The 56,837-nt window shown below is 69.7% G+C and carries 52 protein-coding genes, 2 pseudogenes and 1 riboswitch (1 of these 55 running past the window's edge); of the genes and pseudogenes, 28 read left to right on the forward strand and 26 right to left on the reverse strand.

The features are described from left to right. Positions 1–255 precede the first annotated feature (255 nt). The 5 genes and pseudogenes from ABZX79_RS34160 to glgX all read right to left on the reverse strand — a co-directional run bounded on the left by ABZX79_RS34160 (position 256) and on the right by glgX (position 8,913). The gene (locus tag ABZX79_RS34160) at positions 256–2,283 is read right to left on the reverse strand and encodes a M4 family metallopeptidase (protein WP_355266694.1); all 2,028 of its coding nucleotides are present in this window, start codon (positions 2,281–2,283) and stop codon (positions 256–258) included. Between the two features lie 253 nt (positions 2,284–2,536). Next, positions 2,537–2,665, reverse strand: coding sequence for a hypothetical protein (locus tag ABZX79_RS34165; protein WP_355266697.1), 129 nt, complete (start codon positions 2,663–2,665; stop codon positions 2,537–2,539). A 50-nt stretch (positions 2,666–2,715) separates the two neighbouring features. Next, positions 2,716–4,752, reverse strand: a complete 2,037-nt coding sequence (locus ABZX79_RS34170; protein ID WP_355266700.1) for an ABC transporter ATP-binding protein — start codon at positions 4,750–4,752, stop codon at positions 2,716–2,718. Further along, positions 4,749–6,568 (reverse strand): annotated as a pseudogene (locus tag ABZX79_RS34175) (ABC transporter ATP-binding protein). The gene ABZX79_RS34170 and the pseudogene ABZX79_RS34175 overlap by 4 nt, the downstream one beginning before the upstream one ends. Positions 6,569–6,612: 44 nt before the next feature. Continuing rightward, entirely contained in the window at positions 6,613–8,913 is a 2,301-nt protein-coding gene (gene glgX / locus ABZX79_RS34180) for a glycogen debranching protein GlgX (RefSeq protein ID WP_355266703.1), read from the reverse strand. 166 nt (positions 8,914–9,079) lie between these two features. On the opposite strand from glgX, the gene ABZX79_RS34185 reads away from it, so the two are divergent. The 6 genes from ABZX79_RS34185 (at position 9,080) to ABZX79_RS34210 (ending at position 15,677) form a co-directional block, all read left to right on the forward strand. Continuing rightward, positions 9,080–10,279: an Ig-like domain-containing protein gene (locus tag ABZX79_RS34185; protein ID WP_355266706.1), complete on the forward strand. Its 1,200-nt coding sequence runs from the start codon at positions 9,080–9,082 to the stop codon at positions 10,277–10,279. Positions 10,280–10,439: 160 nt separating this feature from the next. Then, positions 10,440–11,702 (forward strand): Ig-like domain-containing protein, encoded by a 1,263-nt coding sequence (locus tag ABZX79_RS34190; RefSeq protein ID WP_355266709.1) that lies wholly within the window; start codon positions 10,440–10,442, stop codon positions 11,700–11,702. Between the two features lie 80 nt (positions 11,703–11,782). Further along, positions 11,783–12,550, forward strand: coding sequence for an enoyl-CoA hydratase-related protein (locus ABZX79_RS34195; protein ID WP_214974804.1), 768 nt, complete (start codon positions 11,783–11,785; stop codon positions 12,548–12,550). A gap of 259 nt (positions 12,551–12,809) precedes the next feature. Then, the gene (locus ABZX79_RS34200; protein ID WP_355266712.1) at positions 12,810–13,325 is read left to right on the forward strand and encodes an ATP-binding protein; all 516 of its coding nucleotides are present in this window, start codon (positions 12,810–12,812) and stop codon (positions 13,323–13,325) included. A 385-nt stretch (positions 13,326–13,710) separates the two neighbouring features. Beyond that, positions 13,711–14,502 (forward strand): polysaccharide deacetylase family protein, encoded by a 792-nt coding sequence (locus ABZX79_RS34205; RefSeq protein WP_355266715.1) that lies wholly within the window; start codon positions 13,711–13,713, stop codon positions 14,500–14,502. Continuing rightward, the gene (locus ABZX79_RS34210; RefSeq protein WP_355266718.1) at positions 14,499–15,677 is read left to right on the forward strand and encodes a YncE family protein; all 1,179 of its coding nucleotides are present in this window, start codon (positions 14,499–14,501) and stop codon (positions 15,675–15,677) included. Before ABZX79_RS34205 ends, ABZX79_RS34210 begins: the two co-directional genes overlap by 4 nt. A 69-nt stretch (positions 15,678–15,746) precedes the next feature. Here ABZX79_RS34210 and ABZX79_RS34215 read toward each other — a convergent pair whose 3' ends face one another. Next, complete coding sequence (locus ABZX79_RS34215) at positions 15,747–16,937, reverse strand: cytochrome P450 (RefSeq protein WP_355266721.1); 1,191 nt, start codon at positions 16,935–16,937, stop codon at positions 15,747–15,749. 463 nt (positions 16,938–17,400) lie between these two features. Between ABZX79_RS34215 and ABZX79_RS34220 the strand changes: the two genes are divergently transcribed. Then, entirely contained in the window at positions 17,401–17,616 is a 216-nt protein-coding gene (locus ABZX79_RS34220; RefSeq protein WP_214974808.1) for an EF-hand domain-containing protein, read from the forward strand. Positions 17,617–17,649: 33 nt separating this feature from the next. Here ABZX79_RS34220 and ABZX79_RS34225 read toward each other — a convergent pair whose 3' ends face one another. The 3 genes from ABZX79_RS34225 to ABZX79_RS34235 are packed head-to-tail and all read right to left on the reverse strand — an operon-like array spanning position 17,650 to position 20,771. After that, positions 17,650–18,231 (reverse strand): PadR family transcriptional regulator, encoded by a 582-nt coding sequence (locus ABZX79_RS34225; RefSeq protein WP_355266724.1) that lies wholly within the window; start codon positions 18,229–18,231, stop codon positions 17,650–17,652. Between the two features lie 26 nt (positions 18,232–18,257). Continuing rightward, on the reverse strand, positions 18,258–20,306 hold the full coding sequence (locus tag ABZX79_RS34230) for an NADPH-dependent 2,4-dienoyl-CoA reductase (RefSeq protein WP_355266727.1): 2,049 nt from the start codon (positions 20,304–20,306) through the stop codon (positions 18,258–18,260). Positions 20,307–20,366: 60 nt separating this feature from the next. Then, a complete protein-coding gene (locus ABZX79_RS34235) occupies positions 20,367–20,771 on the reverse strand; it encodes a MerR family transcriptional regulator (protein ID WP_355266730.1) in 405 nt (134 codons plus the stop codon). 125 nt (positions 20,772–20,896) lie between these two features. On the opposite strand from ABZX79_RS34235, the gene ABZX79_RS34240 reads away from it, so the two are divergent. Further along, positions 20,897–22,387, forward strand: coding sequence for a SulP family inorganic anion transporter (locus ABZX79_RS34240; protein WP_355266733.1), 1,491 nt, complete (start codon positions 20,897–20,899; stop codon positions 22,385–22,387). A 114-nt stretch (positions 22,388–22,501) separates the two neighbouring features. Here the strand turns inward: ABZX79_RS34240 and ABZX79_RS34245 are convergent, their stop codons facing one another. The 3 genes from ABZX79_RS34245 to ABZX79_RS34255 all read right to left on the reverse strand — a co-directional run bounded on the left by ABZX79_RS34245 (position 22,502) and on the right by ABZX79_RS34255 (position 24,997). Beyond that, entirely contained in the window at positions 22,502–23,692 is a 1,191-nt protein-coding gene (locus ABZX79_RS34245) for a serine hydrolase domain-containing protein (protein ID WP_355266736.1), read from the reverse strand. Positions 23,693–23,821: 129 nt separating this feature from the next. Beyond that, positions 23,822–24,397, reverse strand: a complete 576-nt coding sequence (locus ABZX79_RS34250) for a TerD family protein (protein ID WP_355266739.1) — start codon at positions 24,395–24,397, stop codon at positions 23,822–23,824. Positions 24,398–24,538: 141 nt separating this feature from the next. Next, on the reverse strand, positions 24,539–24,997 hold the full coding sequence (locus tag ABZX79_RS34255) for a GNAT family N-acetyltransferase (protein WP_355266742.1): 459 nt from the start codon (positions 24,995–24,997) through the stop codon (positions 24,539–24,541). A 170-nt stretch (positions 24,998–25,167) separates the two neighbouring features. Here ABZX79_RS34255 and ABZX79_RS34260 point away from each other — a divergent pair, with 170 nt between their 5' ends. Together ABZX79_RS34260 and ABZX79_RS34265 are read left to right on the forward strand one after the other, a co-directional pair. Next, complete coding sequence (locus ABZX79_RS34260) at positions 25,168–25,947, forward strand: GNAT family N-acyltransferase (RefSeq protein WP_355266745.1); 780 nt, start codon at positions 25,168–25,170, stop codon at positions 25,945–25,947. Continuing rightward, on the forward strand, positions 25,944–26,741 hold the full coding sequence (locus tag ABZX79_RS34265; RefSeq protein ID WP_355266748.1) for a lysophospholipid acyltransferase family protein: 798 nt from the start codon (positions 25,944–25,946) through the stop codon (positions 26,739–26,741). The genes ABZX79_RS34260 and ABZX79_RS34265 overlap by 4 nt, the downstream gene beginning before the upstream one ends. A 43-nt stretch (positions 26,742–26,784) precedes the next feature. On the opposite strand, the gene ABZX79_RS34270 is transcribed toward ABZX79_RS34265, so the two are convergent. After that, positions 26,785–27,420, reverse strand: a complete 636-nt coding sequence (locus ABZX79_RS34270; RefSeq protein ID WP_355266751.1) for a TetR/AcrR family transcriptional regulator — start codon at positions 27,418–27,420, stop codon at positions 26,785–26,787. 175 nt (positions 27,421–27,595) lie between these two features. Between ABZX79_RS34270 and ABZX79_RS34275 the strand changes: the two genes are divergently transcribed. The 3 genes from ABZX79_RS34275 (at position 27,596) to ABZX79_RS34285 (ending at position 31,215) form a co-directional block, all read left to right on the forward strand. Further along, entirely contained in the window at positions 27,596–29,149 is a 1,554-nt protein-coding gene (locus ABZX79_RS34275) for an APC family permease (protein ID WP_355266754.1), read from the forward strand. Positions 29,150–29,185: 36 nt separating this feature from the next. Then, complete coding sequence (locus ABZX79_RS34280; protein WP_355266757.1) at positions 29,186–30,334, forward strand: agmatine deiminase family protein; 1,149 nt, start codon at positions 29,186–29,188, stop codon at positions 30,332–30,334. A gap of 80 nt (positions 30,335–30,414) precedes the next feature. Next, complete coding sequence (locus tag ABZX79_RS34285) at positions 30,415–31,215, forward strand: SAM-dependent methyltransferase (RefSeq protein ID WP_355266760.1); 801 nt, start codon at positions 30,415–30,417, stop codon at positions 31,213–31,215. A 193-nt stretch (positions 31,216–31,408) separates the two neighbouring features. On the opposite strand, the gene ABZX79_RS34290 is transcribed toward ABZX79_RS34285, so the two are convergent. The 7 genes from ABZX79_RS34290 to gcvT all read right to left on the reverse strand — a co-directional run bounded on the left by ABZX79_RS34290 (position 31,409) and on the right by gcvT (position 36,843). Next, positions 31,409–31,570, reverse strand: a complete 162-nt coding sequence (locus ABZX79_RS34290) for a hypothetical protein (RefSeq protein ID WP_355266762.1) — start codon at positions 31,568–31,570, stop codon at positions 31,409–31,411. A gap of 109 nt (positions 31,571–31,679) precedes the next feature. Beyond that, positions 31,680–32,072: a PIN domain-containing protein gene (locus ABZX79_RS34295; RefSeq protein ID WP_355266765.1), complete on the reverse strand. Its 393-nt coding sequence runs from the start codon at positions 32,070–32,072 to the stop codon at positions 31,680–31,682. After that, positions 32,069–32,341 carry a hypothetical protein gene (locus tag ABZX79_RS34300; protein ID WP_355266768.1) on the reverse strand — a complete coding sequence of 91 codons (273 nt, stop codon included), beginning with the start codon at positions 32,339–32,341 and terminating at the stop codon, positions 32,069–32,071. Before ABZX79_RS34300 ends, ABZX79_RS34295 begins: the two co-directional genes overlap by 4 nt. A gap of 152 nt (positions 32,342–32,493) precedes the next feature. Then, a complete protein-coding gene (locus tag ABZX79_RS34305; protein WP_355266771.1) occupies positions 32,494–33,861 on the reverse strand; it encodes an L-serine ammonia-lyase in 1,368 nt (455 codons plus the stop codon). Between the two features lie 145 nt (positions 33,862–34,006). Next, positions 34,007–35,269 (reverse strand): serine hydroxymethyltransferase, encoded by a 1,263-nt coding sequence (glyA, locus tag ABZX79_RS34310; protein WP_355266774.1) that lies wholly within the window; start codon positions 35,267–35,269, stop codon positions 34,007–34,009. 19 nt (positions 35,270–35,288) lie between these two features. Next, on the reverse strand, positions 35,289–35,669 hold the full coding sequence (gcvH, locus tag ABZX79_RS34315) for a glycine cleavage system protein GcvH (protein WP_214974828.1): 381 nt from the start codon (positions 35,667–35,669) through the stop codon (positions 35,289–35,291). A gap of 58 nt (positions 35,670–35,727) precedes the next feature. Beyond that, positions 35,728–36,843, reverse strand: coding sequence for a glycine cleavage system aminomethyltransferase GcvT (gcvT, locus tag ABZX79_RS34320; RefSeq protein WP_355266777.1), 1,116 nt, complete (start codon positions 36,841–36,843; stop codon positions 35,728–35,730). 148 nt (positions 36,844–36,991) lie between these two features. Continuing rightward, a riboswitch (glycine riboswitch) is annotated at positions 36,992–37,089 on the reverse strand. A 127-nt stretch (positions 37,090–37,216) separates the two neighbouring features. On the opposite strand from gcvT, the gene ABZX79_RS34325 reads away from it, so the two are divergent. The 10 genes from ABZX79_RS34325 (at position 37,217) to ABZX79_RS34370 (ending at position 48,087) form a co-directional block, all read left to right on the forward strand. Further along, positions 37,217–37,906, forward strand: coding sequence for an AAA family ATPase (locus ABZX79_RS34325; protein ID WP_355266780.1), 690 nt, complete (start codon positions 37,217–37,219; stop codon positions 37,904–37,906). Between the two features lie 207 nt (positions 37,907–38,113). Further along, positions 38,114–38,890 carry an enhanced serine sensitivity protein SseB gene (locus tag ABZX79_RS34330; protein WP_355266783.1) on the forward strand — a complete coding sequence of 259 codons (777 nt, stop codon included), beginning with the start codon at positions 38,114–38,116 and terminating at the stop codon, positions 38,888–38,890. A gap of 88 nt (positions 38,891–38,978) precedes the next feature. Then, positions 38,979–39,782 (forward strand): enhanced serine sensitivity protein SseB C-terminal domain-containing protein, encoded by an 804-nt coding sequence (locus ABZX79_RS34335; protein ID WP_355266786.1) that lies wholly within the window; start codon positions 38,979–38,981, stop codon positions 39,780–39,782. A gap of 375 nt (positions 39,783–40,157) precedes the next feature. After that, positions 40,158–41,156 (forward strand): ABC transporter permease, encoded by a 999-nt coding sequence (locus ABZX79_RS34340; protein ID WP_214974838.1) that lies wholly within the window; start codon positions 40,158–40,160, stop codon positions 41,154–41,156. A gap of 115 nt (positions 41,157–41,271) precedes the next feature. Further along, on the forward strand, positions 41,272–43,050 hold the full coding sequence (locus ABZX79_RS34345) for an ABC transporter substrate-binding protein (protein WP_355266856.1): 1,779 nt from the start codon (positions 41,272–41,274) through the stop codon (positions 43,048–43,050). A gap of 116 nt (positions 43,051–43,166) precedes the next feature. Continuing rightward, entirely contained in the window at positions 43,167–44,165 is a 999-nt protein-coding gene (locus ABZX79_RS34350) for an ABC transporter permease (RefSeq protein WP_214975108.1), read from the forward strand. A 38-nt stretch (positions 44,166–44,203) separates the two neighbouring features. Continuing rightward, entirely contained in the window at positions 44,204–45,304 is a 1,101-nt protein-coding gene (locus ABZX79_RS34355) for an ABC transporter ATP-binding protein (RefSeq protein ID WP_215127295.1), read from the forward strand. 20 nt (positions 45,305–45,324) lie between these two features. Continuing rightward, complete coding sequence (locus tag ABZX79_RS34360) at positions 45,325–46,488, forward strand: dipeptide ABC transporter ATP-binding protein (protein ID WP_355266791.1); 1,164 nt, start codon at positions 45,325–45,327, stop codon at positions 46,486–46,488. Between the two features lie 18 nt (positions 46,489–46,506). Next, the gene (locus ABZX79_RS34365; protein ID WP_355266794.1) at positions 46,507–47,181 is read left to right on the forward strand and encodes a trimeric intracellular cation channel family protein; all 675 of its coding nucleotides are present in this window, start codon (positions 46,507–46,509) and stop codon (positions 47,179–47,181) included. Positions 47,182–47,235: 54 nt separating this feature from the next. Beyond that, entirely contained in the window at positions 47,236–48,087 is an 852-nt protein-coding gene (locus tag ABZX79_RS34370; RefSeq protein ID WP_355266797.1) for a thioesterase family protein, read from the forward strand. A gap of 17 nt (positions 48,088–48,104) precedes the next feature. On the opposite strand, the gene ABZX79_RS34375 is transcribed toward ABZX79_RS34370, so the two are convergent. After that, complete coding sequence (locus ABZX79_RS34375; RefSeq protein ID WP_355266800.1) at positions 48,105–48,731, reverse strand: TetR family transcriptional regulator; 627 nt, start codon at positions 48,729–48,731, stop codon at positions 48,105–48,107. A 96-nt stretch (positions 48,732–48,827) separates the two neighbouring features. Between ABZX79_RS34375 and ABZX79_RS34380 the strand changes: the two genes are divergently transcribed. The 3 genes from ABZX79_RS34380 (at position 48,828) to ABZX79_RS34390 (ending at position 50,520) form a co-directional block, all read left to right on the forward strand. Next, entirely contained in the window at positions 48,828–48,992 is a 165-nt protein-coding gene (locus ABZX79_RS34380) for a hypothetical protein (protein WP_214974852.1), read from the forward strand. 7 nt (positions 48,993–48,999) lie between these two features. After that, positions 49,000–49,272, forward strand: a complete 273-nt coding sequence (locus ABZX79_RS34385) for a DUF4190 domain-containing protein (RefSeq protein WP_355266804.1) — start codon at positions 49,000–49,002, stop codon at positions 49,270–49,272. A 78-nt stretch (positions 49,273–49,350) separates the two neighbouring features. Next, complete coding sequence (locus ABZX79_RS34390) at positions 49,351–50,520, forward strand: cysteine desulfurase family protein (protein ID WP_355266807.1); 1,170 nt, start codon at positions 49,351–49,353, stop codon at positions 50,518–50,520. Positions 50,521–50,548: 28 nt separating this feature from the next. On the opposite strand, the gene ABZX79_RS34395 is transcribed toward ABZX79_RS34390, so the two are convergent. Continuing rightward, positions 50,549–51,898 carry an MFS transporter gene (locus tag ABZX79_RS34395; protein ID WP_355266810.1) on the reverse strand — a complete coding sequence of 450 codons (1,350 nt, stop codon included), beginning with the start codon at positions 51,896–51,898 and terminating at the stop codon, positions 50,549–50,551. A gap of 233 nt (positions 51,899–52,131) precedes the next feature. Further along, on the reverse strand, positions 52,132–52,800 hold the full coding sequence (locus tag ABZX79_RS34400) for an N-acetylmuramoyl-L-alanine amidase (RefSeq protein ID WP_355266813.1): 669 nt from the start codon (positions 52,798–52,800) through the stop codon (positions 52,132–52,134). A gap of 54 nt (positions 52,801–52,854) precedes the next feature. Between ABZX79_RS34400 and mnmA the strand changes: the two genes are divergently transcribed. Next, positions 52,855–53,979, forward strand: coding sequence for a tRNA 2-thiouridine(34) synthase MnmA (gene mnmA / locus ABZX79_RS34405; protein WP_355266816.1), 1,125 nt, complete (start codon positions 52,855–52,857; stop codon positions 53,977–53,979). Between the two features lie 293 nt (positions 53,980–54,272). Here mnmA and ABZX79_RS34410 read toward each other — a convergent pair whose 3' ends face one another. Beyond that, a complete protein-coding gene (locus ABZX79_RS34410; RefSeq protein WP_355266819.1) occupies positions 54,273–54,635 on the reverse strand; it encodes a PepSY domain-containing protein in 363 nt (120 codons plus the stop codon). Positions 54,636–54,745: 110 nt separating this feature from the next. Here ABZX79_RS34410 and ABZX79_RS34415 point away from each other — a divergent pair. Further along, positions 54,746–55,271: pseudogene (locus ABZX79_RS34415) on the forward strand (tRNA methyl transferase PRC-barrel domain-containing protein); the annotation flags it as partial. A gap of 677 nt (positions 55,272–55,948) precedes the next feature. On the opposite strand, the gene ABZX79_RS34420 reads toward ABZX79_RS34415, so the two are convergent. After that, positions 55,949–56,149 carry a DUF397 domain-containing protein gene (locus tag ABZX79_RS34420; RefSeq protein ID WP_355266822.1) on the reverse strand — a complete coding sequence of 67 codons (201 nt, stop codon included), beginning with the start codon at positions 56,147–56,149 and terminating at the stop codon, positions 55,949–55,951. A gap of 14 nt (positions 56,150–56,163) precedes the next feature. Beyond that, on the reverse strand, positions 56,164–56,837 hold the 3' portion of the coding sequence (locus tag ABZX79_RS34425) for a helix-turn-helix transcriptional regulator (RefSeq protein WP_355266825.1). The gene runs 178 nt beyond the window's last position; only the last 674 of its 852 coding nucleotides appear in the window; the start codon falls outside the window, past its right edge; its stop codon occupies positions 56,164–56,166.

Raw genomic sequence — 56,837 nt, forward strand, 5'->3', positions numbered from 1 at the left:
GGGCTAGTTTTGGGGTGAGGTGCTCTTTCCGCCCACTGGGGCGCGGCCCCTCCCCCCGCTCCTCAATCGCCGGACAGGCTCCATAGGAGCCTGTCCGGCGATTGAGGACACGCCCGGAGGGCGTCTGTGTTGTCTGGGGGCTGGGGCTTGCCCCCAGTTTCGGGAAGGGGCGGGTAGGGGAAATTAGCCCGCACGCCGAGCGGCCCCGGCGGAACGAGTGTTCCCCCGACACCGCTCGATCCGTTCCCCGTGTTACTACGGGAACGTCACCTTGAAGCTGTTGATGTAGCCGGTGTCCTGTGCCGCCACGTCCTGGACCTTGAGCTTCCAGACCCCGTTGGCCGTCTCGGACGACGCGTTCACCGTGTACGTCTCCTTGACGTTGTCCGCGGAGTCCGAGCCGCTGGAGCCCTTCAGCCGGTACGCCGTACCGTCCGGCGCCAGCAGGTCGATGACCAGGTCACCGCGCCACGTGTGAACGATGTCCACGCCCACCTTGAGCGTGCTCGGCGCCGCACCCGTCTTGGTCGACGTGACCGACGAGGTGACCGCCGCCCCGTTGTCCGGGATGGCGACATCCGTGGTGTTCTCGAACGACGTGCCCGTTCCCGGGTCGCCGCCACCGGGACGCGTCCCGACGTTGACGCCGGCCCACGCGTCCGCCACCGCCTTGTACTCCGCGCTGGTGGTGCCGTACAGCTCACCGGCGACAGCGAGCGTCCCGGTCCGCGCACCCGCGTAGTTCGTCGACGACCCGAACTTCGTCGTGAGCGCCTTGAACCAGATCAGCGCGGCCTTCTCCCGGCCGATGCCGGTCACCGGCAGGCCGTCGGAGGTCGGCGAGTCGTAGCTGACCCCGTTGACGGTCTTCGGTCCGCTGCCCTCGGAGAGCAGGTAGAACCAGTGGTTCGCCGGACCGGACGAGTAGTGGACGTCGATGCTGCCGATGCCCGAGTACCAGGCGTCCTTCGACGAGCCGTCCCGGCTCGGCTTGTCCATGTAGCGCAGCGGCGTGCCGTTGCCGCGAATATCGATCTTCTCGCCGACGAGATAGTCGCCGACGTCCTTCGGATTGTTGGCGTTGAACTCGACCGCCGCCGCGAAGATGTCGGACGTCGCCTCGTTGAGGCCGCCCGACTCACCGCTGTAGACCAGGCCCGCGGTGTTGGAGGTGATGCCGTGCGTCATCTCGTGCGCGGCGACGTCGATCGAGGTGAGCGGCTTGGCGTTGCCGGCCCCGTCGCCGTACGTCATGCAGAAGCAGGAGTCCGACCAGAAGGCGTTGACGTACGCGTTGCCGTAGTGGACCCGGGAGTACGCGCCGACGCCGTCACCGCGGATGCCGCTGCGCCCGTGCACGTTCTTGAAGTAGTCCCACGTCAGGCCCGCGCCGTACGCCGCGTCCGCACCCGCCGTCTCCAGGTTCTGCGGGGTGCCGTCACCCCAGACGTCGTCCGGGCCGGAGAAGAGGGTGCCGGTGCCCGACGTACCCCTGTTGAGGTTGTACGTCTTGTGGTTGCCGCGCCCGGTGTCGGTCAGCGTGTACGAGGGGGCGGAGCCCACCGTCACCTGGCCGCTGTACTGGGTGTTGCCGGTGCCGTTGTGGATGGCCTGCCACTCGAAGATCTTCTTGCCGGTGGAGGCGTCGGTGACGACGTGCAGCTCGTTGGGGGTGCCGTCGTGCTGCAGGCCGCCGACGACCGTCTCGTACGCGAGCGTGGGCTTGCCCTGCCCCATCCACACGACCTTGCGCGGGGCACGGTCCGCCTCGGTCTTCTTCGACCCCTCGGCCTTCGCGGCGCCCAGCGCCTGCTTCTCGGCGACGGCGGGAGCGACCTCGGCGCTCATGTCGATGGACTTGAGCTGCGCCTTGGAGGCCTTGGTCACGCCCTCGGTCTTGCCGGCCTTGGTCTCGGCGACGATCAAGTCGCCGCCGAGGACCGGGAGTCCGTCGTAGGTGCGCTCGTACCGCGTGTGGGTGGTCCCGTCGCGGTCCTGGACGACGTCGCGTACGGCGAGCTTCTCCTTGGCGCCGAGCCCGAGGTCCTTGGCGGTGGCCGCCTTGGTGGCGTTGGCCTCGCGTATCAACTCCGCACGCTGGGCGGGGGAGAGCTTCGCGGGCAGGGCGCCGGGGTCGGCCTTCCCCGCTGCGGCGGTCTTCGGGGCGGCGGCCTGGGGATCGTCGGCCGTCGCGGTGCCGGCCTGTACGCCGACGGTGAGCAGTGCTGCGGCGGTGAGCAGCGCGCCGGTCGCGGCGGCACGTCGTCTGGGCGTGGATCTCACGCGAACTCCTTCTGCAAGGGGGGTGGCGGGCGGCTTGGGTGGGCTGCCCGGGCAGAGCCGTGCGGAGCAAGGTGAAGCGCGGAACGGGGGAAGAGTGACAGGGGTGAGCACCCGCTGTCAGGACCGCGTCAAGAAGTTGGCCGGAATTCGTCCGTTGCCCGAATAGTCATGTTCGTTAAACGGACGCTTCTGGGCTGTTCACCGCGAGGCCGTACGGCGTCCGGAACCGGCCATGAACAGTGCGCGACGGCGATCACCGTCCGGTCTTCCAGTACGGCGACCAGTGCGACGTGCGCCGGCGCCAGTCGCTGGGATTGTCCCGGACCGTGCCCAGGAACACGTGGTGCTCCTGGGCGACCAGGACCTTGCCGAGCAGTGCCACCCGCGAGCAGTGGTGGCGCCGACAGCAGCAGCGCGGCCACCGCGAACCGATCAGGCCAGGCTGTCGCGCCAGGCGCGGTGCAGGCCGGCGAAGTGGCCCCTGCCGCCGATGAGTTCACTGGGGGAGCCGTCCTCGACGATGCGGCCGTGCTCCATCACCAGCACCCGGTCGGCGATCTCCACCGTCGACAGCCGGTGCGCGATCACCACGGCCGTACGCCCGCGCAGCACCGTGTCCATCGCGCGCTGCACCGCCCGCTCGCCCGGGACGTCCAGGGACGACGTCGCCTCGTCGAGGATCAGCACCGCGGGGTCGGCGAGCAGCGCGCGGGCGAAGGCGACCAGCTGCCGCTGGCCCGCCGAGATGCGGCCGCCCCGCTTGCGTACGTCCGTGTCATACCCCTCGGGCAGACCGCTGATGAAGTCGTGCGCACCGATCGCCTTCGCCGCCTGCTCGATGTCCTCGCGGGTGGCGTCGGGGCGGCCGATGGCGATGTTCTCGGCGACCGTACCGGAGAACAGGAACGCCTCCTGGGTCACCATCACCACCCCGCGGCGCAGTTCGGGCACGGCGAGATCGCGCAGGTCGGTGCCGTCGAGGAGGACGCGGCCCCCGGTCGGGTCGTAGAAGCGGGCCAGCAGCTTGGCGAGTGTCGACTTGCCCGCGCCCGTCGAGCCGACGACGGCGACGGTCTGGCCGGCCGGCAGCGTCAGGCTGAAGCGCGGCAGGACCTCGCCGCCGGTGCGGTAGGCGAAGCTGACGTCGTCGAAGACGACCTCACGGCCCGGCCCCCCGTCCCCGAGGGCGGGCAGTTCACGCGGCTCGGCCGGTTCGCGGACGGTCGGCGTCTGGGCGAGCAGACCCGCGATCTTCTCCAGGGAAGCGGCGGCCGACTGGTAGGAGTTGAGGAACATCCCGAGCCGGTCGATCGGGTCGTAGAGCCGCCGCAGGTAGAGCACGGAGGCGGCGAGGACGCCGAGCTCCAGCCTGCCGTCCGCGACCTGGTAGGCGCCCCACAGGACCATCCCGGCGACCGCGGTGTTGGCGACCAGCCGGGAGCCGACGACGTACTGGGCCATCTCCAGCAGGCCGTCGCCGTTCGTCCGCTCGTGGCGGTGGTTGAGCACGCCGAACTCGGCGTCGTTCGCCTTCTCGCGCCGGAACGCCCGTACCGGCCGGATGCCGTTCATCGTCTCCGCGAACTTCACGATGACGGCGGCGATCGCCGTCGACCGCTTGCTGAAGATGACGGAGACGCGGGCCCGGTAGCGCCGGATGAGCAGATAGAGCGGTACGAACGACAGCACCGCCAGCCCGCCGATGCCCGCGTCGAGATACAGCAGCAGCGCGCAGATGTAGACGCAGGAGAGGATGACACCGATCAGTTCCTGCAAACCCTCGCTGAGCAGCTGCCGCAGCGACTCCACATCGGTAGTCGACCGGGAGATCAGCCGCCCGGACGTGTACCGCTCGTGGAAGTCGACGCTCAGCGCCTGCGCGTGCCGGAAGATCCTGCCGCGCAGATCGAGGAGTACGTCCTGGTTGACGCGGGCGGCGAGCCGGACGAAGGCGTACTGGAGCAGGCCCGCGCCGACCGAGCACAGCAGATAGCCGGCCGCGACGGTGACCAGCGGCCCGAAGTCGTCGCGTCGCAGGGCCGGTACGCCGCGGTCGATGGCGTACGCGACGAGCAGCGGCCCCGCCTGCACCGCCGCCTGCTGGAGCAGCAGGAGTAGCGTGGCGACGCCGACCCTGACCCGCCGGGGCCGCAACAGCGACCGCAACAGCGCCCCGGTAGCCCCCTTGGGCGCGGGTAACGCGTCCCGGTCAAAGGGATCCCCACCCCGCTGCGCCTCGACGTCGGCCGGGCTGCCGGTTTGCGGTGTGGTGTTGGCCGGGTCTCCGGTGTGCGCCTGGACGTTGGCCGGCCCTGCGGCTTTCGCCTCGACGTGAACAGTGTTTCCGGCTTCCGCCCCGGCCTCGTCCGCGCCCCCGGCTTCTGCCCCGGCGGCGGCCGCGGTGCCGGGCTGCGGCTCGGTTCCGTCCGTGCTGTCGGCGTTTGTCCGGCCGTTCGCGGTCGTAGTCATGCTTTGGCCCCCTTTTCGCCGACGGGCCGGTCGTCAGCCGTTCCGGACATCAGCCACGCGTACTCGGCACTGTTGTGCAGCAGTTCGTGGTGCGTGCCGACGGCCGTGATGCGGCCGGCGGAAAGCAGCGCCACCCGGTCCGCGAGCAGCACGGTGGACGGGCGGTGTGCGACGACGAGCGCCGTCGTGTCCGCCAGGACCCGCCGCAGCGCCGCCTCCACCAGTGCCTCCGTATGCACGTCGAGCGCCGACAGCGGATCGTCGAGCACGAGGAAGCGCGGCCTGCCCACCACCGCCCGGGCCAGCGCCAGCCGTTGCCGCTGGCCGCCGGACAGGCTCAGCCCCTGCTCGCCGACCTGCGTGGCCGTGCCCTGCGGCAGCCGGTGTACGAAGCCGGCCTGCGCGGTGTCCAGGGCCCGGTCCAGGGCCCGGTCCAGGTCCTGATCGGGTTCGTCCGTGCCGCCGCCCGCGCCCATCAGGACGTTCTCGCCGACACTCGCCGAGAACAGCGTCGGCTCCTCGAAGGCGACGGACACCAGCTCCCGCAGCCGCTCGCGCGGTAGGGCCGTGATGTCCTGCCCGTCGAGCGTGATCCGCCCGCCCGTCACTTCGTGCAGCCTCGGTACGAGCGTGGTGAGCGTCGTCTTGCCGCTCCCGGTGGCTCCGACGAGGGCCATCGTCTCGCCCGGCCGTACGTGCAGATCGATGTGGGCCAGGACGGGCGGAGTTCCGGGGGACGCGTCGGGGTATCGGAACTCGACCGCCTCGAAGGCGATCCCGTCCCGGCCCGGAGCTGCCGTGAGCGAGGGCGCGCCCCCCTCCGTCTCCTCCCGCGCGTCCATCACCTCGAAGTACCGCTCGGTCGCCGTCGCCGCGTCCTGGCTGATCGCGAGCAGGAAGCCCATCGACTCCACCGGCCAGCGCAGCGCCAGTGCCGTCGACAGGAACGCCACCAGCGTGCCCGCCGACAGCTCGCCGTCGGCGACCTGCACCGTGCCGAGCACCAGCGCCGCGCCGATCGCCAGTTCCGGCAGAGCCGTGATCACGGCCCATATGCCGGCCAGCAGCCGGGCCTTCGTCAGCTCCGTGCCCCGCAGCGTCAGCGACAGCTCACGGAAGGCCTGCGCCTGACTGCGGTGCCGGCCGAACCCCTTGATGACGCGGATACCGAGCACGCTCTCCTCGACGACCGTCGTCAGGTCGCCGACCTGATCCTGGGACCGCCGCGCGACCAGGGAGTACTTCGACTCGAACACCCAGCACAGCACCACCAGCGGAATAACGGGCGCCAGCAGCACCAGCCCCAGCGACCACTGCTGTTGCAGCAGAATGACGAAACCGACCAGGATCGTCACCCCGTTGACCAGCAGGAATGTCAGCGGAAACGCCAGGAACATCCGCAGCAGCATCAGATCCGTAGTCCCGCGCGACAGCAGCTGCCCCGACGGCCACCGGTCGTGGAAAGCCACCGGCAGCCGCTGCAGATGCCGGTACAGATGCCCCGCATCGCCGCCTCCACCCCGGCCAGCGGCCGCGCCACCAGCCACCGCCGCAGCCCGAAGAGCGCCGCCTCCGTGAGCCCGAGCAGCAGCAGGTAGAGCGCGCCGAGCCACACCCCGCCCGGGTCCCGGTCCGCGACCGGACCGTCCACGATCCACTTCAGGACCAGCGGGATGACCAGGCCGAGGCAGGAGGCCAGCACCGCGACGAACGCCGCGCAGGCCAGGCGGGTGCGCACCGGGCGTACGTATGGCCACAGGCGCAGCAGTGAACGTACGGCCGATCGGTCCTTGGTGGGAGCATCCGTTCCGGTCATCAGGATCGAGCGTACGGTTCACCACTGACAGCGCTCACTGGTTTTTAAGCCGTAGCCGTACTGGCCGCCTTCAGCAGAAGCACCGATCTGCCCGGCACGGTGATCGCCCGGCCCGCCAGGTGCACCGTCCCCGGCGCTGCCTCCTGGCTCTCCTGCGACGTGTCCACGACCAGTTCGTACGTCCGCGCCCACGGCGGCCCCGGCAGCACGAAGTTCACCGGACTGTCCCCCGCGTGCAGTACGGCGAGAAAGCTGTCGTCCGTGATCTTCGCTCCGCGCGCGTCGCGCCCCGGAATGTCACGGCCGGACAGATAGAAGCCCACGGTCGAGGCCGGCGCGTACCAGTCCTGCTGCGTCATCTCCTCGCCGCGCGGGGTGAACCACGCCAGGTCGCGCAGCCCGTCCGCCGCCTGCGCCCGCCCCGAGAAGAACGCGCGGCGGCGCAGCACCGGATGCGCGTGCCGCAGGGCCAGCAGGCGGGACGTCAGCTCGAAGAGCTCCCGCCAGCCGGGGTCCTCGAGCAGCGACCAGTCGATCCAGCTGACCTCGTTGTCCTGGCAGTACGCGTTGTTGTTGCCGCCCTGCGTACGCCCCATCTCGTCGCCCGCGACCAGCATCGGCACGCCCGTCGACAGCAGCAGCGTCGTCACCAGGTTCCGCAGCTGCCGTCGGCGCAGCGCGTTCACCCCGGCGTCCTGCGTCTCCCCCTCCGCGCCGCAGTTCCACGACCGGTTGTCGTTCGTCCCGTCCCGGTTGCCCTCCCCGTTCGCCGCGTTGTGCTTCTGGTGGTACGACACGAGGTCCCGCAGCGTGAAGCCGTCGTGCGCGGTGACGAAGTTGACGGAGGCGTACGGGCGACGGCCGCCCCACGCGTACAGGTCGCTCGACCCGGACAGCCGGTACCCCAGGTCACGTACGTCCGGCAGCGCACCCCGCCAGAAGTCCCGTACAGCGTCCCGGTAGCGGTCGTTCCACTCCGTCCAGAGCGGGGGAAAGGCGCCCACCTGATAACCGCCGTTCCCCACGTCCCACGGCTCGGCGATCAGCTTCACCCGCCGCAGCACCGGATCCTGCGCGATCACCGCGAGAAACGGCGACAGCATGTCGACGTCGTGCATCGAGCGTGCGAGCGCCGCCGCCAGGTCGAACCGGAAGCCGTCCACGCCCATTTCGGTGACCCAGTACCTGAGCGAGTCGGTGATCAGCCGCAGGACGTTCGGCTGTACGACGTGCAGGGTGTTCCCGCAGCCCGTGTAGTCGGCGTACCGGCGTGCGTCCGCCTGGAGGCGGTAGTAGCCGCGGTTGTCGATGCCGCGCAGCGACAGCGTGGGCCCCAGCTCGCCGGCCTCCGCCGTGTGGTTGTAGACGACGTCGAGGATGACCTCGATGCCGGCCGCGTGCAGGGCCCGCACCATCTCCTTGAACTCGCCGACCTGCTGCCCGGCCGTCCCCGACGCCGCGTAGGCGGCGTGCGGCGCGAAGTAGCCGATGGAGTTGTAGCCCCAGTAGTTGCGCAGGCCGCGCCGCAGCAGGTGATCCTCGTGGGCGAACTGGTGCACCGGCAGCAGCTCGACCGCCGTCACCCCCAGCCGCTGGAGATGCTCGATCGCCGCCGGATGCCCCAGTCCGGCGTATGTACCGCGCAGCTCCTCGGGAATGCCCGGGTGCAGCTTGGTGAAGCCGCGCACGTGCAGCTCGTAGATGACGGAGTCCGCCCACGGCGTCTTGGGCCGCCGGTCGTCCACCCAGTCGTCGTCGGGCGCGTCGTCGTGCACCACCACACCCTTGGGGACGAACGGCGCCGAGTCCCGGTCGTCGCGCACGGTGTCCGCGACGTTCTGCTGCGGCCAGTCCCTGACGTGCCCGTACACCTCACCGGGCAGCGTGAAGTCCCCGTCCACGGCACGTGCGTACGGGTCGAGGAGCAGCTTCGCGTGGTTCCAGCGCGCGCCCGTCCACGGGTCCCAGCGGCCGTGCACCCGGAAGCCGTAGCGCTGCCCCGCCCGTACGCCCGGCACGAAGCCGTGCCAGATCTCGTGGGTCAGCTCGGTCAGCGGGCAGCGCGTCTCGTTACCGTCCTCGTCGAAGAGGCACACCTCGACGGCCTCGGCCCCGCCCGCCCACAGCGCGAAATTGGTGCCCGCGACACCGTCGGGGCCGACGCGAAAGCGCGCCCCGAGCGGAGTCGGCGCGCCCGGCCACACGCGTGGCCGGCCCGGGTCGTGGCCCGGGCGCCGCCCGTTGACCGCGGCCGGGGCGGCCGCGGGGCGGCTGTCGCCCGCCGCCTCGGGCACCGCTGCCGGCACCGCCTCCTGTACTGCCTCCTGCTCGGCTGCGCTGGACACCTGTAAGCCTCCCGCGGCTCGTTGGGACCGGCGGATCCTTGAGGCCGTACGGCGTCCCGGCCGTGGCCCCCTCGCGCGGTCCTCCCACCTGTTCTTCCCGTAACGAGGCTCGTACTCACGTTTCCCCTGGAGGGGGGCGGTCGTTGGGCCGGACGTGAGAGACGCAGTGAGACGCGCACGGGCGGCCCTGGCCGCCCTACTGGCAGGGGCGGGACTGATCGCAGGGCTCGCGGGATGCACGGCCGACGGCGATTCGCTGTTCGGCGGGAAGCCGCGTTCGCCCAAGGACCACATCCGGATCGTTCCCGGGAACGGTGCGAAGGACATCAGGGCCGACGGCCGTATCGAGGTGAGGGTCCCCGACGGACGGCTGGAGCGGGTTCAGGTCGTACGGGTCGAGGACGCCGACCAGCACGAGGTCACCGGCCGGATCGCGGACGACGGGCTGAGCTGGCGGCCGGACGCCGGACCGCTGCGGCTGGCCGCCAAGTACACGGTCGACGCGGTCGCCCTCGACGGACACGGCCGGCGCTCCGCCCGGCGCACCTCTTTCACGACGGTCGTCCCCGAGCACCGGTTCATCGGCTACTTCAAGCCGGAGAACCGGTCCACCGTCGGCACTGGAATGATCGTTTCCTTCTCCTTCAACCGTGCCGTCGTCAACCGCGCCGCCGTCGAACGCGCCATCAAGGTCACCTCGCAGCCGCCGGTAGAGGTGTCGGGCCACTGGTTCGGCACCCAGCGCCTCGACTTCAGGCCGCGCGCATACTGGAAGCCGGGGACCCGCGTCAGCGTCGACCTGCGGCTGCGCGACGTCGAGGCGGCGCCCGGCGTGTTCGGCATCCAGCACAAAGCCGTCGGCTTCACGGTCGGCCGCTCCCAGGTGTCCACGGTGGACGCGGAGGCGCACACCATGGTGGTACGGCGCGACGGCGAGAAGCCGGTGAGCGTGCCGGTCAGCGCGGGGGCGCCGAAGAGCACGACGTACAACGGGAAAATGGTCGTCACCGAGCTGTACGACGTCACCCGGATGGACGGCAGGACCGTCGGCTTCGGCGGCGAGTACGACATCCCGGACGTCCCGCACGCGATGCGGCTGACGGCTTCGGGGACCTTCCTGCACGGCAACTACTGGGCACCGGCGAAGACGTTCGGATCGGCCAACACGAGCCATGGATGCATCGGGCTGCGCGATGTGAAAGGCGGCAGTCCGGACACTCCGGGGGGCTGGTTCTTCGACCGCACCCTCATCGGGGATGTGGTGGAAGTGGTGAACTCCCGCGACCGGAAGGTCGCTCCCGACAACGGCCTCGGCGGCTGGAACATGCACTGGAACCGCTGGAAGGCCGGTTCCGCGGTGAAGTGATTCTCCCTCCCCGTCTCACCGGCACTTGGAACTGAACGGTGACATATACCGGGATCCCGGGACCCGGCCGGTGTGATTACCATTCACCAGGCGCGCGGTTGCTGCGCGGTGGGGGTGCGGGCCATGGCTGAGGCCAGGCCGTGCGAGGGGAGAACGAAAAGTGAAAAGGCAGCCGATATCGGGGACATCGGCCGGAGCGCGGCGGGGGCGCGGATCTCGGCGCGGGGGCCCTGGACTGCTGGCTCTGCTGCTGGGGGCGATGCTGCTGTTCGTCACGGCGTGCGGCGGAAGCGGTGACTCCGGCGGTGGCGACGGCAAGGGCAAGAAGGACGGGGCGGGGAAGGCCGCCGACACCAAGGCGTCGCAGGCCGTCGTGACGATCGCGCCCAAGGACGAGGCGAAGAACGTCGCCACGAGCGGTGCTCTGAAGATCGGCGCGGACAAGGGCAAGCTGACGTCCGTCACGGTCGAGGACACCAAGGGCAACGAGGTCGAGGGAAAGATCACCGCGGGCGGCACCGCCTGGGAGCCGACGCACCACCTCGCCGCCGCGACCAAGTACAAGGTCCACGCGATCGCGAAGGACTCCGAGGGCCGTGAGTCCGCGAAGGACACCACCTTCACGACGCTCGTACCGAAGAACACCTTCGTCAGCTACTTCACGCCCGAGGACGGCTCGACGGTCGGCGTCGGAATGCCCGTCTCGCTGCGTTTCAGCCGAGGCATCACCGCCCCCGAGGACGTCGAGAAGGCGGTCAAGGTCACGGCCGAGCCGTCGGTGCCGATCGAGGGCCACTGGTTCGGCAACGACCGCCTCGACTTCCGCCCCGAGAAGTACTGGGCCGCGGGCACCAAGGTGACGCTGAAGCTGAACCTCGACGGCGTCGAGGGCCGGCCCGGTGTGTACGGCAAGCAGACGAAGACGGTGAAGTTCACGGTCGGCCGCAGTCAGGTCAGCGTCGTGGACGCCAGTGCCAAGAAGATGGTGGTCAAGCGCGACGGCAAGGTCTTCAAGACCATCCCGATCACCGCGGGCGCCCCGTCGACGACGACGTACAACGGCCAGATGGTCATCAGCGAGAAGTACGCGGTGACGCGCATGAACGGCGCCACCGTGGGCTTCGGCGGCGAGTACGACATCAAGGACGTGCCGCACGCCATGCGCCTGTCCACCTCGGGCACCTTCATCCACGGCAACTACTGGGCGGGCGCGGGCACCTTCGGGTCGGCCAACGTCAGCCACGGGTGCGTGGGTCTGCGGGACGTGCGGGGCGGGTGGGACAAGCAGGCCCCGGCCGCCTGGTTCTTCAACAACTCGATCCTCGGTGACGTGGTCGTCGTGAAGAACTCCCACGACAAGCAGATCCAGCCGGACAACGGCCTCAACGGCTGGAACATGTCCTGGGCGGAGTGGAAGAAGTAGCACACGCTGTACGTAGGGGCCTGGTGCTGTTGTTCACAGCACCAGGCCCGTTGTCGTTAACGGGGGCTAACCTCGCTCGTATGACTGTGAATCTCGAAGTCTCCGAGGGCGTCGGCACCATCCGCCTGGCACGCCCCCCGATGAACGCACTGGACATCGCGACCCAGGACCGGCTGCGCGAGCTCGCCGAGGAGGCGACCCGGCGCGACGACGTGCGCGCCGTGGTCATCTACGGCGGCGAGAAGGTGTTCGCGGCCGGCGCGGACATCAAGGAGATGCAGGTGATGGACCATGCGGCGATGGTCGTACGCTCCAAGGCCCTCCAGGACTCGTTCACCGCGGTCGCCCGCATCCCGAAGCCCGTCGTCGCCGCGGTCACCGGCTACGCGCTCGGCGGCGGCTGCGAGCTCGCCCTGTGCGCCGATTTCCGTATCGCCGGCGACAACGCCAAGCTCGGCCAGCCCGAGATCCTGCTCGGCCTGATCCCCGGCGCGGGCGGCACGCAGCGGCTCGCGCGGCTGGTCGGTCCCTCCAAGGCCAAGGACCTGATCTTCACCGGGCGGCAGGTGCGCGCCGACGAGGCGTTGGCGATCGGCCTGGTCGACAGGGTCGTCCCGGCGGCCGAGGTGTACGAGCAGGCCCACGCCTGGGCCGCGAAGCTCGCGCAGGGTCCCGCGATGGCGCTGCGGGCGGCCAAGGAGTGCGTCGACGCGGGGCTGGAGACGGACGTGGACACCGGGCTCACCATCGAACGCAACTGGTTCGCCGGGCTGTTCGCCACCGAGGACCGGGAGCGCGGCATGCGCAGTTTCGTCGAGGAGGGGCCCGGCAAGGCCAAGTTCCTGTGACGCACGGCAAGTTGGCGTGAATGTGGCGCGTAATCCTCCCGGGCGGTTTAACCCAGCCTTAACGCAGCCTGAAGGGCGCCTTGCGGCAGGGGTTCGGTGATCAGCCGGAAGCGGTACGTCACCGCAGGTCGTATGGGGTACGGCGGGCACTTTGCTGCCACTGGCATATGCCAATTCGCACCCCGGGGCGGGGTCGTTCCGGGGGACTGAATCCCCCGGAACGGCCCCGGGCGGCCCCGCGGGCGGCCATGATGGGGGCATGGCGGGGCTGGAGGGTGTGGAGCAACCGCGGCCGCGCGGCAGCGCGACTGCCGCGCGGTGGACGCCGTCCGTAGAGGACGAACAAGCGTTCAAAGCGGTGGAGTTGTTCGGGAATCCGACAGATGAAGAAGTCCGGCTGCCCTCCCGTCCGGAGTCGGCGGCCACGGCGCGGCGGCTCACGCACTGCGTGGTGTTCCGCCAGTGGGGGCTCTCCCCGCAGACCGCGGAGTACGCGGTGCTGCTCGTCTCGGAGCTCGTGGGCAACGCCGTGCGGCACACCGGCGCCCGCGTCTTCGGGCTGCGCATGTTGCGCCGCAGGGGCTGGATAAGGATCGAGGTGCGCGACCCGTCGCGCGGCCTCCCGTGCCTGATGCCGGTGCGCGAACTCGACACCAGTGGCCGCGGGCTCTTCCTCGTCGACAAGCTCTCCGACCGGTGGGGCGTGGATCTGCTGCCGCGCGGCAAGACCACCTGGTTCGAGATGCGGGTCAGCGACCGCGCCGTCGAGCGCTGACCGTACAAGCTGACGGGTACACAAAAGCCCCCTGCGGCCGGGGTGCGGCTCTTCGGGGGCTTTTGTGGAGCGCCGTGGAACGGGGGGGTGTGATCCACGGCCGCTTTGATGACGACCTGGCCCGGGTCAATGGGGGTCGTAGCCCGACTATGGCAGACAGGTGAGCACGGCGCCAAAAGCCCGTGCTGGGGCAAAACCGCCCAAGGTTGGAAATTCGCGAGATGAATCGCAGGTGAGCTGAGCCACTTGCCTGGTAATGCTCGCATAAGTATGGGTGCAAGCGAGTGAATCCATACCAGCAGGAGGTGTGGGGCGGCTCGCGCGTGGCGACCCACTAGGCCCCGAATCGGCTCAATCATTAGCTTTTGCTCGCATTACCCCTTAAATGGGGCGCGTGACACTGACATGCCGCCGCAGTGTGCTGCGCGCGGGAGCGGGAGCGGCCGGGGCGGCCGTCACGGGAGCGCTCGCCACCGGCTGCGGCGCGGGCGCCGGGTCACCCGCCCCCGTACCGTCGCTCCCCGCACCGCCCGCGGCACCGCGCCCCGCCCCCGCCCCCCACCGCTTCCCCGGCCTGCCCGTCCAGATCACCCGCGGCCCGCGCGACCGCCCCCGGGTCGCCCTCACCTTCCACGGCCAGGGTGACCCGGCCATCGCGAAGGCCGTGCTCGCCGAGGCCGAGCGGGCCGGCGCCCGCCTCACCGTCCTCGCGGTCGGCAGCTGGCTCGACGCCCATCCGGCGCTCGCCCGCCGGATCCTCGACGGCGGCCACGACCTCGGCAACCACACCCAGCGCCACCTCACCATCTCGGCCATGGGGGAGCGGGAGGCGTACGCCGAGATCAGCGGCTGCGCGGACCGGCTGCGCCGGCTCACCGGCTCCATCGGCACCTGGTTCCGCCCCTCGCGCACCCAGTACGCCACTCCGCTCGTGCAGCGGCTGGCGCGCCGGGCGGGCTATCCGCACGTCCTCTCATACGACGTCGACTCGCTCGACTTCACCTCGCCCGGCGCCCCGGCCGTCACCCGGAAAATCGCCGGGGAAATCCGCAACGGATCCGTGGTGAGCCTGCACCTCGGCTACGCCGACACGGTCACCGCCCTGCCCGCCCTCCTCGACGAACTCGACCGCCGCGGCCTGCGCGCGGTGACGACCACGGAGCTGCTGACCCGATGACGACGATCATTCGACGTACGACCGCGCTGCTCGCCGGCGCCTTCCTGGCGGCCCTCGCGGGCTGCGCCGACCCCTCGGGCCCGGCCGAGGCCCGCGGCACCAAGGGCGTCGCCCCGCCCGCCAAGGTGAAGAAGACCGCGCCGCCCGGACTGCCGGGGATGCCGCCGGTGCTCGACACCAAGGACGTGTACGCCGCGGACCGGCCGAACCAGCTGTCACCGGTCGTCAAGAACTTCCCGTCGCGCGTCTACGTCCCCAACACCAACTCCAACACGGTGTCGGTGATCGACCCCAAGACGTACAAAGTCATCGAGACGATCCCGGTGGGCGTCCAGCCGCAGCACGTCGTCCCGTCCTGGGACATGAAGACCCTGTGGGTCAACAACAACCGCGGTCACACCCTCACCCCGATCAACCCCGCGACGGGCGCGGTGGGCAAGCCGGTGGAGGTGCACGACCCGTACAACCTCTACTTCACGCCCAACGGCAAGTACGCCGTCGTCATGGCGTCGATGGACCGCGAACTGGTCTTCCGCGATCCGCACACCATGGACCGCGTCAAGACCGTGCCGGTGAGCTGCGCCGGCGTGAACCACGCCGACTTCTCCGCCGACGGACGGTACTTCGTCGTCTCCTGCGAGTTCTCCGGCGAGCTGCTGAAGGTCGACACCGAGAAGATGAAGGTCGTCGGCCAGCAGAAGCTTCCGTTCGAGGGCGCGATGCCGCAGGACGTGAAGATCTCGCCCGACGGCAAGACGATCTACATCGCGGACATGATGGCGCACGGCATGTGGGTCCTGGACGGCGCGAAGTTCACCACCCCCAAGCTGCTGCCGACCGGCAAGGGCTGCCACGGTCTGTACGTCTCGCGTGACTCCAAGGAGATGTACGTCTCCAACCGGGGCGAGGGTTCCATCTCTGTCTTCGACTTCGGGAAGAACAAGCTGACGAAGAAGTGGCACCTGCCGGACGGCGGAAGCCCCGACATGGGCGGTGTCTCGGCGGACGGCAAGGTGCTGTGGCTGTCCGGGCGTTACGACTCGGAGGTGTACGCGATCGACACCACCACCGGCAAGCAGCTCGCCCGCATCCCGGTCGGCGGCGGCCCGCACGGCCTGGCGGTCTACCCCCAGCCGGGCCGCTACTCGCTGGGCCACACCGGCATCTTCCGCTGAACCGCCGGCCGCTGAGGCGTTCGAGGAGCGGGGTCCGGGGCGAACCCCCGGTTACCTGCTCCCGGCCGCCTACCAGAGCACCGGCAGCCGCTCCGGCAAGCGCTTGATGAAGCCCGTACGCCACACCAGTTGCTCCGCCGGGACCGCGAGACCCAGCCGCGGCATCCGGTCCACCAGCGCCGCCAGCGCCGTCTCCGCGTGCGCGCGCCCCAGCGCCGACGCCGGGCAGAAGTGCCGGCCGCCGCCGAAGGCCAGATGCGGGTTGTGCTCGCGGTTCAGGTTCAGCGTCTGGGGGTCCTCGAAGACCTCCGGGTCGAAGTTGGCGCCCTCGACGAGGACTAGGACCAGGTCTCCCTTGCGTACGAGCACGTCACCGAGCTGTACGTCGGCGAGCGCGAGCCGCGGCAGGCCGTCTCCTATCGACAGATTCCAGCGCAACAGTTCGTCGACGGCCCGGCCCATCCGGTCGGGATGGTTGCGCAGATACCCGATCAGCTCCGGCCGCTGGAGCAGCGCGAGCACCGCCAGCACCAGGAAGGCGGAGGTCGAGACCGCGCCCGCGCCGAACAGCGAGGCGGCGACGGTGGCGAGCATCTCGTCCGTCAGATGCGCCGACTCGGCGTCTTCGCGCAGCGCCGCCAACTCACCCAGCAGCCCCGAGCGTTCGGACGCGGGAGCGTTCAGCCGCTCCACCATGTAGCCGACGTCCTTGTACCAGTTGAGCTTCGAGCCCTCGAAGGGGTGCGCGCTGGTCATGAACGCGATGTCCAGGCTCGACATGAGCCGCGGCCAGTCCTCGAACGGCACCCCGAGAACCTTGCAGTGCAGCGCCGCCGAGAAGGGGTCGGCGAACCCCGCCCGGAGGTCCACCGGCGGCCCCCAGGCCATCAGGTCGTCGATGAGCCGGTCCGCCGTGATGCGCAGCCAGCCGTCAAGGCCTGCGCCCGCACGCGGGTTGAGCGCCTTCATCACCGCACCGCGCAGCCCGGCGCTGTTGATGTTCCCCATGTTGTTGACGACTTCGGGCGGGATGGTCAGCGCGTACTGCCGCGGCACGCCGGGGGTGGCCGTGTCCTTGAGGCTGAACCGCTCGTCCTCCAGCACCTGTTTGGCCAGCGCGTAGCTGCTCACCAGCCAGGCGCTGTCACCGGTGAGTGTGCGCACCCGGGCCACAGGCTGCTGCTCCCGAAGCCAGGAACACTCTTCGGGGAGTACGTCGCCCCGTCGGGAGAGGGGGAATTCAAGCAGCTTGTCGGTCATCGTCCGCAGTCCTTCCGTAGGCATCGAGTTTTACGACGGCACAGGCAGAGCGCTGATGATCCGTCACGGATTCGTCGTCCGTGGCCTATCGGGGCATGGACGCCCTCGGAGGAGATGGTGTGGCATTGGGGGGTGTAGGGCCGGATCGTCAATACGTCAGTCGTAATGGCCACTGATGGAAACGCCCTTGGCGCCGCTAGTCCCGGGGAGCCCTGTGCTCCTGGTGTGGCGGCGACGCCATGAAGTTATCGCCCGGCGGCGGAGAGTTACGAAGCGGCCCCTGCTATTGGCCGGAACTAAGCACTCCGGGGCGGAAAAGCCACTGTCCCGCGCGGAGAGTTTTACGGAGAAATACTTCAGCGCGCCACCATCAGTGCCTCCGAGCCCACCGGCCGACAGGGCCGGCGATCGGCCCGTTAATCTGTTCGGGTTCTGATCAGCACCAGAAGGGGTGGGTCCATCCATGGCGGACATCGAGTCGGCGCGCAAGGCTTTCGAGCGGTACGACGTCAACGGGGACGGGACGATCTCGGCGGTCGAGTACAAGAGCGTCATGGCGCAGCTCGGTGACCCCTACGTCACCGAGACGGTGGCCCAGGCCGTGATCAACTCCCACGACAGCAACGGCGACGGCAAGCTCACCTTCGACGAGTTCTGGGCGTCCCAGAACAAGGGCTGACCGTCGTACGGTACGGGCCCGGAACTCCCCCGCTCAGGGCGTGGATTCCGGGCCCGTACGCGCATCCGCGGCCGTGCCTTTGAGGTCCTCGAGCTCGGCCTGAGCAGCCTCGAGCCAGCCGACCCAGAAGTTCTCCAGGTCGATCCCGGCGCGCAGCACCAGATGCCGCAGCCGGTCGCTCTGACTGTCCTTGTCCTCGCCGAAGTCGCGTTCCTCGATCGCCCGGTACTCCGCCAACTGCGCGCGGTGGAGCACCAGATGGCGGCGTACCTCCGCCTCCAGGCCCTGCGTGCCCACCACTCCCGCCGCGCGCAGGCGCAGCAGGAGTGCGTCGCGGATCGGCTTGGGATCTTCTATCTTCCCCACCCACGCGGCCAGTTCGTCGCGCCCGGCCGGCAGGACCTCGTACTCCTTCTTCTGCCCGCGCGTCGGCTGCTCCGGCTGGGGCAGGGCCCGGATCGCACCGGACTGCTCCAGCTTGGCCAGCTCGCGGTATATCTGCTGATGCGTGGCGGACCAGAAGTAGCCGATGGACTTGTCGAACCTGCGGGTCAGCTCCAGCCCGGACGACGGCTTTTCGAGCAGGGCGGTGAGGATCGCGTACGGGAGGGACATGAGCGCATCCTAGGCAGGGCTCCGCGTCACAGGGTGGCCGCGAGCTCCGTCCCCTGCCGGATCGCGCGCTTGGCGTCCAGCTCGGCGGCCACGTCCGCGCCACCGATGAGGTGCACGGGCAGTCCGGCGGCGAGCAGCGTGTCGTACAGCTCGCGGCGCGGTTCCTGGCCGGTGCACAGGACGACCGTGTCGACGGGGATCAGCCGCTGCTCGCCGTCGACCGTGACGTGCAGTCCTTCGTCATCGATACGGTCGTACGCCGCGCCCGCGACCATCGTGACCCCGCGGTGCTTGAGCTCGGTGCGGTGGATCCAGCCGGTGGTCTTGCCGAGCCCGGCGCCGACCTTGGTGGCCTTGCGCTGGATCAGGGTGACGGTGCGGGTCTGCGGGGCGCGGACCGGGGCCTGGAGGCCGCCGCGCGAGCCGTACTCCATGTCGACGCCCCACTGGGCGAAGAAGACCTCGGGGCTGAGGCTCGCGGAGTCGGTGCCGGCCGGGTCCGACGACGTATCCGTCAGGAACTCGGCCACGTCGAAGCCGATGCCGCCCGCGCCGATGACCGCGACACGGTCGCCCGCCTTCGCGTCGTCGCGCAGGAGGTCGAGGTAGCTGACGACGCTGGGGTGGTCGATGCCCTCGATCCGCGGGATGCGCGGGGTGACGCCGGTGGCCAGGACGATCTCGTCGTAGCCGGCGGCGGTGAGGGATTCGGCGGTGGCGTGCGCCCCGAGACGTACCTCTACGCCGTGTTCGTCGAGCTGGTTGCGGAAGTAGCGCAGCGTCTCGTTGAACTCCTCCTTGCCGGGCACCTTGCGCGCGATGTTGAGCTGGCCGCCGATCACGTCGGAGGCGTCGTACAGCGTCACCGCGTGGCCGCGCTCGGCCGCCGTCACCGCGCAGGCGAGCCCGGCCGGACCGGCGCCGACGACGGCGACGCGCTTGGAGCGACGGGTGGGGGAGAGGACCAGCTCGGTCTCGTGGCAGGCGCGCGGGTTGACCAGGCAGGAGGTGATCAGGCCGCTGAAGGTGTGGTCGAGACAGGCCTGGTTGCAGCCGATGCAGGTGTTGATGGAGTCGGAGCGGCCGGCCTTGGCCTTGGCGACGAAGTCGGGGTCGGCGAGGAATGGGCGGGCGAGCGAGACCATGTCCGCGCAGCCGTCGGCGAGGAGTTCTTCGGCGAGCTCGGGGGTGTTGATGCGGTTGGTCGTGACGAGGGGGATGTTCACCGAGCCCATGACGCGCTTGGTCACCCAGGCGTACGCGCCGCGCGGCACGGAGGTCGCGATGGTGGGGATGCGGGCCTCGTGCCAGCCGATGCCGGTGTTGATGATGGTCGCGCCGGCCGCCTCGACCTCGCGGGCGAGCGTGATGACCTCGTCGAGGGACGAGCCGCCCGGGACCAGGTCGAGCATCGAGAGCCGGTAGATGAGGATGAAGTCGGGCCCCACGCGCTCACGCACGCGGCGGACGATCTCGACCGGGAAGCGCATGCGGTTCTCGTACGAGCCGCCCCACCGGTCGTCGCGGTGGTTGGTGTGGGCGGCGATGAACTCGTTGATCAGGTAGCCCTCGGACCCCATGATCTCCACGCCGTCGTAGCCCGCCGACTTGGCCAGGTGCGCCGCACGGACGAAGTCCTCGATGGTCTCCTCGACCTCGGCGTCGGTCAGCGCGTTCGGCGTGTACGGGCTGATGGGGGCCTGGATCGCGCTGGGGGCGACGAGGTCGGGGTGGTAGGCGTACCGCCCGAAGTGCAGGATCTGCATCGCGATCCTGCCGCCCTCGCGGTGCACGGCGTCGGTCACCTGCCGGTGCTGCGCGGCCTCCTCGGGCGTGGTCAGCTTCGCGCCGCCGGGGTAGGGGCGGCCGCGGTCGTTGGGGGCTATGCCACCGGTGACCATGAGGCCGACGCCGCCGCGGGCGCGGGTCGCGTAGAACTCGGCCATCCGCTCGAAGCCGCGCTCGGCCTCTTCGAGTCCGACGTGCATCGAACCCATCAGCACGCGGTTGGGGAGGGTCGTGAAGCCCAGGTCGAGGGGGCTCAGGAGATGCGGGTACTCAGTCGTCGGACTCATGCCGCAATGTGTAGTCCACGCGGGACGTGTTGTGCAACAAGTTGCATAAGGGCGGCCGTGTTACTTCGGCAACACCCGCGTGGTGCGCTCGTGCAGAGTGCGGGCGAATTCCTCGGCCCGTTCGAGCTGGGTCCGCAGATCGCTCACGCGCTCGGCGGCCGCCCGCTCGAAGCCCCGCACGCGCTCCAGCAGTGCCTCCCGCTCGTCCTCCGTCGGCGGCTCGGGCGCGTCGAGCCGGTCGGTGGCGTCCAGCAGGTCCCGCATCTGGTCCAGCGTGAATCCGAGCGGCTTCATGCGGCGTACGACCATCAGGCGCGCGACGTCGGCCTCGGTGTAGAGACGGAAGCCGCCCTGGGAGCGGGCGGACGGGGTGACCAGGCCGGTCTCCTCGTAGTGCCGGATGGTCCGCAGGGACAGCTCGGTCCTGGTCGCGACCTCGCCGATCTGCATGTGCTTGCTGTCCACGCCCGGTGGCCTCTCGTCCGTCGTCGTACGCCCGTCGCGATCTCTACCCTAACGTCAGGGTAGAGTTGCCCCGCGCCGGTGAATGCCGGTCCCGGTCCCCCCTGCGCACGACAGGCTCTATTCTCTTGCCCTCCTTCGCCCTGCCCCGCCCGGCCCGCCCCGTCTGGCTCTCCCCCAAGGTCTTCCGTACCGAGTTCCTGGCCGGCCTGGTGGTCGCGCTCGCGCTGATCCCCGAGGCGATCTCGTTCTCGATCATCGCCGGTGTCGACCCGAGCATCGGTCTCTTCGCGTCGTTCACGATGGCCGTCACCATCGCGTTCGTCGGCGGCCGGCCGGCGATGATCTCGGCGGCGACGGGAGCGGTGGCCCTGGTCATCGCCCCGCTCAACCGTGAATACGGCCTCGGGTACCTGATCGCCTGCGTCATTCTTGCGGGCGTCTTCCAGATCGTTCTCGGAGCGCTCGGGGTCGCGAAACTGATGCGGTTCGTGCCGCGTTCGGTGATGGTCGGTTTCGTCAACTCGCTCGCGATCCTGATCTTCATGGCCCAGGTGCCGGAGCTCACCGACGTTCCGTGGATGGTGTATCCGCTGGTCGCGGCGGGGCTGGCGCTCATGGTGCTCTTCCCCCGGATCACCAGGGCGGTTCCGGCGCCGCTCGTCTCCATCGTCATCCTCACGACGGTCACGCTGGCCGCCGGGATCGCCGTACCGAACGTCGGCGACAAGGGTGATCTGCCGTCGTCCCTGCCGGTACCGGGGCTGCCGGACGTGCCGTTCACGCTGGACACGCTGAAGATCATCGCGCCGTACGCGCTGGCGATGGCGCTGGTGGGCCTGATGGAGTCGCTGATGACGGCCAAACTGGTCGACGACATCACCGACACGCACTCCAGCAAGACCCGCGAGTCCATCGGCCAGGGCATCGCCAACATCGTCACCGGCTTCTTCGGCGGCATGGGCGGCTGCGCGATGATCGGCCAGACCATGATCAACGTCAAGGCATCGGGTGCGCGTACCCGCCTGTCGACGTTCCTCGCGGGCGTCTTCCTGATGGTGCTGTGCATCGTCTTCGGGCCCGTCGTCTCGGACATCCCGATGGCGGCACTGGTCGCGGTGATGATCCTGGTGTCGGTGGCCACGTTCGACTGGCACTCCATCGCGCCGAAGACGCTCAAGCGGATGCCGGTGGGCGAGACCACCGTCATGGCCGTCACCGTGCTGTGCGTGGTGGCGACGCACAACCTGGCCATCGGTGTGGTCGTCGGCTCCATCACGGCCATGGTCATCTTCGCCAAGCGCGTCGCGCACCTGGTCGATGTCACCGCGGTCACCGACGAGGACGGCGGACGGATCGTCTACACGGTCACCGGCGAACTGTTCTTCGCGTCGTCCAACGAGCTGGTCGAGCAGTTCGACTACACGAAGGGCGGACCGGAGCGGGTCGTCATCGATCTGACGGCGGCGCACATCTGGGACGCGTCGTCGGTCGCCGCGCTGGACGCGATCACGACGAAGTACGAACACCGGGGCAAGACGGTCGAGATCGTCGGCCTGAACCTCTACAGCGCGAAGATGCACGGCACGCTGAGCGGCGAACTCGGCGGCGGCCACTGAGGGACGCCCCCACCAGGGGGCGTCCACCTGGACTGGGGCTCCGCCCCAGACCCCGCTCCTCAAACGCCGGAGGGGCTGGAGGGTGCCGCTGAGCGGCATTTTCCAGAGCGCCGGTCACCGCGCGCTGTAAACGGCCTCCACCAGCGCCATCTTGCGGGGGTCGTCGGCGATGTTCGGGCCCATGCGGTTCATGACGTACCCCATGCTGATGCCCGCCTCGGGGTCCGCGAGGCCGCAGGAGCCGCCGAAGCCGTCGTGGCCGAAGGCCCGTGGGTTGGGGCCGTACGAGCCGCGCGGGCCACTCAGCCACAGGCCGAGCCCGATCTCCGTGTCGTGGCCGAAGCCCGCGCCGAGCACCAGGTCCCGGCAGCTGCCCTGCCCCTCGCGGGCCCGCTCGGCGGCCTCGGGGGAGAGGACGCGGTGCTCGCCGGAGCGGCCGCGCCGGGCGAAGATCTCGTACAGGGCGGCCACCGCGCGGGCCGTGCCGTGGCCGTTGGCCGCGGGGATCTCGGCGGCCCGCCATTCCGGGGTGTTGGCCTGGGCCGCTCCGGGACCAGGATTGAGCAGGGCTGCGAGGGCGACGGGCTCCAGCGCCGCGAACAGTGCCGCCTGTTCGCTGGTGGGCTCCGCCCGGGGGTGCACGAGCTCGGCGGCCCGTCCGGCTTCCTTCTCCGGCAGTCCTATCGTGAAGTCGATGCCGAGCGGCCCGGTGACCTCCCGGTGCAGGAACTCGCCCGGCAGCAGGCCCGTAACGCGCCGGACGACCTCACCGACCAGGAAGCCGTACGTGATCGCGTGATAGCCGGACCGCGTGCCCGGCTCCCACCAGGGCTCGGTCGCCGCCAGCCGCGCGCAGGTCAGCTCCCAGTCGTACAGCTCGGCGAAGGTGTGCGGCTCGCGCAGCCCGGCCAGCCCCGCGCGGTGCGACAGGAGATGGCGTACGGGAATGGCTTCCTTGCCGGCGGCTGCGAACTCAGGCCAGTACGAGGCGACCGGGGCGTCGAGGTCGAGCAGCCCGCGGTCGGCCAGCAGATGGGCGCACAGCGCCGTCGGCCCCTTGGTCGTCGACCACACGTTGACCAGCGTGTCCCGCTCCCACGGCCGACTGCGCGCGGCGTCGGCCCAGCCGCCCCACAGGTCGACCACGGTCTCCCCGTCGACCCGCACGGTCACGGCCGCGCCCAGTTCCCCGCGCTCCCGGAAGTTCTCCTCGAACGTGGTGCGCACGGCGGCGAACCGGTCGGCGCAGTGGCCGTGGATCTCCGGCACGGGCGGGGGCACGGGCTGGGGCGTGGGCTGGCTCATCGGGCCCTCCAGGCGGCAGTCGGGTAACCAGGAACGTACCGACTGGTCGGACTGGTGGGAAGGTGCCGCGCATGGCCAACCGGGCTGTCCGTACCGGTCTCCCGGCACGGACAGCCCCGCAGCGGCGTATCAGATGTTGACGCCGAAGTCCGTCGCGATGCCGCGCAGACCCGAGGCGTACCCCTGGCCGACGGCACGGAACTTCCACTCCGCGCCGCTGCGGTAGAGCTCGCCGAAGACCATGGCGGTCTCGGTCGAGGCGTCCTCGGAGAGGTCGTAACGCGCGAGCTCGTTGTTGTCCGCCTGGTTGATGACCCGGATGAAGGCGTTGCGCACCTGGCCGAAGCTCTGGCCGCGGCTCTCGCCCTCGTGGATCGAAACCGGGAAGACGACCTTGTCGACCTCGGGCGGAACCGTCGAGAGGCCCACCTTGATCTGCTCGTCGTCGCCCTCGCCCGCACCGGTGAGGTTGTCACCGGTGTGCTCCACCGAGCCGTCGGGGCTCTTGAGGTTGTTGAAGAAGACGAAGTGCTGGTCCGACACGACCTTGTTGTTGGCATCGACCAGCAGGGCGCTGGCATCGAGGTCGAAGTCGGTACCGGTCGTGCTGCGTACGTCCCAGCCCAGGCCCACCGTGACGGCGGTCAGGCCGGGGGCCTCCTTGGAGAGCGAGACGTTGCCGCCCTTGGAGAGACTGACACCCATGAAGATCCCTGCTCAATCCGGCGCGGGCCGCGCCCTTTGACGATCTCTTTGCCCAACCCGCCAACGCTTGCGCGGGCCGCTCAGTTCCCGTCCGTTCCCCTCAGTCCTCCGAATGGCCGCGCAATGGCCGCGCAACTGGGGTCAGCCGACCGGAATGACCAGTTCGGGGCGGTCCCACATCACCGCGGGCGGACTGGCGGGTTCGGTTCCGGTCCGCTCGCCGCCCACGCTCAGATAGAAGCCCTCGGAGGGCGGGTGCGACACGACGCGCACGCCGGCGATCCCCGCCTCCCGCGCCTCGCCGACCATGTGCGCGACGAGCAGGCGGCCGATGCCGAGGCCCTGGGCGGAGTCGGCGACGAACATCAGGTCCAGCTCGGGCGGGTCGAGGACGAGGGAGTAGAACCCGAGCACCCGGTCGTCTTCGGAGTCGACGGCCACGAAGACCCGGTGCGTCTCGATGTAGTCGGGCCCGACCCGGTAGCCCGCGACCATCGGGGCGTACGGCCCCTCGTACGCGCGCGAACTCCGCACGAGCCGCGTGAGCCGCTTCGCGTCCCGTGCGGTCGCCCGCCGGACGCCCGTAACGCTTGAAGCCATACGGAGAGTATTACTCACCCCTCGCCGCGAAGGCGACAGCCGCCCGGCCCCCGAACCCCGCTGTTCATTCCACGGATCCGGCGGCCGGCCCTCCCTGTCACCGGCCCGACCGCCGCCGCCGCCATGCTCCTTGCGCGATCGGCCCCGAACCGGACGGAGAACGGCACCTCATGCGCCCCATAACCACCGCCACTGCCACCGCCCTCACCCCCACCCCCACCAGTTCGTACGTCACCTCCATCGCGGACTCCGACGAGCAGATCCGGGCAGCGCAGCGGCTGCGGTACCGGGTCTTCGGCGAGGAGATGGGCGCGACCCTCGACTCGTCCCTGCCCGGACACGACATCGACGCGTACGACGAATTCGTGGACCACCTGATCGTGACCGACAGCACGACCGGCGAGGTGGTCGGCACCTACCGGCTGCTGCCGCCGGGACGGACCGAACGCTCCTACTCCGACAGCGAATTCGATCTGCGGGCGCTCGACGGCCTGCGCCCGGCCATGATCGAGGCCGGCCGCTCCTGCGTACACCCGGACCACCGCTCCGGCGCGGTGATCAACCTGATGTGGTCCGCGCTCGCCCGTTACGTCCTGCTCTCCGGCCACCGCTACCTGGCAGGCTGTGCCTCCGTACCCCTGTCGGACGGCGGCAGGACGGCGGCCGGCGCCTGGCTGCTCGGCACGGCGAAGCACTCGTCGCCGCCCGAGCTGCGGGTGCACCCCCGCAGGCCCTGGATGCCCGCCGGTCCGACGGCGGAGCAGACCGGTTACGCCGATCTGCCGCCGCTGCTGCGGGGCTACTTCAGGCTCGGCGCGTGGATGTGCGGGGCGCCCACCCACGACCCCGAGTTCGACGTCGCCGACTTCTTCGTCCTGCTGGACATGGACCGGCTCGGGGACCGCTACCGCCGCTTCTTCCTGGGCGAGGGCGGGGGCGAAACCCGGTGAATCCCTGGGCTGTGGACGCCGGATGCGCGCCGGACTGCGCCGCCGACGCGGCCCCACGGGTTCCGATGGCGGAAGCGGTACGGCGCTGCGCCGCCCTCGCCCGCACGATCGCCCGTGGGGTGTCCAGGGGCGACCGGCTCGCCGAACCCGAGGCGCTGCGCGGCCAGGCCTTGAACATTCTCGGGGCCCTCGGCATACGGATGGTGGCCGGCCCCCAACCGCTCACCGTGCCCGGCGGAAGCGGAAGACCCGGCACCCTGATCGTGGCCAACCACATCTCCTGGCTCGACGTCGTCGCCGTACTCGCCGTGGAGCCCGTGACTCTCCTCGCCAAGCGGGAGATCGGCCAGTGGCCGGTCATCGGCACCCTCGCGCGGCGCGTCGGCACCCGCTTCATCGACCGCGAGGAGCTGCGCGAACTTCCCCGTGTCATGGCCGACTTGGCGTCGGTGCTGAGCTCCGGGCGGTCCGTACTGGTCTTCCCCCAGGCCACCACCTGGTGCTCCGCGCCGGGTGGCAGGTTCCGCCGGGCGACCTTCCAGGCGGCGCTCGACGCGGGCGCGCCCGTCCGGCCGGTGACGATCTCGTACGAGCAGACGGGCGCCCCCAGCACAGTGGCCGCGTTCCTCGGCGACGAGGACTTCGTCACCTCGCTGCGCCGGGTGGCCGGCGCGTCCGGCCTGACCGCGCGGGTCACCGCGCACCCACCGCTGCTGCTCACCGACCGGCGGTCGCTGGCGGCCGAAGCGCTGGCCGCCGTCGGCGGTGCGCAGCCGCTCGCTCACGCTCCCTGATGCTCTGCAACGATGCACTGCAACGATGCCCTGCAACGACGCCCTACGACGCCGCGAGCTGAGCGGCGAGGCCGTCCAGGATGAGGCGCAGGCCCAGTTCGAAACCGCGGTCGTCGAGGGCGGCGAGGCCCCCGGGACGGGCGTCCGACGACTCCAGGGAGTCGGCCAGGGCGGGGTAGTCGGGGCGGTAGCCCGCCGGGGCGCGGGTGAATCCGGCGGCGAAGGTTTCGAGGGCGGAGCCGAGGACGAGGTAGTCGAAGGTGGCGGCGGCCTCGGCCGCCCGGTCCGGGGTGCAGCCCGCACGGATGAGGGTGGCCAGCAGGGCGTCGTAACCCCGCAGGGCCTTGTCGGCCTCGACCCGGCGACGGGCGACCAGGGCGATGACGTTCGGGTAGCGCAGGTACACCCGGCGGTAGCCGCGGGCGTACTCGGTGAGGCCGTCGCGCCACTGCGGGTCCTGGAGCGGGCGGAGATCGATCTCCTCGTTGATGAGTTCCGAGGCCGCGTCCAGCAGGTCGTCCTTGGAGGCGACGTGGTGGTACAGCGAGGCGCCACGGACCCCTAGCCGCTCGGCGAGCGACCGCATTTTGAGGGCCTGAGGGCCTTCCTCTTCGATCAGTTCCAGCGCGGCGCGCGCGATGATCGCGCGGCTCAGCAGCGGCTGACTCGGTCGGGCCATGGTGGCGGCTCCCCCTCTTTCGCCGGTCAGGTTACTCGGCGGCAGGGGCTTCACAAGCGGACGGGGGCGCGTTACGGTCCCCGCAGCCCCTAAACCTAACAAGGTTAGATTTAGGTCGGCAGTGCGATGCCGACCGACCGCTTCCCTCGCCACCCTCAGCCCTCCGAGGTGCACCGTGCCAGAACCGCAAGCCACCCACGCCACCCACGCCACCCAAGCCGTCCATGACACAGACTCCGCCCGGCTCAGCGACCTGGGATACAAGCAGGAGCTGCGACGCAGCCTCGGCATCCTGGGGAACATCTCCATGGGCTTCGCCGTGGTCTCGCCGGTGGTCGCGCTGTACGCGGTGTCCATGGTCGGGACGATGATCGCCGGGCCCGCCTGGGTGTGGGCGCTGCCGGTCGTCCTGCTCGGCCAGTGCCTGGTCGTCAACGTCTACTCCGAGCTGGCGTCCCAGTGGCCGCTGACCGGCGGCCCCTACCAATGGGGACGGCGGCTTCTCGGTCCGACCTTCGGGTGGATGAGCGGCTGGGTGTGGCAGTTCGCGGTGATGTTCGGGAACACCACGGTGGCCTATCTGGCCGCGCCCTGGGTCTTCGCCCTCGTCGGCGTCACGCCCACGCCGGGGACGATGGTCGCGGTGGCCGCGGGCATCCTCCTCGGCTGCATGCTGGTCAACGCCTTCGGCATCAAGATCCTCAGCTGGTTCGTGTCGCTGGGCATCGCCGCCGAGGCGGTGGCGTCGGTGCTCGTCGGCTTCGCCCTGCTGCTGTTCTTCCGCGAGCACGGTTTCGCGATGTTCACCGAGACGCTGGGGGCCGAGCAGCTGTCCGGCGGCTCCACCGCGATGGCGTTCCTGGCCGTCCTGGCCGTCGCCGGCTGGGGCTTCATCGGCTTCGACGCCTGCGTCTCGACGGCCGAGGAGACGAAGGACGCGGGCCGCCAGGTGCCGCGCGCCATGTGGTGGGCGCTGCTCAGCGTCGGCGTCGTCGTGATCCTCAACGCCATGGCGGTCTCCCTGGCCCACCCCGACCCGGCGGCCGTGGTGGCGGGGGAGGACCTGGACCCCGTAACGACCGCTGTGATCTCGTCGTTCGGCTCCTGGTCCGACAAGCCGTTCGTACTCGTCGTACTGATCGGGTTCCTCGCCTGCGCCATGGCATCCCAGGGCGGCGCCGCCCGCGGCGTGTACTCGCTGGCGCGCGACGGCGTCTTCCCCCTCTCCCGGTACGTACGGAAGGTCAACCGGCGACAGGCACCGATCGGCGGGCTGATCGCCTCCACCGTGGTCAGCTGCTCCGGCCTGTTGCTCGGCCTGAACGCCACGGCCATCGGCAGCCTGATTGCCTTCGGTACGGCGGCCACCTTCCTGCCGTTCTTCCTGGTCTCGCTGGCCGCGCTCGTCGCCCGCCTGCGCGGCACCTGGGTGCCCTCCGGTCACATACGACAGGGACGCAAGGGCACGTTCCTCAACGTGCTGGCGGTGCTGTGGACGGCCTTCGAGGTCGCGAACGTCTGCTGGCCCCGCGCCATCCTCGCCCCGCCCGGCGCCCCCTGGTACCAGGTCTGGGCCGGACTGCTGGGCACCGGCGTCGTGATCACCGCCGGTCTTCTCTACCTGCTGGCCAAGCGCCCGCAGGACAAGCTCCGCGCCGCCGACCGGGCCGTGGCGGATGCGGATGCGGGCGCGGAGCAGCGTGCCGAGCTCGCGACCGAACCTTCCTGATCTCCCTGTCTCCCTCAGCCAACAAGGAGTGTTGCCATGAACGTGAACGTAAACGTGAACGCGCCCCGGATGTCCAGGAGAGGATTCGGCGCAGCCGCGCTGACCACCGTGGCGGCCACCGCCGTGGCCACCGCGGTCGGCGGCCGTGCCTTCGCCGCCCCGGCTGCCGCGCAGACGGAGGAGAAGTACACCGCACCGGCCGAATGGGAGCCGCACTCCGGCTGCGTCATGGCGTGGCCCTGGGACCGGACCATCGGGTGGGGCGGACTGCTCCCCGACGTCCAGGCCGAGATCGCCGGTATCGCCAGGAGCATCGCCCGGTTCGAACCGGTCACCATGGTCGCGGAGCCCGGTCAGGCCGCGGAAGCGCGCCGGCAGTGCGGCAGTACGGTCACCGTCATCGAGTACCCGGTGAACGACTGCTGGACCCGCGACACCGGACCTGTCTTCGCCCTGAACGTGACGAAGACCCAGAAGACCGGGCTCGACTTGGGCTTCAACGGCTGGGGCAACAAGTACCCGTACGACAAGGACGACTTCCTGCCGGTCGGCGTGTGCCAGTACCTCGGGGTCCCGCGCAAGGACGTCGCCATGATCCTTGAGGGCGGCGCGGTCATCACCGACGGCCAGGGCACTCTCATCACCACAGAGGAGTGCCTGCTCAACCCCAACCGCAACCCCACCATGACCCGCGCCGAGATCGAGGCGGCGCTGCTGGCCGCGTACGGCGCCACGAAGCTCATTTGGCTTCCGTACGGCCTCAACAACGACGACGTCACCAACGGACACGTCGATCTGGTCGCCGCCTACCTTGGCCCGGCCAAGCTCCTCGTACATACCCAGCCCGACACCACCAGCCCTAACCACTCCCGGATGGCGGCCAACCTGGCTGTCCTCCAGGGCACGACCGACGCCCGCGGCCGCCGGTTCGAGGTGGTGGAGATGCGGCACCAGCCCCACTTCCGGCACAACGGGCTGCTCGTGGAGACGTTCAGCTACACCAACTACTACGAGACGAGCGGCAGCGTGGTCGTCCCCGTCGCGAACGAACCGCAAGACACGCTCGCCCTCGCCCAGTTCCGTACGCTCTTCCCCGGCCGCGAAGTGGTCGCCGCCCCGGCGCGCACGCTCGCCTACGGCGGCGGCGGAGTCCACTGCGTAACCCAGCACGTTCCCCGCACGTAGAGCCTGCCGCCCCCGGAGGTAAGTCCCGTATATAGGCTGCGCGTTGACCTTGAACCGAGCGTGACTCCAAAGGGGGCCCCGTGGCCGAGCAGCACCGCGACAGGATCAACACCGCGCAGCCTCATACGGCACGGATCTGGAACTACTGGCTGGGCGGCAAGGACAACTACCCGGTCGACCAGGAGGCCGGTGACCAGATCCGCAAGCTGCACCCGGGCATCGGCGACTACGCCCAGGCGGACCGGCTGTTCCTCGGGCGAGCGGTGCGGCACCTGGTCGCCGACTGCGGGATCCGGCAGTTCCTCGACATCGGCACCGGTCTGCCGACGGCCGACAACACCCACGAGGTGGCCCAGCGGCTGGCACCGGAATCCCGCGTCGTCTACGTCGACAACGATCCGCTGGTGCTCGTCCACGCGCGCGCCCTGCTCACCAGCACACCCGAGGGGAGGACCGACTACCTCGACGAGGACCTCCGCAACGTCGACCGGATCCTGGAACACGCGGCGAAGACCCTGGACTTCAGTCAGCCGGTCGCGCTCGTGCTGCTCGGCGTGGTCATCTTCCTGGAGGACGACGCTCAGGCGTACGGCATCGTCCGCCGCCTGATGGACGCGCTGCCGTCCGGGAGCCACCTGGTCCTGTCGCACACGATCACGGATCCGGCGATGCCCGATGTGGACGCGGCGGTCGCGTTCTGGAACGAGCACGGCACCCCGAAGCTCACCCAGCGCACTCCTGACCAGGTCACCCGTTTCTTCGACGGCCTGGAACTCCTCGCCCCCGGCGTGGTGTCGTGCAGCCGCTGGCGCCCCGAGCCGGACACCAACGGCGTACCGGCCGAGGTAGCCATGTTCAGCGGCGTCGCCCGCAAGCCCTGAACAGCAGCCAGGGGAAGGCCCTGACAGCGCTGAAAGACACCAAGGCGCTGATCAGGGCCCGTCCCGTCAGCATTCGATGATGTCCACCGCGAGGCCGCCGCGCGCGGTGTCCTTTTACTTGACCGATAGGGGAGCCGTCTGTGATCAGGGCTCTGAGGTACCGGGGCTGGTCATGGTGCCCCGACCACCGGTGTCAGGCTTCCCGTGGCGCGCCGACGGCGTCCGAGCCGCAGAACTTGCGGAAGGCCGAGTTGGTGACGTTCTGCGCCAGCGACAGCGTATCGTCCACTCCGTAGAACGGGGCCGTCTCCGCCCACTCGTTCCATGTCCAGCCCTCGCCCTTGGTCTCAACCACGCGCGCCTCCGTTGCCGAATGCCTTGCGCGCACAGTGGCAGTCACCCCGTACACCTCCTGTACGGCGGCGAGGGCGCGCGGACGGTCTCGGCGTCAGGGGGCCTGCGGGTCAGATTTTGATCACGCGGATGCCGGGGCCGCAGAGCATCAGGAGGTCTTCGGGGTCCGACGTCAGGACGGTCACCGGGGCGGGCGAGGTGAGTGCGGTGGCGGCCACGATGGCGTCGAGGGCGTATTTGTGGCCGTGCAGTCCTGCTGTGGCGAGGAGCTTGCTGGCGTGGCGGGCGATGGCTTCGGTGGGCGGGATGACGTTCACGCGGGAGACGGCGTAGTCGAAGCGGGCCTGGTTGACCTTGGGGTCGCGGGCTTCGACGAGGGTGACGGAGCTAGTCACGACGCGGATGTCTTCGGCTTCGGCTGCGGCCAGCCACTCTGTGATCTCGGGTGAGCGTCGTACCAGCTTGGACAGGCCTTCGCAGTCGAGGACGAGCGTGCCGCTCACGCGGCGTCTGCCGAGTCGGCCGTATAACCGCGGAGGATCGCTCGCTTGGCGTCGACTGCCGCCTGATCGACCGGGCCGTGTTCGGCTTCCGCGTCTTCGATGAGTTCGCGCAGTCGGTCCCGCTCCAGTTGGCGCTGGATGAGGGCTTCGACGTAGGCGGACATGCCTCGCTTGCCCGTGCGCTCCTTGAGGGCAGCGATGGTGCCTTCGTGGAGCGAGACGGATACGGGCCGGACGGGTCCTTCGCCGGGAGCCGGTGAGGTAGCCATGGCTCGAGTTTAACAAAACTCTTGTTATTGCGGGCTGTGGGTGACTGCTCCCGAGGGCTGTCCCAGGGAGGTTCCAGGGACTTCCCCCGCGTAAGCAGGGAAGGCCCCGACATCGCCGAAAGAACGAGACGCGCTGGTCAGGGCCTACGGCCTCAGCACTCGATGATGTTCACCGCGAGGCCGCCGCGTGCGGTCTCCTTGTACTTGACCGACATGTCCGCGCCGGTCTCCTTCATGGTCTTGATGACCTTGTCCAGGGAGACCTTGTGGCTGCCGTCGCCGCGCATCGCCATCTTCGCCGCCGTGACGGCCTTGACCGCCGCCATGCCGTTGCGCTCGATGCACGGGATCTGGACCAGGCCGCCGACCGGGTCGCAGGTCAGGCCCAGGTTGTGCTCCATGCCGATCTCGGCCGCGTTCTCGACCTGCTCGGGGGTGCCTCCGAGGACCTCGGCCAGGGCGCCGGCCGCCATTGAGCAGGCGGAGCCGACCTCGCCCTGGCAGCCGACCTCGGCGCCGGAGATCGAGGCGTTCTCCTTGAAGAGCATGCCGATCGCGCCCGCGGAGAGCAGGAAGCGGACCACGCCCTCCTCGTCCGCGCCCGGGATGAAGTTCATGTAGTAGTGCAGGACCGCCGGGATGATGCCGGCGGCGCCGTTCGTCGGGGCGGTGACGACGCGGCCGCCTGCGGCGTTCTCCTCGTTGACCGCCATCGCGTAGAGCGTGATCCACTCCATCGCGAGGGCCAGCGGCTCGCCCTCGGAGCGCAGCTTGCGCGCGGTGTTCGCGGCGCGGCGGCGCACCTTCAGGCCACCGGGCAGGATGCCCTCCTGGGCCATGCCGCGCGCGACGCAGTCCTGCATGGCCCGCCAGATCTCCAGGAGCCCCTCGCGGATCTCGGGCTCCGTGCGCCAGGCCTTCTCGTTCTCCAGCATCAGGGCGGAGATCGACAGACCGGTGTCCTTGGCCAGGCGCAGCAGCTCGTCGCCGGTGCGGAAGGGGTACTTCAGCACCGTGTCGTCGAGCTTGATGCGGTCCTCGCCCACCGCGTCCTCGTCCACGACGAAGCCGCCGCCCACCGAGTAGTACGTCTTCTCCAGGAGGGGGGTGCCTTCGGCGTCGTACGCCCACAGGGTCATGCCGTTGGCGTGGTACGGCAGGGCCTTGCGGCGGTGCAGGATCAGGTCCTCGTCGAAGTCGAAGCCGATCTCGTGCGCGCCGAGGAGCGTGATGCGCTTGTCGGCCTTGATCTGCTCGACTCGGGCGTCGGCGGTCTCGACGTCGACCGTGCGCGGGGAATTGCCCTCCAGGCCGAGCAGCACGGCCTTCGGGGTGCCGTGGCCGTGGCCGGTCGCGCCCAGCGAGCCGAACAGCTCGGCACGTATCGAGGCGGTGTGGGCCAGCAGGCCGTCGTTCTTGAGGCGGCCCGCGAACAGGCGGGCGGCGCGCATCGGGCCGACCGTGTGGGAGCTGGAGGGGCCGATGCCGATCGAGAACAGGTCGAAGACCGAGATGGCCACGGGGAACTCCTAAGGGTGGGTAGACGCCGTTGTCTGCCTGCGGGGGGTGGTGCAGATGATCAAGGCGGGGGTGACACGGTGCGGGGCACCGCACTCACTGTTCAGTGTGCGCGGTGCCCCGATATTCAGTCTGTGTCGTACGTAACTACTTCAGACCAGGGTAAAGGGGGTGCTTGCCGGCCAGGGCCGTGACGCGGGCGGCCAGGGCGTCGGCGTCGTACGACGGCTTCAGCGCCTCGGCGATGATGTCCGCGACCTCGGCGAAGTCCTCGGTCTGGAAACCGCGGGTGGCCAGGGCGGGCGTACCGATCCGCAGACCCGAGGTGACCATCGGGGGCCGGGGGTCGTTCGGGATGGCGTTGCGGTTGACCGTGATGCCGAGCCCGTGGAGACGGTCCTCGGCCTGCTGGCCGTCGAGCTCGGAGTTCCGCAGGTCGACGAGGACCAGGTGGACGTCCGTGCCGCCGGTGAGGACGGACACGCCGTGCTCGGTGACGTCGGCCTGCACCAGGCGCTCGGCCAGGATGCGGGCGCCGTCCAGGGTGCGCTGCTGGCGCTCCTTGAACTCCTCGGATGCGGCCACCTTGAAGGAGACCGCCTTCGCGGCGATGACGTGCTCCAGCGGGCCGCCCTGCTGACCGGGGAAGACCGCGGAGTTGATCTTCTTGGCGAGCTCCTGAGTCGACAGGATCACTCCGCCTCGCGGGCCGCCGAGCGTCTTGTGCGTGGTCGTGGTGACGACGTGGGCGTGCGGCACCGGGTTGGGGTGCAGGCCCGCGGCGACCAGACCGGCGAAGTGCGCCATGTCGACCATGAGGTACGCGCCGACCTCGTCCGCGATGCGGCGGAAGGCGGCGAAGTCCAGCTGGCGCGGGTACGCCGACCAGCCGGCCACGATCAGCTTCGGCTTCGACTCCTTGGCGAGGCGCTCGACCTCGGCCATGTCGACCTCACCGGTGGCGTCGTCCACGTGGTACGCGACCACGTTGTAGAGCTTGCCGGAGAAGTTGATCTTCATGCCGTGGGTCAGGTGCCCGCCGTGGGCCAGGTTCAGACCCATGATCGTGTCGCCGGGCTTGATCAGCGCGAACATCGCGGCCGCGTTGGCCTGGGCGCCCGAGTGCGGCTGTACGTTCGCGTGCTCGGCGCCGAAGAGCGCCTTGATGCGGTCGATCGCGATCTGCTCGACGACGTCGACGTGCTCGCAGCCGCCGTAGTAGCGGCGGCCCGGGTAACCCTCGGCGTACTTGTTGGTGAGTACGGAGCCCTGGGCCTCCATGACGGCGACCGGAGCGAAGTTCTCCGAAGCGATCATTTCGAGGGTGGACTGCTGGCGGAGCAGCTCGGCGTCGACGGCGGCGGCGACGTCCGGGTCGAGCTCGTGCAGGGGAGTGTTGAGAAGCGTCATCACGGTCCCGTTCGAGGTATTAGTTGCCGGAGGAGAGGGCGTCGTACTCGGCGGCGGAGAGCAGGTCGGGCTGCTCCTCCGAGACGCGCACCTTGAAGAGCCAGCCGCCCTCGAACGGGGCGGAGTTCACCAGCGACGGGTCGTCGACGACGTCCTGGTTGGACTCGACGACCTCACCGGTCACGGGGGAGTACAGGTCGCTGACCGACTTGGTGGACTCCAGTTCGCCGCAGGTCTCGCCCGCGGTCACCGTGTCGCCGACGGCGGGGAGGTCCGCGTAGACGACGTCACCGAGCGCGTTGGCCGCGAACTCCGTGATGCCGACCGTCGCGACGCCGTCCTCGGCGGTCGACAGCCACTCGTGCTCCTTGCTGTAACGCAGCTGCTGGGGGTTGCTCATGAGCTGAATTCTCCTGTACGCGGGGGAGTGCTGGTGAACGGGGAGGTTGTGCGGGGGGTCACTTCTGGCGCTTGTAGAACGGCAGCGCGACGACCTCGTAGGGCTCATGCGTACCGCGAATGTCGACGCCGACACCGGAGGTGCCGGGTGCCGCGTGCGCGGCGTCGACGTATGCCATGGCGATCGGCTTGCCCAGCGTCGGGGACGGGGCGCCGGAGGTGACCTCGCCGATGACCTTGCCGTCCGCCACCACGGGGAAACCGGCGCGGGGGACGCGGCGGCCTTCGGCGATCAGGCCGACGAGCTTGCGCGGCGGGGCGGTCTCGGCGCGCTCGGCGGCGGCCTCGAGGGCGGCGCGGCCGACGAAGTCGCCCTCCTTCTCGAACTTCACGACCCGGCCGAGGCCCGCGTCGAAGGGGGTGAGCGAGGTGGTCAGCTCGTGCCCGTACAACGGCATGCCCGCTTCGAGGCGCAGGGTGTCGCGGCAGGAGAGGCCGGCGGGGACCAGGCCGACGTCCTTGCCCGCGTCCGTGAGCGCCTGCCACAGCTGCTCGGCGTCGGCCGGGGAGACGAAGAGCTCGAAGCCGTCCTCGCCGGTGTAGCCGGTACGGGCGATGAGGGCGGGGACGCCGGCGACGGTGCCGGGGAGACCGGCGTAGTACTTCAGCCCGTCGAGGTCGGCGTCGGTGACGGCCTTCAGGATGCCGGGGGACTCGGGGCCCTGGACGGCGATCAGGGCGTACGCGTCACGGTCGTCCCGTACGACGGCGTCGAAGGTGGCGGCGCGCTCGGTGATGGCGTCGAGGACGATCTGGGCGTTGCCGGCGTTGGCCACAACCATGTACTCGGTCTCGCCGAGGCGGTAGACGATCAGGTCGTCGACGATGCCGCCGTCTTCTTGGCAGATCATGGTGTAGCGAGCGCGGCCGAGGCCGATGGTGCCGATGTTGCCGACGAGCGCGTAGTTGAGGGCGTCCACGGCCTGGGGGCCGGTGACGGTGATCTCGCCCATGTGGGAGAGATCGAAGAGGCCGGCGCGGGTACGTACGGCGTTGTGCTCGTCACGCTCGCTGGCGTACCGCAGCGGCATGTCCCAGCCCGCGAAGTCGGTCATGGTGGCGCCCAGCGAACGATGCAGCGCATCGAGGGCGGTGTGGCGGGGGACATTGCTCATGTGCGGGGCTCCCAGGGCATGACAGGCGAGGACAATCCTCCCCATCTGTCATCGGAACCTGAGAGGTTCACCGAGAGAGTCGCAGTTGGCTGTCTCGGCTTGCACCTTGGGTGGAGCCGCGACGAAGCGGCCCGCTTTTCAGATCTGCCTCGCCCGCGCGGTACGGGGCCTGAGAGATTCAAGGGAGGAACTTGCTCCTTCGGCGTCCTGGGCACACAGTGCTTCGGACTCTCCCGCGCGGATTCAAGCGGCCGGTATGCAGTTGGCGGGCACATCATTGCACGGAAATGGACTTGTGGCGCATTACCTTTTCTTTACACTTCTTGGGCAAGGGTGGGGGGAAGGGTGGGGGACACCCGACAGGGGGAAGACGATGACGTTGCAGCAGTCCGGTGCGTACGCGACGACGGCCGCGGTGCCCACACAGCACGGCGTGCCGGTGCGGGAGGCCGCGCGGTGGCCTGTGCCCACGGTGCGTGATCTGCGCGAGCGCGCGGGGCGCAGTCCGGGGGCGCTGGCGTTCGGGGCCGGCGACGTAGTGGTCGTCTCCGGTCTGCCCGGCAGTGGCAAGAGCACCCTCATCCGGCGTACGGCCACGGCGGGAGCGACGCACCGTATCGACTCGCAGGACGTGCGGGAGCGCTGGGAGGCGCGGATGCCGCGTCTGCTGCCGTACGCGCTGTACCGGCCGCTGGTGCGGGCGGCGCACTATGCCGGCCTGCGACGTGCGCTGCGCTCGGGCGAGAGCGTCGTGGTCCACGACTGCGGGACGCAGGCCTGGGTGCGGCGCTGGCTGGCGCGCGATGCCCGCCGCCGGGGGGTCGCGCTGCATCTGGTGCTGCTGGACGTTACGGCGGATGTGGCGCGGGCCGGGCAGGAGGAGCGGGGCCGCGGGGTGTCGGGGTACGCGTTTGCCCGGCACCGGCGGGCGGTGGGGCGGCTGGTGCGGGATGCGGAGGCGGGGCGGGTGCCGGTGGGGTGTGCGTCGGCTGTGCTGCTGGACCGGGATGCGGCGGGGGCGTTGGCGCTGATCGACTTCCCCGGCTCGGCGGAGCGGGCGTAGCGCGGGGGGCGCCTGCGGCGGGCTTTCCCCTACCCGCCCCTTCCCGCTGTGACACTTTGCGGCTCCGCCGCGTGAGGGGCGCTGCCCCAGACCCCGCTCCTCAAACGCCGGAGGGGCTGAGACGTGCCGCAAGCGGCACATTCAGCCCGTCCGGCGTTTGAGGACACGCCCGTAGGGCGTCCCCGCGCCCCGCGTTAAAGTCGTCCCGTGGACTACCCCGACTTCCCCGTACCCGCCCACCCGCACGGCGGCAACGGCTGGCCCGGCAACGAGCTCGAAGAGGTACTCGGTGCCTCGCTCGGCAACCCCGCGGCGGGCGGCCGCATCGTAGAAGTACTCGGCCGCAGCCAGGTGTGGGTGCCGCTGCCGGCCGGCGGCGGACCCGACGCGCCGAACCTCGACCTGCCCACCATGGACATCCACGGCGAGGCGTACGTCCCCGTGTACAGCTCCGAGGAGCAACTGCGCCAGTGCGCCGGGCCGCACATGTCCTTCGCCGTGGCGCCCGCCCGCGAGTTCGCCCGCGGCCTGCCGCCGCAGCTCGGCATCGCGGTGAACCCGGACGGCGCGGTCGGCGTGCCGCTGCCGCCGCCCGCCGTCGCCGAGCTCTGCCGGGCCGGGCGTACGCCGCTGGACGGGCCGGCCAGTGGTGGAAGGGTGCGGCTCTTCGAGCCGGACTGGCAGGAGGAGCCGGTTGATTTCCTCTCCGCCGCCGCCGGGGAATTCCAGGAGAGCGGCGTCGTGCTGACCGCCCGTCGGGCGCTCGCGAGCGTCGAGGGCGAGTCCCCGACGCTCTTCGTCGGCGTACAGCTGTCCTCCTGGGAGGGCGCCGACCGCAACGCCCCGATGGACGCCCTCGGCCGGGCGCTCGGCCGCGTCCAGGTGCCCTGGCAGGTCAACCTGGTGCTGCTGGACGTGGCGGCCCAGGACCCCGTCGCCGGCTGGATGCTGGAGAAGGTGCGGCCCTTCTACACACGCGCCTGACCCGACTCGTGCTCTGTGTCAGTGCTGCCGCTTAAGCTGATGCGACACGTGAAGCAACACGGTGGATCGAAGAGGGGCGGGACCCAGGGTGAGCGCGTCAGGCACTGCGGCGGCCGGGCAGGTCGAGCACATGCTGCGCCAGGTGACGCCCGGGCGGTACGACGCGTACGAGGCGCTGCTGCGTGCCATCGCCGACCCCGCGGGCGGCAAGGTCTGGATGCTGCTCTGGCACGGCCAGGCGGGCTCCCCCGACGCCCAGTACGGGAACATGGAGGTCGACGGCCTCGGTTACGCCCCGTGCGTCACCTCCGCCCAGGAGCTCGCCGCCAGCGGCTGGAGCCGGGCGTACGAAGTGGTCACCGGGCGGGACCTGGCACGCGCGCTCTTTCCCGACCGCTGGGGCATCTGGCTGAATCCGCACGCCCCGGGCGGCGGCGTCGGCATCCCCTGGCTCGATCTGCGGCGTATCGCGACCGGGCTCGACCGGATGCCCGCCGGGCCGCTGCGGCTGTCCGAACCCGCCATCGAGATCCCCCAGTTCTACGCCCTGCTCACGCAGAACGCCCACCGTACGCCCGCGGTCCGCGCGCTGCGCCGCGCCTGGGTGCAGCCGGCGCTCGGGGCGCCGTATCTGGCCATCGGACTCGATCTCTACGACACGAGTCAGCAGTCCGTCGACGCGGTGCGCGCGATGATGCAGCAGTCGATCGGGGTGGTGCCGGAAGGGCTGCCCGTGTCCACCGTCGCGATGTCCGACGAGTACGACCCGGTCTCCATGTGGCTGCGCGCCAACGCCCGCCCGTTCTACGACCGCGACGCGCACGCGGCGCCCGCCGCCCCCTCCTCCGCCGCCCAGGGCGGCTACGGCTACCCGGCCCCGCGCGCCTACTGATAGCCCAATTCGGCGATCCATAAGGGTCGTTGGGCGGCATGTCCGGTCTGACGCATTAGACCGCTTCTGATCCGCTGAGCCGATCACGGCGTCCGGATAACGGAAGACCACAGGCCACATCACGGTTACGCATCCATTGCCCGCCAGGGCTGGCGGGTGATCGCGCGCTCATTGAAGACTCCCGCAACAAGGAATGTCGGTCCTGTGTACGACCCGCTTTCCCCGTAAGCAACTGCGTTTGTCCGAGCAGCTTCTGCACCTTCTGAAGCTTCTGCAGTTTTCTGCACCACTTGCACCTGCGATGCGAATAAGCCGCTACAGCGGCAGGCGCGGGCCGACCACCCGTCGGCCGAGCCGAGAGGGGTCCCCACCACGATGACGGCACCACTGCACGACACGAGCGCGGCAGAGACCGCGGCCGTTGACGTCGCGGCCGATGTTCCGGCGAAAGCCATCGAAGGCCGCTCGCCCTGGAAGATCGCATGGGTGCGTCTGAAGCGCGACAAGGTGGCGCTGGCCGGCGGCGTCGTCGTGTTGTTCCTGATCCTGGTCGCGGTGTTCGCGCCCTTGATCGTCAGCGCGCTCGGCCACCCGCCGAACGACTTCCACGAGGACAAGATCGACCCGCTGTTCGGTACGCCGATCGGCAGCTGGGGCGGCATGAGCTCCGACTTCCTGCTGGGAGTCGAACCGGTCAACGGCCGCGACGTGTTCAGCCGCCTCGTGTACGGCGCCCGGATCTCGCTGCTGGTCGCCTTCCTCGCGGCCGTCTTCGCCGTCGTGCTCGGCACGGTCTTCGGGATCATCGCCGGTTACTTCGGCGGCTGGGTCGACGCGGCGATCAGCCGGGTGATGGACGTACTGCTGGCCTTCCCGCAGCTCCTGTTCATCATCGCGCTGGTCTCGGTACTGCCCAACTCCCTCTGGGGGTTCAGCGGTTCAGGTGTGCGCATCGGCGCGCTGATCGTCGTCATCGGCTTCTTCGGATGGCCGTACGTGGGCCGGATCGTCCGCGGCCAGACGCTCTCCCTCAGGGAACGCGAGTACGTCGAGGCGGCACGCAGCCTCGGCGCGGGCCGCGCGTACATCCTCTTCAAGGAGCTGCTGCCCAACCTGGTGGCGCCGATCACCGTCTACACGACGCTGATGATCCCGACCAACGTCCTCAGCGAGGCCGCGCTCAGCTTCCTGGGCGCCGGAGTCAAGCCGCCCACCGCCTCCTGGGGGCAGATGCTCTCCAAGGCCAAGGAGTACTACGAGGCGGACCCGATGTTCATGATCGCGCCCGGCGTGGCCATCTTCATCACCGTCCTGGCCTTCAACCTCTTCGGCGACGGCGTGCGAGACGCGCTGGACCCGAAGGGCTCCCGCTGACCGTACGTCCCCGTACCACCGCACCTGTTCCCACCGCGCCGCCCCTGCCGATGTGTCAGGAGGCCACCCAAACCGTCGGTCCCCCCAAGGACCGGCACTCTCACGGAGGTTGCTGATCGTGACAGCCAACAGTTCTTCCAGGCGACGGCTCGCCGCAAGCGCGGCGCTCGTTGTCGCCGCGCTCGTCGGAACCGCGGCCTGCGGTGGCGGAGGCAAGGACGACGGAGCGGACGGCAAGGGCAAGGCCCCCGGCTTCAACGCCGCCGTCGGCAAGATCGCGAACCCTTCGGACAAGAAGGGCGGCACGATCAAGTTCATCGGTACGCAGGACGCCGACTCCTGGGACCCGCAGCGCGGCTACTACGGCTTCATGTGGGACTTCGCCCGCTACTACACGCGCCAGCTGATCACCTTCAAACCGGTACCGGGCACCGAGTCAACCGAGCTCGTCGCCGACATGGCGACCGACACGGGCCAGGTCTCCGCGGACAAGAAGACCTACACCTTCAAGCTGAAGGACGGCGTCAACTGGGAGGACGGCAAGCCCGTCACCTCCAAGGACATCAAGTACGGCATCGAGCGCATCTGGGCGCAGGACAAGATCTCCGGCGGCCCGATCTACCTTCAGCAGGTCCTGGACCCGAAGAAGGAGTACCAGGGCCCGTACAAGGACAAGTCGGCCGACAAGCTGGGCCTGAAGGCCATCGAGACGCCGGACGACAAGACCATCGTCTTCAAGCTGCCGAAGCCCAACGGTGACTTCCTCCAGATGCTGGCCATGCCGGCGGCCACGCCGGTCCGCCAGGACAAGGACACGGTCGAGAAGTACGGCCTGAAGCCCTTCTCCAACGGCCCGTACAAGATCGACTCCTACACCCCCAACAAGGGCATGGAGCTGAGCCGCAACCCCAACTGGAAGAAGGAGACCGACACCGTCCGCAAGGCGCTGCCGGACAAGGTCTCGCTCAAGCTCATCACCAACGCCGACGACATGGACAACCGCCTCATCGAGGGCGACTACGACGTCGACATCAACGCCACCGGCATCAGCCCGGCCGGCCGCACCAAGGCGCTGCGCGACCACAAGGCCAACGTCGACAATCCGCAGACCGGCTTCATCCGGTACGCGGTGTTCCCGCAGACGGTCAAGCCGATGGACAACATCCACTGCCGCAAGGCGGTCATCTACGGCTCCGACCACAAGTCGCTGCAGACCGCGCGCGGCGGCCCGATGGCGGGTGGCGACATCGCCACCAACATGCTGCCGCCGAGCATCAAGGGCTCGGACGCGAAGTACGACCCGTACAACGTCCTGAAGGACACCACGGGCAACGTCGCGAAGGCCAAGGAAGAGCTCAAGGCCTGCGGCAAGCCGAACGGTTTCGAGACCACCATCGCGGTCCGCAACAACAAGCAGCAGGAGATCGCCACCGCCGAGTCGATGCAGGCCTCGCTGAAGAGGGTCGGCATCAAGGTGCAGATCGACCAGTACGACGGTGCGCAGACCTCGGGCATCATCGGCGCCCCGAAGAACGTCGACAAGAAGAACTACGGCATCATCATCATGGGCTGGGGTGCCGACTTCCCGACCGGTCAGGGCTTCTCGCAGCCGCTGGTCGACAGCCGCTTCATCCTCGACAGCGGCAACAACAACTTCTCGATGCTGAAGGACAAGTCGATCGACGGCCTGTTCGACAAGGCGATGCTTGAGACGGACCCCGACAAGGCCGCCGAGTTCTACAAGCAGATCAACGAGAAGGTCTCCGAGCACGCGGTCTACCTGCCCTTCACGTTCGAGAAGAACATGATCTGGCGCAGCTCGCGGCTGACCAACGTCTACACGGCCGACTCCTACAACGGCCGCTACGACTACGCCTCCCTCGGCGTCAAGTGACCGTCCGTTCGCTCCGCCGGCACACCCGCCGCTAAGCCCGAAGGGCAGGTGATGGCCGCGTGCGGCGGCCCGGGGATCCCTCACCGGATTCCCGGGCCGCCGCCGGGCCGACCGTAGTGCTCGCATACCTCATCAGGCGGCTGACCGCCGTCGTCGTGATGCTGCTCGTGGTCACGCTCGTGACCTTCGGCATCTTCTACGTCATCCCGAAACTGACCGGCAGCGACCCCGCCGCGATGTTCATCGGCAAGCAGGCCGACCCAGGCGCGATCGAAGGTGTCCGGGAGAAGCTGGGCCTCGGCGACCCCATCCTGGTGCAGTTCTGGAACTTCGTCAGCGGCCTGTTCGTGGGCCGTGACTACACCGGTGGCGGCTCGTCGTTCCACTGCGACGCCCCGTGCTTCGGCTACTCCTTCCGTACGGAGCAGGAGATCTGGCCCGTACTCACCGAGCGGCTTCCCGTGACGCTGTCCCTGGCGGGCGGCGCGTGCGTGCTGTGGGTCATCGTCGGTGTCACCACCGGCATCATCTCCGCCCTCAAGCGGGGCACGGCGATCGACCGTACAGCGATGACCATCGCGCTGGCCGGTGTGTCGCTGCCGATCTACTTCACCGCCCTTCTCTCCTTGGCGATCTTCAGGACACAGCTCGGCTGGTTCGACGCCGAATACGTGGACATCGCGTCGGATCCGCTCGCCTGGTTCAGCGGCCTGGTGCTGCCGTGGGTGACCCTCGCCTTCCTGTACGCGGCGATGTACGCCCGGCTCACCCGCGCCACCATGCTGGAGGTCCTGGGCGAGGACTACATCCGTACCGCCCGCGCCAAGGGCCTGAGTGAACCGGTGGTCGTCGGCAAGCACGCCCTGCGCTCGACGATGACGCCGATCCTCACCATCCTCGGCATGGACCTCGGCGCACTGGTCGGCGGCGCGATCCTCACCGAGACCGCCTTCAGCCTCCCCGGCCTCGGCCAGGCGGCGGTCAAGGCGATCGGCGACTTCGACCTTCCGCTGATCCTGGGTGTCACGCTCATCGCCGCAGCCGCCGTGGTGCTCGCGAACCTCGTCGTGGACATCCTGTACTCCGTGATCGACCCCCGAGTGAGGCTCTCGTGAGCACTGTGCCTGTCCCGGGGGAGGCCCCCGGAGCCCCCTTGACGAAGACCGGTGCGGTCGGCGAGCCCGTACGCACCGGCTCCCCGCGGCCGGACGCCTTCCTCGACGTACGCGACCTCAAGGTGCACTTCCCCACCGACGACGGCCTCGTCAAGTCGGTGGACGGCCTCTCCTTCCAGCTGGAGAAGGGCAAGACCCTCGGCATCGTGGGCGAGTCCGGCTCCGGCAAGTCGGTGACCTCGCTCGGCATCATGGGCCTGCACACCGTCGGCCAGTACGGCCGGCGCAAGGCCCAGATCTCCGGTGAGATCTGGGTGGACGGCAAGGAACTGCTGTCGGCCGACCCCGACGAGGTACGCAAGCTGCGCGGCCGCGAGATCTCGATGATCTTCCAGGACCCGCTGTCCGCGCTGCACCCGTACTACACGATCGGCCATCAGATCGTGGAGGCGTACCGCATCCACAACAAGGTCGACAAGAAGGCCGCCAAGCGGCGCGCGATCGAACTGCTCGACCGGGTCGGCATCCCGCAGCCCGACAAGCGGTTCGACGGCTATCCGCACGAGTTCTCCGGCGGTATGCGCCAGCGCGCGATGATCGCGATGGCCCTGGTCAACAACCCCGAGCTGCTCATCGCGGACGAGCCGACCACCGCCCTGGACGTCACCGTCCAGGCGCAGATCCTGGACCTCATCCGGGACCTGCAGAAGGAGTTCGGCTCGGCGGTCATCATCATCACGCACGACCTGGGCGTCGTCGCCGAACTGGCCGACGACATCCTGGTGATGTACGGCGGCCGTTGCATCGAGCGCGGTCCGGCGGAGAAGGTGTTCTACGAGCCCCAGCACCCGTACACCTGGGGCCTGCTGGGCTCGATGCCGCGCATCGACCGCGATCAGACCGAGCGCCTCATCCCGGTCAAGGGCTCGCCGCCCAGCCTGATCAACATCCCGAGCGGCTGCGCCTTCCACCCGCGCTGCCCGTACGCGGACGTGCCCAAGGGCGGGATCACCCGCACCGAGCGCCCGGAACTCAAGGTGCTGCCCGGCAAGGAATCCGAACGGCACTACTCCGCCTGCCACATGGCGGCCGAGGACCGGACGCGGATCTGGACCGAAGAGATTGCGCCGAAGCTGTGAGCGAGACGAAGGATCCAGAAGTGACGATCCCGGAGCAGGCAACCTCTTCGCCGTCTTCGCCGTCGACCGAGCCGCTGCTCAGGGTCAGCGGCCTGGTGAAGCACTTCCCCATCAAGAAGGGCGTCCTCCAGCGCCAGGTCGGCGCGGTTCAGGCCGTCGACGGCCTCGACTTCGACGTACGGCCGGGGGAGACCCTGGGTGTGGTGGGCGAGTCGGGCTGCGGCAAGTCGACGATGGGCCGGCTGATCACGCGGCTGCTGGAGCCGACCAGCGGGAAGATCGAGTTCGAGGGGCAGGACATCACCCACCTGGGCACCGCCCGGATGCGTCCGCTGCGCCGCGACGTACAGATGATCTTCCAGGACCCGTACTCCTCGCTGAACCCGCGCCACACCGTCGGCACGATCGTCAGCGCGCCCTTCAAGCTCCAGAACATCACGCCCGAGGGCGGAGTGAAGCGCGAGGTCCAGCGGCTGCTCGAGCTGGTGGGTCTCAACCCGGAGCACTACAACCGCTATCCGCACGAGTTCTCGGGCGGGCAGCGCCAGCGCATCGGCATCGCGCGGGCCCTCGCGCTCAAGCCGAAGCTGGTCGTCGCGGACGAGCCGGTGTCGGCGCTGGACGTGTCGATCCAGGCGCAGGTGGTGAACCTGCTGGACGACCTCCAGGACGAGCTCGGGCTGACGTACGTGATCATCGCGCACGACCTCTCGGTCATCCGGCACGTCTCGGACCGCATCGCCGTGATGTACCTCGGCAAGATCGTCGAGCTGGCGGACCGCAAGGCGCTGTACGAGGCGCCCATGCACCCGTACTCCAAGGCGCTCCTGTCGGCGGTCCCGGTGCCCGACCCGCGCAGCAAGCACAAGCGCGAACGCATCCTGCTCAAGGGCGATGTGCCGTCGCCGATCTCGCCGCCCTCGGGCTGCCGCTTCCACACGCGGTGCTGGAAGGCGACGGACATCTGCAAGACGCAGGAGCCGGTGCTGACCGCGCTCAAGACCGGCCACCAGGTGGCGTGCCACCACCCGGAGAACGCGCCCGACCAGGCGCCGCAGTCGTCGACGGTGCTGGAGACGGCGCGCGAGGCGATCGAGATCGTCGACGTCACGCCGCCCGCGGCGGTGGCGAAGGGCGAGGGTGACACCGCGTCCGAGAGCGCGGAGGACAGCGGCAAGGATTAGAACCGGCACAATTGCCCGGTGTTCCAGGAACTCTTCACGCCCTCCGTCCAGCATTCGCTCGACCTCGTCGGGATCTTCGTCTTCGCGATCTCCGGCGCCCTGCTCGCCGTGCGCAAGAATTTTGACGTCTTCGGCATCGCGGTGCTCGCAGAGGTCACCGCGCTGGGCGGGGGGCTGCTCCGCGACCTCATCATCGGCGCGGTGCCGCCGGCCGCCTTCACCGACCTCGGGTACTTCACCACCCCGCTGATCGCGGCCGCCCTGGTCTTCTTCCTGCACCCCGAGGTCGAACGCATCCAGGGCTCGGTCATGGCCTTCGACGCGGCCGGGCTCGGGCTCTTCTGCGTCACGGGCACCACCAAGGCGTACGACTACGGGCTCGGCCTGACCGCTTCGGCGGCCCTCGGCCTGGCGACCGCCGTCGGTGGCGGCGTACTGCGTGACGTCCTCGCCAACGAGGTGCCTTCGCTGCTGCGCTGGGACCGTGATCTGTACGCCGTCCCCGCGATCGTCGGGGCCGCCATGGTCGTCCTCTTCATCCGCTTCGACGTGCTGAACGCGGTGACCAGCGGGATCGCCGTCGTCACGGCCTTCGTGCTGCGGCTGCTGGCGCTGCACTTCCACTGGCGGGCGCCGCGCGCCTGGAACCGGAGCTCGGCGAAGGCGGAGGAGCAGTCCGAGGCGACGACTTAGCTCGGGCGGGCGCTTAGCTACCGCTTAGTAATGTGCCGGTGTACCGTGCATGCCATGGCACAGGCAACACAGGCATCCATCGGGGACAGTGAGTTCGACCGCGACACCGCGCTCTCCTCACGCGCATCGCAGCCGGGCGTCTACGACGCGGACCTCTCCGCGGGCTGGACGATCTTCGGTGCCGTCAACGGCGGCTACCTCCTCGCCCTGCTCGGCCGGGCGCTCGGCGACGCCCTGCCGCACTGTGATCCGTTCACGGTCTCGGCGCACTACCTGACCCCTTCCGTGCCGGGCAGGGCGGTCGTCCGGACGCAGACCGTCCGCAGTGGACGCACCCTCTCCACCGGCCAGGCCTCCCTCTTCCAGTACGCCGATGACGGCACCGAGGTGGAGCGGATCCGCGTCCTCGCCTCGTACGGCGACCTGGACGCCCTGACCGACGACGTCCGCACGACCGCCAAGCCGCCCGTCATGCCGCCGTACGAGCACTGCCTGGGCACCGAGGCCGGGCCCACCGCCATCCTGAGCAGCTCGGCCATCACCGAGCGGCTCAACATCCGGCTCGACCCCGCCACCGTCGGCTGGGCCGTCGGCGAGCCGTCCGGCAACGGCGAGATGCGCGGCTGGTTCGGCCTCGCCGACGGCCGCGACGCCGACCCGCTCTCGCTGCTGCTCACGGTCGACGCGCTGCCGCCGACCTCGTTCGAGCTGGGCCTGCAGGGCTGGACGCCGACCGTCGAACTCACCACCCACATACGCTGCCGGCCCGCCCCGGGACCGCTGCGCGTCTCCATCACCACCCGCAACCTCGCGGGCGGCTTCCTGGAGGAGGACGCGGAGGTCTGGGACAGCGCGGACCGGCTCGTCGCCCAGTCCCGGCAACTGGCGCGGGCACCGCGCGGCTGAGCCCGTGCCGCCAGGGCTCAGTCCAGCCAGTGGCGGCGGCCGAGGCTGACCAGGCGCAGTTGACGGCGGGCGAGGGAAGCGGCGGCCTCGACGCGCTCGTCGCCGTACGGCTCGGCCTCCAGGAACGCGGACGCGGTCATCACCATGTGGTCGACGTACACGTGCGCCAGCATCCGCAGGTCCTCCTCGCTCCAGCCCGCCGAATCGGGCTGAGTGGCGAGCCAGGTCGCCACCTCGTCGGCGAACAGGCGCAGTTGCTCGCCTATCGCGGCGCGCACCGGCTCCACGCCGCCGTGGCGTTCGCGGGCGATGAAGCGGACATGCGAGGGGTACGCCCGGACGTGGCGTGCGATGAGGCCGACCGTACCGTCGATGCGCTCGGCGCTGTCGCCCGTCGCGGCGAGAGTCGCGCGGATCACCGCGTGCAGGCTGCCCAGAGCCTCGTCGACGAGCGCGACGCCGAGGTCGGCCGTGTCCCGGAAGTGCCGGTAGAAGGCGGTCGGGGCCACGCCCACGGCGCGGGTCACCTCGCGCAGGCCGAGGCTGCTCAGGCTCTGGTCCTCGAGCAGGACGAGCGCCGCCTCCATGAGGGACTGGCGGGTCTTCTGCTTCTGGGCCTGGCGGATGCCGACGGTGTGACTCATGACATTCAGTAAACAACCGTTCTCTGAGGCCGGGAACCCCAGGGCGTGCCTAGACTGGGCAGTCAGTGAACAGTCGTACTCCCAGGAGGGGTTCACATGTTCGTCCTCGTAGCGGCTCTGCTGTTGTTGGGGGTGCTGATGGGCTCGGTGGCCCACGTGCCGGTCCCGGTGTCCCTCGTCGCCGCCGCGCTCATCGGTGTCTGGCTGCTGGTCTTCGCCGCCCGTGAGCGTCACTCGCGACGGTCCACCCGAAGGAGCTGAAGGCGCCATGGAGTTCACCGCATCCGCACGCAGCCGCACGGGACTGCGGGACGCCGACGGCATGGCCGTCGCGTCGTTCGTACTCGGCCTCGTCGGACTGCTCGTACTCAACATCTTCCTCGGCCCCGCCGCCATCGTGCTGGCCACCCTGGCCCTGAAGCGGGGCACCGGACGCCGGGGCAGGGCGCTGCTCGGGCTCGGTCTCGGAGTGGCCGACCTGGTGGTCCTCGCCGTGCTCGCCTCGGCCGACGGCAGCGTGTCCTGGACCTTCGGCGGCTGAAAGGGCGCGGCGGGAAAGCCGACCGCGGCAAGGGCGGGACCGGGGAGCGTCCGGTGGGCTCGTAGAATCGAATCCACCATGGCTTACCTCGACCACGCCGCGACCACCCCGATGCTTCCGGAAGCGGTCGGGGCGATGACCGCCCAGCTTGCCGTCACCGGCAACGCGTCGTCTCTGCACGCCGCCGGCCGACGGGCGCGGCGTACCGTCGAGGAGGCCCGCGAGATGCTCGCCGAGTCCCTCGGCGCCCGGCCGAGCGAGGTGGTCTTCACCGCCGGCGGCACCGAGGCCGACAACCTCGCCGTCAAGGGCCTGTACTGGGCGCGGCGCGACGCCGACCCGCGCAGAACCCGGGTGCTGGCGAGCCCCGTCGAGCACCACGCGGTACTGGACGCCGTCCACTGGCTGGGCGAGCACGAGGGCGCGACCGTCGAGTACCTGCCGGTCGACTCGTACGGCCGGGTTCACCCCGACGCACTCCGCGCCGCCATCGAACGCGACCCGTCCGACGTCGCCATGGCCACCGTGATGTGGGCCAACAACGAGATCGGCACCGTCATGCCGGTCCGCGAACTGGCCGACGTGGCCGCAGAGTTCGGCGTACCGCTGCATGCCGACGCGGTGCAGGCCTTCGGGCAACTGGACGTCGACTTCGCCACCTCCGGGCTGGCCGCGATGACCGTGTCCGGGCACAAGATCGGCGGGCCGTACGGCATCGGCGCGCTGCTGCTGGGCCGTGAGTACACCCCCGTACCCGTACTGCACGGCGGCGGCCAGGAGCGGCATGTACGCTCCGGCACCCTCGACGCCCCGGCCATCGCCGCGTTCGCGGTGGCGGGCCGGATCGCGGCCGAGCGGCGGGAGTGGTTCGCGCGCGAGATCGGCGGGCTGCGCGACGACCTGGTCGCGGCCGTACGCGCGGCCGTCCCTACGGCGATCCTCGGCGGCGACCCGTCCCCGGGCGGCCGGCTGCCGGCCAACGCCCACTTCACCTTCCCCGGCTGCGAAGGTGACTCCCTGCTCCTGCTCCTCGACGCCCAGGGCATCGAATGCTCCACCGGGTCCGCCTGCACGGCCGGAGTCGCCCAGCCGAGTCACGTCCTGCTGGCCACCGGAACCGACCCCGACCTCGCGCGCGGCACCCTGCGCTTCTCGCTCGGGCACACGTCGACCGCCGAGGATGTGGCGGCGGTGGCGGAGGCGATCGGTCCGGCGGTGGAACGGGCACGTACGGCCGGGCTCGTCTGACCGGGGGACCGCCTTGGGGCAGGCCCGATCACGCACTCGAAATTTTCCGCGCGAGAGCACGGCTGCCGACCGCGATGGCGAGCGCGACGACGATCAGAATCGCCGCGACTGCGAACGTGACCCGCATTCCGGTGGCAACGGCCCCGGCAGGCGCCGTTGTGACGTCGGTCGTCGCAGATGAGAGCGCGAACACAGCGCCCATGACGGATGCGCCGGTGACGAGCCCGAGATTGCGCGACAGGTTGAGCGTGCCCGAAATGACGCCCCGCTGATCCGGGGGGACATCTGTCATGACGGCGGTGTTGTTGGCCGTCTGGAACACCGCATAGCCGACGGTCATGACTGCGATGGCGGCGATGTAGCCGCGGACACCGAACGTCGCTGACGTCATGGACAGAAGGAAGGAACCAGCCGCTGCTGCGATGAGCCCGACGACGGTCATGCGGTGTGGGCCAAAACGGTCCGTGATACGACCGGCCGGCACACCGGTCAGCGCGGCGACCAGCGGACCGACCGAAAGGACGAGTCCAACAAGAGCCTCATCGAGGCCGAGCGTACGAGAGAGATAGAACGGCCCGACCACCAGCGTCGCCATCATCACCGTCGAGACGAGCGTGCTCATGGCGAGGCTCGCGCTCAGCAGTGGATCGCGGAACATTGCCAGTCGGATCAACGGTGAGGCTGCTCTCGCCTCGGCGCGCACGAACAGGCCGACGCCGACGGCAGCGGCGGACAGCAGAGCCACGTTGAGCGCGCCGAAACTGCCGTGCCCCATCGTCATGGCGAGTGCGTAAGCCGCGAGCGTCCCGGCAAGCAGCAGCGTGCCCACATGGTCGAAGCGGGCCCGGTCGGCTCCGGGTTTCCGCTGATCAGCGGGCAGGTTGCGGTGCGCGAGAAGGAAAGTCAGGACACCCAGAGGTGCGTTGACAAGGAAGATCGCCTGCCAACCGAGTCCCGAGATCAGAACGCCGCCCAGCGAGGGACCGAGAGCGGTACCGATCGCGGACATCGTTCCGAGCAACCCCATGGCGCTGCCGGTCCTTGACTTCGGAACCGTCTCACCGACAAACGCCATGGCGAGGGCCATCATGACGGCCGCTCCGAGGCCCTGCGCCGCCCGGGCGGCAATCAGCGACCAGAGGCTGGGCGCGACTCCACACACGACCGAGGCCACCGTGAAGAGCGAGATTCCGCTCAGCAGCAGCCGTCGGCGGCCGATGATGTCACCGAGCCGTCCGACGCTGACGATCACGGTGGTGATGGCCAGGAGATAGGCGAGGACGATCCACTGGACTTCCTGGAAGGAGGCGGAGAACGCCTGTGCCAGCGTCGGCAAACCGACATTGGCGATGCTGGTGCCGAGCGAGGACAGCAGCATGGACAGCGAAAGGCCGGCGAGTGCCCACCGGACTGAAGGCGTCCGCTCCGTACTTCTCGCTGCTTCGTCCTGTCCCGCACTGATCGGTTTCAACCTGAACTCCCCTGTCGCCCGCAGCCATGCCCGTGTCCGGGATCGCTGTGTGGTTCATGCCGAGGAGCGTGCGGCCTGCCGGTTGGTGGCGGCAAATACTGTTGCCAATTCCGGGACAGGGGGGCGGCCCGTCGAGAGCGCTAGGTCTTGACCGGGGGGCCGCCCGCCAGTTCCTCCCGTACGAGCCGGAGATAGCGGGCCCAGTCCCAGTGCGGGCCCGGGTCGGTGTGGTCGGTGCCCGGGACCTCGACGTGGCCGATGATGTGCTCCCGGTCGGCCGGTATCTCGTACCGACGGCAGATCCCGGCGGCGAGACGGGCCGACGAGCGGTACATGACGTCCGTGAAGTTCTCCGGCCGGTCGACGAAACCCTCGTGCTCGATGCCGACACTGCGTTCGTTGTACGAGCGGTTACCGGCGTGGTAGGCGACGTCCAGCTCCCGCGCCATCTGCGCGATGTGGCCGTCCTTCGCCCGCACGATGTAATGCGCGGCGGCCGCGTGCAGCGGGTTCTTGAACACGCGCACGGCCGAGGCGAAGCTGCCCTGCGTCACGTGGATCACGATCCGGTCGATGGTGTAGTCGGCGGGCCGGTCCGCGGTCCGCAGATTGGCGGCCGACGCGGCCACCCACTGGGCGCCCTTGTGATCCACCTCTCCCGCCGTACGCTGCTTGTCGATGCCCGGTACGAGCCACCACAGCCGGGACAGCTCTTCCCCGTACAGGGCGGCCGTACCGCCCACGACGGCCGCGCCGCCCCCGATGAACAGGGCGCGCCTGCTCACCCCTGCCGCCTTCTTTTTCTCCATGAGCCCTTTAACGCTTTCGGCCCTGTCGGTGGTTCCGTCTACCCTGGTGGAGCTATGACTGAGACCCCGCGCCGCCTCCGTGTCCTCGCCGCCATGTCCGGTGGGGTCGACTCCGCCGTTGCCGCTGCCCGAGCTGCCGAAGCCGGGCACGATGTGACCGGCGTACACCTCGCCCTGTCCGCGAACCCGCAGTCGTTCCGTACGGGCGCGCGGGGCTGCTGCACGATCGAGGACTCGCGCGACGCGCGCCGGGCCGCCGACGTCATCGGCATCCCCTTCTATGTGTGGGATCTCGCCGAGCGCTTCCGCGAGGACGTCGTCGAGGACTTCGTCGCGGAGTACGAGGCCGGGCGCACCCCGAACCCGTGCCTGCGCTGCAACGAGAAGATCAAGTTCGCGGCGCTGCTCGACAAGGCGCTGGCGCTGGGCTTCGACGCGGTGGCCACCGGCCACTACGCGACCGTCGTCCTGAAGGAGGACGGCAGCCGCGAGCTCCACCGCGCGTCCGACATGGCCAAGGACCAGTCGTACGTCCTCGGCGTCCTCGACGAGCGGCAGCTCGCGCACGCGATGTTCCCGCTCGGCGACACCCTCACCACCAAGGACGAGATCCGCGCGGAGGCCGAGCGCCGGGGTCTCGCGGTCGCGAAGAAGCCCGACAGCCACGACATCTGCTTCATCGCGGACGGCGACACCCAGGGCTTCCTGGCGGACCGTCTCGGCGGCAAGGCGGAGGGCGACATCCTCGACGAGTCGGGTACGAAGATCGGCAGCCACGAGGGAGCCTTCGGCTTCACCATCGGCCAGCGCAAGGGCCTGCGCATCGGCCACCCCGCCGCCGACGGCAAGCCGCGCTACGTCCTGGACATCTCCCCGGTGAACAACACGGTGACGGTGGGCCCGGTGGAGGCCCTCGACGTCACCGCCCTGACCGCGATCAAGCCCCGCTGGTGCGGTACGGCCCCGGCCGGCAGCGGCACGTACACGGCTCAGCTGCGAGCGCACGGCGGCGAGACGCCGGTGACCGCGGAGCTGGTCGACGGCTCGGAGCTCCGGGTCACCTTCACCGAGCCAGTACGCGGCGTGGCCCCCGGCCAGGCGATCGTCCTGTACGACGGCACACGCGTGGTCGGCTCGGCGACGATCGCGACGACGAGCCGGGCGACGGCCCTCGCCTGACCCCTTGGTGACAGGCCGGGGGCGGCACGATCCGTGCCGCCCCCGGCCTGGCGTTCACCAAGGTGAGACGACGACCATGTCGGTAGTCCCGCCCCGGCGCGTCACAGCGCAGTGGAATCCGGCCGGGTCAAGGCGCCATCCACGCCCCTCAATGGATTCGCCTTCTTCCATATGAGCCACGCGAATGCACCTTTCCAGCGCGCGGTCCGGATTCAGCACGACCAGCACTGCCACCGTGAGCCCCAGCATCACCAGAGCTACCGCGAGCGCCTTCCGGAACCCTGGCCGGACTCTCATGTTCCCTCCACCACGATCACCTTCCCCGTGACCGCATCCACGGTGACCTTGACCAGGTCAGGCGTCAACGGCTCGCCGGAGCGGTCCAGTACGATCCGCCACCGCGGCCGGTCCCACGTGTCCGGTTCGGCGGAGACCAAGGTCGTTCCGCCACTCACGACCGCCGACGCGGCGGCCATGGCTTCTTCGCGGGTGACCGACGCCTCCTCGGTGGATCCGTCGGCCCGGGCTGCCGAGAAGTACACGATGCTGCCCGTCCGCCGGTCCACTTCCAGGTCGACCCGCTCCGGGCCGTCACCGTGCTCGCCGCGTGCCCGCCAGGTGAAGGCGTGCAGATCGTCGCCGGGCTCGTGACTCACCGCGCGCCCGGTCACCTCGCCGGCGGACACATTGAACCAGGACACGTGCTGCTCGGCGAAGGCGATGGCCTCCTCCCGCGCCTGTGCTTCGCTCAGGGTGCTGCTTCCCCTACGACATCTGCTTCATCGCGGACGGCGACACCCAGGGCTTCCTGGCGGACCGTCTCGGCGGCAAGGCTGAGGGCGACATCCTCGACGAGTCGGGCACCAAGCTCGGCACCCACGACGCGCCTTCGGTTTCACCATCGGCCAGCGCAAGGGCCTGCGCATCGGCCACCCCGCCGCCGACGGCAAGCCGCGCTACGTCCTGGACATCTCCCCGGTGAACAACACGGTGACGGTGGGCCCGGTGGAGGCCCTGGACGTCACGTCCCTGGCTGGTGCGGCACGGCTCCCGCCGGGAGCGGCACGTACACCGCGCAGCTGCGCGCGCACGGCGGCGAGACGGAGGTGACCGCCGAGCTGATCGACGGCTCGGAGCTCCGGGTCACCTTCACCGAGCCGGTGCGCGGGGTCGCCCCCGGCCAGGCGATCGTCCTGTACGACGCCCACGCGTGGTCGGCTCGGCGACCACGCGTGGTCGGCTCGGCGACCATCGCGACGACGAGCCGCACGGCGGCGACCGCCTCCGTCTGATCCGGTGAACGCCAGACGGCCTACGGCAGCAGAGCCAGGCACTGGGCGTGGCGCTTGTCGTTGGTGTTGAACGCCGCCAGTAGAGGGCCGGTGTCGAAGACGGTTGTGATCACTCGGCAGCGCCGAAGTGCCGCTCCATACGTTCACGCACGTAGTCGTCGTGATGTTCGGCGTAGTGGGCGGGCGCGCTGATGCTGCCGAAGAGCGTGGGGAAGTCGTCCGGGAGCCCGCTGGCGTCTTCGGCGCTCTCCCCGGCCGTGTCGGGGGTGTCCCGGTTGACAGGACAGCTCGTCGTGCTGGGTGATGATCAGCCGCAGCTTCCGCGCCTGGGACGGACTGAGCCGGTCGACCAGGTGCTCGTAGTCGTGTGCTGCCGTCATGACGCAAGTCTGGTACGCGCCCGGCCTGCCTCTCCTGGCTCTGGGACGGGCTGCTCCGCGACTGGTCAGGTCGGTCGGGGGCGGGGGCGGCCTGGTAGGGGCCCTGGGCCTGGGTACTGCCTGTGCATTGACGGTGATCAAGCTTCTGTCGGGCCGGGTCTGCGGCCCCGTTCCCGTCGATCCGGCTTCGGGCTGCGGCGCTTCGGAGGCAGATCGCGAGCTGTGTGCTGCGCAGCAGGGCGCGGTCGAGGATCTGCTCAGCGGTGAGGTTGGTACCCCGGCAGTGTGATGCGGTCCTCAGCGGCCGGGGGACTGGACGCCCCCGGCCTTCACCCCAAGCAGAAGCGCCCGCAGAGCCGGCTGGCTCGTCGAGACCACAATGTCCGGGTTGTCGCTCTCGCGGAGCGAGATCCCTTCAGGGCTCGTCGCAGCGACCTCGACGCAGGCGTTGCCGGACGCCTCGGAGAACGACGACTTCAGCCACTTCAACTCGGGCAAGGACGCGCTGCCTCTCACATGTCTTTGGCGATGTCGAGGATGAGGTCCCTCGATCCCTTCGGATTCAACGCCACCTGTTCGACCAAGTCCAGTCGCCGCCGGAAGTTGGCCAATTGCGTAGGGGAGTCGAAGAAGGCCGCACCGATGGGTGAGTCCACCTCCACGGTGTCCAGGTGGGGGTTGGCGGCAGTCGCGTACATCATCGTGTCCCCAGCCATGGGAAAACCTTCGGCGGTGAACGGGATCACCAGAAGTCGAACGTTGGGACGCTCGCTCTCCTCCAGGAGCCGATTCAGCTGAGCAGCCGCGATTCGGCGCCCTCCGAACCGCATCCGCAGCGCTGCCTCGTGGATCAATCCCACATACGGCACACCACGGTCATCCGCCACGACATCGTGCCGCGTCAGACGGTGGGCCACCCGCAACTCGACCTCCAGCCGTGGCAACGCCGGTACGAAGAGGTCGAACAACGCGCGAGCGTGCTCCTCCGTTTGAAACAGGCCCGGGATGTGCGCCGTCTGCAGCGTTCGCAGGCTGGTCGCGTGGTGCTCCAGTTCCGACACATCCAGGAAGTCCGGCGGGATCTTGCCTCGGTACTCGTCCCACCAGCCCCTGGGTCGGCCGCCCGTCATGTCGGAGAGGGCATCTATCAGTTCAGGGTCGTCACACTCGTAGATGCTGCCCAATC

This window comes from Streptomyces sp. NPDC002994 (assembly GCF_040611155.1).
Taxonomy (GTDB): domain Bacteria; phylum Actinomycetota; class Actinomycetes; order Streptomycetales; family Streptomycetaceae; genus Streptomyces.

What these genes read in the sequence shown, in the direction of transcription:
- ABZX79_RS34225 (WP_355266724.1), bottom strand. Translation starts at nt 18,231, where the DNA reads ATGTCCCTCCCGTACGCGATCCTCACCGCCCTGCTCGAAAAGCCGTCG.
- ABZX79_RS34215 (WP_355266721.1), bottom strand. Translation starts at nt 16,937, where the DNA reads ATGACCGACAAGCTGCTTGAATTCCCCCTCTCCCGACGGGGCGACGTA.
- mnmA (WP_355266816.1), top strand. Translation starts at nt 52,855, where the DNA reads ATGACTGAGACCCCGCGCCGCCTCCGTGTCCTCGCCGCCATGTCCGGT.
- ABZX79_RS34220 (WP_214974808.1), top strand. Translation starts at nt 17,401, where the DNA reads ATGGCGGACATCGAGTCGGCGCGCAAGGCTTTCGAGCGGTACGACGTC.
- ABZX79_RS34300 (WP_355266768.1), bottom strand. Translation starts at nt 32,341, where the DNA reads ATGGCTACCTCACCGGCTCCCGGCGAAGGACCCGTCCGGCCCGTATCC.
- ABZX79_RS34390 (WP_355266807.1), top strand. Translation starts at nt 49,351, where the DNA reads ATGGCTTACCTCGACCACGCCGCGACCACCCCGATGCTTCCGGAAGCG.
- gcvT (WP_355266777.1), bottom strand. Translation starts at nt 36,843, where the DNA reads ATGAGCAATGTCCCCCGCCACACCGCCCTCGATGCGCTGCATCGTTCG.
- ABZX79_RS34370 (WP_355266797.1), top strand. Translation starts at nt 47,236, where the DNA reads ATGGCACAGGCAACACAGGCATCCATCGGGGACAGTGAGTTCGACCGC.
- ABZX79_RS34270 (WP_355266751.1), bottom strand. Translation starts at nt 27,420, where the DNA reads ATGGCCCGACCGAGTCAGCCGCTGCTGAGCCGCGCGATCATCGCGCGC.
- ABZX79_RS34195 (WP_214974804.1), top strand. Translation starts at nt 11,783, where the DNA reads ATGACTGTGAATCTCGAAGTCTCCGAGGGCGTCGGCACCATCCGCCTG.
- ABZX79_RS34205 (WP_355266715.1), top strand. Translation starts at nt 13,711, where the DNA reads ATGGGGCGCGTGACACTGACATGCCGCCGCAGTGTGCTGCGCGCGGGA.
- ABZX79_RS34340 (WP_214974838.1), top strand. Translation starts at nt 40,158, where the DNA reads ATGACGGCACCACTGCACGACACGAGCGCGGCAGAGACCGCGGCCGTT.
- ABZX79_RS34385 (WP_355266804.1), top strand. Translation starts at nt 49,000, where the DNA reads ATGGAGTTCACCGCATCCGCACGCAGCCGCACGGGACTGCGGGACGCC.
- ABZX79_RS34260 (WP_355266745.1), top strand. Translation starts at nt 25,168, where the DNA reads ATGCGCCCCATAACCACCGCCACTGCCACCGCCCTCACCCCCACCCCC.
- ABZX79_RS34400 (WP_355266813.1), bottom strand. Translation starts at nt 52,800, where the DNA reads ATGGAGAAAAAGAAGGCGGCAGGGGTGAGCAGGCGCGCCCTGTTCATC.
- ABZX79_RS34230 (WP_355266727.1), bottom strand. Translation starts at nt 20,306, where the DNA reads ATGAGTCCGACGACTGAGTACCCGCATCTCCTGAGCCCCCTCGACCTG.
- glyA (WP_355266774.1), bottom strand. Translation starts at nt 35,269, where the DNA reads ATGACGCTTCTCAACACTCCCCTGCACGAGCTCGACCCGGACGTCGCC.
- ABZX79_RS34395 (WP_355266810.1), bottom strand. Translation starts at nt 51,898, where the DNA reads ATGCTGCTGTCCTCGCTCGGCACCAGCATCGCCAATGTCGGTTTGCCG.
- ABZX79_RS34280 (WP_355266757.1), top strand. Translation starts at nt 29,186, where the DNA reads ATGAACGTGAACGTAAACGTGAACGCGCCCCGGATGTCCAGGAGAGGA.
- gcvH (WP_214974828.1), bottom strand. Translation starts at nt 35,669, where the DNA reads ATGAGCAACCCCCAGCAGCTGCGTTACAGCAAGGAGCACGAGTGGCTG.
- ABZX79_RS34250 (WP_355266739.1), bottom strand. Translation starts at nt 24,397, where the DNA reads ATGGGTGTCAGTCTCTCCAAGGGCGGCAACGTCTCGCTCTCCAAGGAG.
- ABZX79_RS34170 (WP_355266700.1), bottom strand. Translation starts at nt 4,752, where the DNA reads ATGACTACGACCGCGAACGGCCGGACAAACGCCGACAGCACGGACGGA.
- ABZX79_RS34210 (WP_355266718.1), top strand. Translation starts at nt 14,499, where the DNA reads ATGACGACGATCATTCGACGTACGACCGCGCTGCTCGCCGGCGCCTTC.
- ABZX79_RS34380 (WP_214974852.1), top strand. Translation starts at nt 48,828, where the DNA reads ATGTTCGTCCTCGTAGCGGCTCTGCTGTTGTTGGGGGTGCTGATGGGC.
- ABZX79_RS34325 (WP_355266780.1), top strand. Translation starts at nt 37,217, where the DNA reads ATGACGTTGCAGCAGTCCGGTGCGTACGCGACGACGGCCGCGGTGCCC.
- ABZX79_RS34375 (WP_355266800.1), bottom strand. Translation starts at nt 48,731, where the DNA reads ATGAGTCACACCGTCGGCATCCGCCAGGCCCAGAAGCAGAAGACCCGC.
- ABZX79_RS34255 (WP_355266742.1), bottom strand. Translation starts at nt 24,997, where the DNA reads ATGGCTTCAAGCGTTACGGGCGTCCGGCGGGCGACCGCACGGGACGCG.
- ABZX79_RS34200 (WP_355266712.1), top strand. Translation starts at nt 12,810, where the DNA reads ATGGCGGGGCTGGAGGGTGTGGAGCAACCGCGGCCGCGCGGCAGCGCG.
- ABZX79_RS34245 (WP_355266736.1), bottom strand. Translation starts at nt 23,692, where the DNA reads ATGAGCCAGCCCACGCCCCAGCCCGTGCCCCCGCCCGTGCCGGAGATC.